Origin of the sequence: Streptomyces sp. CB02058 (genome assembly GCF_001905505.1) — a bacterium.
Taxonomy (GTDB): domain Bacteria; phylum Actinomycetota; class Actinomycetes; order Streptomycetales; family Streptomycetaceae; genus Streptomyces.
In genome coordinates this window covers 339,759-396,547 of sequence record NZ_LIPG01000007.1, presented here as the reverse complement: position 1 = coordinate 396,547, position 56,789 = coordinate 339,759, and the positions used below count along the sequence as shown (strand labels likewise).

At 71.0% G+C, this 56,789-nt stretch carries 54 protein-coding genes, 1 tRNA gene and 1 pseudogene (2 of these 56 cut by a window edge); 26 read left to right on the top strand and 30 right to left on the bottom strand.

Translation table 11 applies throughout. The features are described from left to right. The 3 genes and pseudogenes from rph to AMK10_RS38340 all read left to right on the top strand — a co-directional run. Positions 1-214, top strand: partial view of a rifamycin-inactivating phosphotransferase gene (gene rph / locus AMK10_RS32650; RefSeq protein ID WP_073752635.1) — the 3' end only. The gene continues 2,381 nt to the left of window position 1, outside the view; the window shows 214 of its 2,595 coding nt (coding positions 2,382-2,595); its start codon lies off the left edge, out of view; its stop codon occupies positions 212-214. A 386-nt stretch (positions 215-600) separates the two neighbouring features. Next, positions 601-834 (top strand): annotated as a pseudogene (locus tag AMK10_RS38345) (peptidoglycan-binding protein); the annotation flags it as partial. A 33-nt stretch (positions 835-867) separates the two neighbouring features. Next, a complete protein-coding gene (locus AMK10_RS38340) occupies positions 868-1,239 on the top strand; it encodes a M23 family metallopeptidase (RefSeq protein ID WP_274535366.1) in 372 nt (123 codons plus the stop codon). A gap of 450 nt (positions 1,240-1,689) precedes the next feature. On the opposite strand, the gene AMK10_RS32640 is transcribed toward AMK10_RS38340, so the two are convergent. After that, entirely contained in the window at positions 1,690-2,313 is a 624-nt protein-coding gene (locus AMK10_RS32640) for an AAA family ATPase (protein WP_073752631.1), read from the bottom strand. Between the two features lie 232 nt (positions 2,314-2,545). Beyond that, complete coding sequence (locus AMK10_RS32635) at positions 2,546-3,085, bottom strand: GNAT family N-acetyltransferase (protein ID WP_073752629.1); 540 nt, start codon at positions 3,083-3,085, stop codon at positions 2,546-2,548. 126 nt (positions 3,086-3,211) lie between these two features. Here AMK10_RS32635 and AMK10_RS32630 point away from each other — a divergent pair, with 126 nt between their 5' ends. Both AMK10_RS32630 and AMK10_RS32625 read left to right on the top strand, forming a co-directional pair. Then, the gene (locus AMK10_RS32630) at positions 3,212-4,528 is read left to right on the top strand and encodes a serine/threonine-protein kinase (RefSeq protein WP_073752627.1); all 1,317 of its coding nucleotides are present in this window, start codon (positions 3,212-3,214) and stop codon (positions 4,526-4,528) included. A 463-nt stretch (positions 4,529-4,991) separates the two neighbouring features. Beyond that, positions 4,992-6,197, top strand: a complete 1,206-nt coding sequence (locus tag AMK10_RS32625) for a DUF6357 family protein (RefSeq protein ID WP_073752625.1) — start codon at positions 4,992-4,994, stop codon at positions 6,195-6,197. A gap of 210 nt (positions 6,198-6,407) precedes the next feature. Here the strand turns inward: AMK10_RS32625 and AMK10_RS32620 are convergent, their stop codons facing one another. From AMK10_RS32620 to AMK10_RS32595, 6 genes are all read right to left on the bottom strand, one after another. After that, entirely contained in the window at positions 6,408-6,845 is a 438-nt protein-coding gene (locus AMK10_RS32620) for a VOC family protein (protein ID WP_073752952.1), read from the bottom strand. Positions 6,846-7,179: 334 nt separating this feature from the next. Further along, on the bottom strand, positions 7,180-8,037 hold the full coding sequence (locus AMK10_RS32615) for a geranyl diphosphate 2-C-methyltransferase (RefSeq protein WP_073752623.1): 858 nt from the start codon (positions 8,035-8,037) through the stop codon (positions 7,180-7,182). A 43-nt stretch (positions 8,038-8,080) separates the two neighbouring features. Then, complete coding sequence (locus tag AMK10_RS32610) at positions 8,081-9,322, bottom strand: family 2 encapsulin nanocompartment cargo protein terpene cyclase (protein ID WP_241839744.1); 1,242 nt, start codon at positions 9,320-9,322, stop codon at positions 8,081-8,083. 193 nt (positions 9,323-9,515) lie between these two features. Then, positions 9,516-10,928: a family 2B encapsulin nanocompartment shell protein gene (locus AMK10_RS32605; protein ID WP_073752621.1), complete on the bottom strand. Its 1,413-nt coding sequence runs from the start codon at positions 10,926-10,928 to the stop codon at positions 9,516-9,518. A gap of 90 nt (positions 10,929-11,018) precedes the next feature. After that, complete coding sequence (locus AMK10_RS32600; protein WP_073752619.1) at positions 11,019-11,726, bottom strand: lysophospholipid acyltransferase family protein; 708 nt, start codon at positions 11,724-11,726, stop codon at positions 11,019-11,021. A 171-nt stretch (positions 11,727-11,897) separates the two neighbouring features. After that, complete coding sequence (locus tag AMK10_RS32595; RefSeq protein WP_073752617.1) at positions 11,898-12,293, bottom strand: winged helix-turn-helix transcriptional regulator; 396 nt, start codon at positions 12,291-12,293, stop codon at positions 11,898-11,900. 161 nt (positions 12,294-12,454) lie between these two features. Here AMK10_RS32595 and AMK10_RS32590 point away from each other — a divergent pair, with 161 nt between their 5' ends. Continuing rightward, the gene (locus AMK10_RS32590) at positions 12,455-12,850 is read left to right on the top strand and encodes a PPOX class F420-dependent oxidoreductase (RefSeq protein ID WP_338014684.1); all 396 of its coding nucleotides are present in this window, start codon (positions 12,455-12,457) and stop codon (positions 12,848-12,850) included. 82 nt (positions 12,851-12,932) lie between these two features. On the opposite strand, the gene AMK10_RS38335 is transcribed toward AMK10_RS32590, so the two are convergent. Continuing rightward, complete coding sequence (locus AMK10_RS38335) at positions 12,933-13,112, bottom strand: hypothetical protein (RefSeq protein WP_073752613.1); 180 nt, start codon at positions 13,110-13,112, stop codon at positions 12,933-12,935. A gap of 45 nt (positions 13,113-13,157) precedes the next feature. Continuing rightward, a complete protein-coding gene (locus AMK10_RS32580) occupies positions 13,158-13,976 on the bottom strand; it encodes an SDR family oxidoreductase (RefSeq protein ID WP_073752611.1) in 819 nt (272 codons plus the stop codon). Between the two features lie 81 nt (positions 13,977-14,057). Between AMK10_RS32580 and AMK10_RS32575 the strand changes: the two genes are divergently transcribed. The 6 genes from AMK10_RS32575 to AMK10_RS32550 all read left to right on the top strand — a co-directional run bounded on the left by AMK10_RS32575 (position 14,058) and on the right by AMK10_RS32550 (position 21,258). Beyond that, on the top strand, positions 14,058-14,660 hold the full coding sequence (locus tag AMK10_RS32575) for a TetR/AcrR family transcriptional regulator (protein WP_073752609.1): 603 nt from the start codon (positions 14,058-14,060) through the stop codon (positions 14,658-14,660). Positions 14,661-15,005: 345 nt separating this feature from the next. Further along, positions 15,006-15,998, top strand: coding sequence for a LacI family DNA-binding transcriptional regulator (locus AMK10_RS32570; protein WP_073752607.1), 993 nt, complete (start codon positions 15,006-15,008; stop codon positions 15,996-15,998). 144 nt (positions 15,999-16,142) lie between these two features. Beyond that, positions 16,143-17,363 carry a sugar ABC transporter substrate-binding protein gene (locus tag AMK10_RS32565; RefSeq protein WP_158070916.1) on the top strand — a complete coding sequence of 407 codons (1,221 nt, stop codon included), beginning with the start codon at positions 16,143-16,145 and terminating at the stop codon, positions 17,361-17,363. 20 nt (positions 17,364-17,383) lie between these two features. Next, positions 17,384-18,334: a carbohydrate ABC transporter permease gene (locus AMK10_RS32560; RefSeq protein ID WP_079180958.1), complete on the top strand. Its 951-nt coding sequence runs from the start codon at positions 17,384-17,386 to the stop codon at positions 18,332-18,334. Between the two features lie 5 nt (positions 18,335-18,339). Beyond that, positions 18,340-19,173: a carbohydrate ABC transporter permease gene (locus AMK10_RS32555; protein WP_073752605.1), complete on the top strand. Its 834-nt coding sequence runs from the start codon at positions 18,340-18,342 to the stop codon at positions 19,171-19,173. Between the two features lie 51 nt (positions 19,174-19,224). Further along, positions 19,225-21,258: a glycoside hydrolase family 31 protein gene (locus AMK10_RS32550; RefSeq protein WP_073752603.1), complete on the top strand. Its 2,034-nt coding sequence runs from the start codon at positions 19,225-19,227 to the stop codon at positions 21,256-21,258. A gap of 69 nt (positions 21,259-21,327) precedes the next feature. Here AMK10_RS32550 and AMK10_RS32545 read toward each other — a convergent pair whose 3' ends face one another. The 5 genes from AMK10_RS32545 to AMK10_RS32525 form a co-directional block, all read right to left on the bottom strand. Then, complete coding sequence (locus AMK10_RS32545) at positions 21,328-22,500, bottom strand: ROK family transcriptional regulator (RefSeq protein ID WP_073752601.1); 1,173 nt, start codon at positions 22,498-22,500, stop codon at positions 21,328-21,330. A gap of 298 nt (positions 22,501-22,798) precedes the next feature. Continuing rightward, complete coding sequence (locus tag AMK10_RS32540) at positions 22,799-26,077, bottom strand: PQQ-dependent sugar dehydrogenase (protein WP_241839743.1); 3,279 nt, start codon at positions 26,075-26,077, stop codon at positions 22,799-22,801. A 140-nt stretch (positions 26,078-26,217) separates the two neighbouring features. Next, on the bottom strand, positions 26,218-27,186 hold the full coding sequence (locus tag AMK10_RS32535; protein WP_073752599.1) for a sugar phosphate isomerase/epimerase family protein: 969 nt from the start codon (positions 27,184-27,186) through the stop codon (positions 26,218-26,220). 276 nt (positions 27,187-27,462) lie between these two features. Beyond that, positions 27,463-28,416 carry a hypothetical protein gene (locus AMK10_RS32530; protein WP_073752597.1) on the bottom strand — a complete coding sequence of 318 codons (954 nt, stop codon included), beginning with the start codon at positions 28,414-28,416 and terminating at the stop codon, positions 27,463-27,465. Positions 28,417-28,929: 513 nt separating this feature from the next. Further along, positions 28,930-29,964 (bottom strand): LysR family transcriptional regulator, encoded by a 1,035-nt coding sequence (locus AMK10_RS32525; protein WP_079180957.1) that lies wholly within the window; start codon positions 29,962-29,964, stop codon positions 28,930-28,932. Between the two features lie 95 nt (positions 29,965-30,059). On the opposite strand from AMK10_RS32525, the gene AMK10_RS32520 reads away from it, so the two are divergent. Next, entirely contained in the window at positions 30,060-30,905 is an 846-nt protein-coding gene (locus AMK10_RS32520) for an alpha/beta fold hydrolase (protein ID WP_073752940.1), read from the top strand. Between the two features lie 95 nt (positions 30,906-31,000). Here the strand turns inward: AMK10_RS32520 and AMK10_RS32515 are convergent, their stop codons facing one another. Then, a complete protein-coding gene (locus AMK10_RS32515; RefSeq protein WP_073752595.1) occupies positions 31,001-31,642 on the bottom strand; it encodes a TetR/AcrR family transcriptional regulator in 642 nt (213 codons plus the stop codon). A 109-nt stretch (positions 31,643-31,751) separates the two neighbouring features. On the opposite strand from AMK10_RS32515, the gene AMK10_RS32510 reads away from it, so the two are divergent. From AMK10_RS32510 to AMK10_RS32500, 3 genes are all read left to right on the top strand, one after another. Next, positions 31,752-32,573, top strand: a complete 822-nt coding sequence (locus AMK10_RS32510) for an SDR family oxidoreductase (RefSeq protein WP_073752593.1) — start codon at positions 31,752-31,754, stop codon at positions 32,571-32,573. Positions 32,574-32,655: 82 nt separating this feature from the next. Further along, positions 32,656-32,729: transfer RNA gene (locus AMK10_RS32505), tRNA-Trp, on the top strand. 322 nt (positions 32,730-33,051) lie between these two features. Then, a complete protein-coding gene (locus AMK10_RS32500; RefSeq protein ID WP_073752591.1) occupies positions 33,052-33,459 on the top strand; it encodes a VOC family protein in 408 nt (135 codons plus the stop codon). Positions 33,460-33,819: 360 nt separating this feature from the next. Here AMK10_RS32500 and AMK10_RS32495 read toward each other — a convergent pair whose 3' ends face one another. Together AMK10_RS32495 and AMK10_RS32490 are read right to left on the bottom strand one after the other, a co-directional pair. Continuing rightward, the gene (locus AMK10_RS32495; protein WP_241839754.1) at positions 33,820-34,284 is read right to left on the bottom strand and encodes a DoxX family membrane protein; all 465 of its coding nucleotides are present in this window, start codon (positions 34,282-34,284) and stop codon (positions 33,820-33,822) included. A 276-nt stretch (positions 34,285-34,560) separates the two neighbouring features. Next, a complete protein-coding gene (locus AMK10_RS32490) occupies positions 34,561-35,028 on the bottom strand; it encodes a MarR family winged helix-turn-helix transcriptional regulator (RefSeq protein WP_073752589.1) in 468 nt (155 codons plus the stop codon). A 103-nt stretch (positions 35,029-35,131) separates the two neighbouring features. Between AMK10_RS32490 and AMK10_RS32485 the strand changes: the two genes are divergently transcribed. Further along, a complete protein-coding gene (locus AMK10_RS32485) occupies positions 35,132-35,764 on the top strand; it encodes an alpha/beta hydrolase (RefSeq protein ID WP_073752587.1) in 633 nt (210 codons plus the stop codon). Between the two features lie 362 nt (positions 35,765-36,126). Further along, complete coding sequence (locus tag AMK10_RS32480) at positions 36,127-37,143, top strand: L-threonylcarbamoyladenylate synthase (protein ID WP_079180955.1); 1,017 nt, start codon at positions 36,127-36,129, stop codon at positions 37,141-37,143. Between the two features lie 18 nt (positions 37,144-37,161). On the opposite strand, the gene AMK10_RS32475 is transcribed toward AMK10_RS32480, so the two are convergent. Beyond that, complete coding sequence (locus AMK10_RS32475; protein WP_073752583.1) at positions 37,162-37,806, bottom strand: carbonic anhydrase; 645 nt, start codon at positions 37,804-37,806, stop codon at positions 37,162-37,164. 794 nt (positions 37,807-38,600) lie between these two features. On the opposite strand from AMK10_RS32475, the gene AMK10_RS38330 reads away from it, so the two are divergent. Beyond that, positions 38,601-38,876 carry a hypothetical protein gene (locus tag AMK10_RS38330; protein ID WP_241839742.1) on the top strand — a complete coding sequence of 92 codons (276 nt, stop codon included), beginning with the start codon at positions 38,601-38,603 and terminating at the stop codon, positions 38,874-38,876. A gap of 101 nt (positions 38,877-38,977) precedes the next feature. Here AMK10_RS38330 and AMK10_RS32465 read toward each other — a convergent pair whose 3' ends face one another. From AMK10_RS32465 to AMK10_RS32450, 4 genes are all read right to left on the bottom strand, one after another. Then, the gene (locus AMK10_RS32465; RefSeq protein WP_073752579.1) at positions 38,978-39,463 is read right to left on the bottom strand and encodes a GNAT family N-acetyltransferase; all 486 of its coding nucleotides are present in this window, start codon (positions 39,461-39,463) and stop codon (positions 38,978-38,980) included. Further along, positions 39,457-39,933 carry a rhodanese-like domain-containing protein gene (locus AMK10_RS32460; RefSeq protein WP_241839753.1) on the bottom strand — a complete coding sequence of 159 codons (477 nt, stop codon included), beginning with the start codon at positions 39,931-39,933 and terminating at the stop codon, positions 39,457-39,459. Before AMK10_RS32460 ends, AMK10_RS32465 begins: the two co-directional genes overlap by 7 nt. Before the next feature lie 171 nt (positions 39,934-40,104). Then, positions 40,105-41,082, bottom strand: a complete 978-nt coding sequence (locus tag AMK10_RS32455; RefSeq protein ID WP_073752575.1) for a helix-turn-helix domain-containing protein — start codon at positions 41,080-41,082, stop codon at positions 40,105-40,107. Positions 41,083-41,232: 150 nt separating this feature from the next. Next, complete coding sequence (locus AMK10_RS32450) at positions 41,233-41,856, bottom strand: hypothetical protein (RefSeq protein ID WP_073752573.1); 624 nt, start codon at positions 41,854-41,856, stop codon at positions 41,233-41,235. Positions 41,857-42,039: 183 nt separating this feature from the next. Here AMK10_RS32450 and AMK10_RS32445 point away from each other — a divergent pair, with 183 nt between their 5' ends. Next, complete coding sequence (locus AMK10_RS32445) at positions 42,040-44,001, top strand: acyl-CoA dehydrogenase family protein (protein WP_073752571.1); 1,962 nt, start codon at positions 42,040-42,042, stop codon at positions 43,999-44,001. Positions 44,002-44,379: 378 nt separating this feature from the next. Here the strand turns inward: AMK10_RS32445 and AMK10_RS32440 are convergent, their stop codons facing one another. The 6 genes from AMK10_RS32440 to AMK10_RS32415 form a co-directional block, all read right to left on the bottom strand. Then, positions 44,380-45,138 carry a MerR family transcriptional regulator gene (locus tag AMK10_RS32440; RefSeq protein WP_073752569.1) on the bottom strand — a complete coding sequence of 253 codons (759 nt, stop codon included), beginning with the start codon at positions 45,136-45,138 and terminating at the stop codon, positions 44,380-44,382. A gap of 182 nt (positions 45,139-45,320) precedes the next feature. Then, entirely contained in the window at positions 45,321-45,560 is a 240-nt protein-coding gene (locus tag AMK10_RS32435) for a hypothetical protein (RefSeq protein WP_198959838.1), read from the bottom strand. Positions 45,561-45,581: 21 nt separating this feature from the next. Then, positions 45,582-47,210: a serine/threonine-protein kinase gene (locus tag AMK10_RS32430; RefSeq protein ID WP_079180953.1), complete on the bottom strand. Its 1,629-nt coding sequence runs from the start codon at positions 47,208-47,210 to the stop codon at positions 45,582-45,584. A gap of 74 nt (positions 47,211-47,284) precedes the next feature. After that, entirely contained in the window at positions 47,285-48,463 is a 1,179-nt protein-coding gene (locus AMK10_RS32425; RefSeq protein ID WP_073752565.1) for an oxygenase MpaB family protein, read from the bottom strand. Positions 48,464-48,583: 120 nt separating this feature from the next. Then, positions 48,584-49,639: a polyprenyl synthetase family protein gene (locus tag AMK10_RS32420; protein ID WP_073752563.1), complete on the bottom strand. Its 1,056-nt coding sequence runs from the start codon at positions 49,637-49,639 to the stop codon at positions 48,584-48,586. Beyond that, complete coding sequence (locus AMK10_RS32415) at positions 49,629-49,907, bottom strand: polyprenyl synthetase (protein WP_073752561.1); 279 nt, start codon at positions 49,905-49,907, stop codon at positions 49,629-49,631. The genes AMK10_RS32420 and AMK10_RS32415 overlap by 11 nt, the downstream gene beginning before the upstream one ends. A gap of 589 nt (positions 49,908-50,496) precedes the next feature. Here AMK10_RS32415 and AMK10_RS32410 point away from each other — a divergent pair. From AMK10_RS32410 to AMK10_RS32385, 6 genes are all read left to right on the top strand, one after another. Continuing rightward, complete coding sequence (locus AMK10_RS32410) at positions 50,497-51,789, top strand: YeeE/YedE family protein (protein WP_073752559.1); 1,293 nt, start codon at positions 50,497-50,499, stop codon at positions 51,787-51,789. 362 nt (positions 51,790-52,151) lie between these two features. Continuing rightward, positions 52,152-52,601: a hypothetical protein gene (locus AMK10_RS32405; protein ID WP_073752557.1), complete on the top strand. Its 450-nt coding sequence runs from the start codon at positions 52,152-52,154 to the stop codon at positions 52,599-52,601. A gap of 101 nt (positions 52,602-52,702) precedes the next feature. Continuing rightward, positions 52,703-53,425 (top strand): response regulator transcription factor, encoded by a 723-nt coding sequence (locus AMK10_RS32400; protein WP_073752555.1) that lies wholly within the window; start codon positions 52,703-52,705, stop codon positions 53,423-53,425. Positions 53,426-53,432: 7 nt separating this feature from the next. Then, the gene (locus AMK10_RS32395; RefSeq protein ID WP_107428540.1) at positions 53,433-55,457 is read left to right on the top strand and encodes an ATP-binding protein; all 2,025 of its coding nucleotides are present in this window, start codon (positions 53,433-53,435) and stop codon (positions 55,455-55,457) included. A 101-nt stretch (positions 55,458-55,558) separates the two neighbouring features. Continuing rightward, complete coding sequence (locus AMK10_RS32390; protein ID WP_073752551.1) at positions 55,559-55,921, top strand: hypothetical protein; 363 nt, start codon at positions 55,559-55,561, stop codon at positions 55,919-55,921. 94 nt (positions 55,922-56,015) lie between these two features. Further along, positions 56,016-56,621, top strand: a complete 606-nt coding sequence (locus AMK10_RS32385; protein WP_073752549.1) for a class F sortase — start codon at positions 56,016-56,018, stop codon at positions 56,619-56,621. Positions 56,622-56,645: 24 nt separating this feature from the next. On the opposite strand, the gene AMK10_RS32380 is transcribed toward AMK10_RS32385, so the two are convergent. Beyond that, positions 56,646-56,789: the 3' portion of a PP2C family protein-serine/threonine phosphatase gene (locus AMK10_RS32380; RefSeq protein ID WP_073752547.1), read on the bottom strand. 1,053 nt of this gene lie beyond the right edge of the window; the window shows 144 of its 1,197 coding nt (coding positions 1,054-1,197); its start codon lies off the right edge, out of view — the gene reads right to left on this strand; its stop codon occupies positions 56,646-56,648.

The following is a 56,789-nucleotide window of genomic DNA, read 5'->3' as shown; positions in this document are numbered from 1 at the left end:
CACGGCTTTCACGGACCCCAGCTGGTCGCCGCTGTTCGTCGGAATCGCGGGCCTGGTCACGGAGGTGGGCGGCCTGATGACCCATGGCGCGGTGATCGCCCGGGAGTACGGACTGCCCGCCGTCGTGGGTGTCGAGCGGGCCACCACGCTGATCCGGGACGGGCAGCGGATCCGTCTGCACGGCACCGAGGGGTACGTCGAGATCCTCGCCTGACCGGGTACACCGAAAGCCGGGTTTCCGCACGTCGCCGGGTTTGCACGCGGTTCCCAAGGGGCGCATCGTGGAGACAGGGCAGCTGTGACGGAAAGCAGCAGACCGGTCCCGGGAGGTCCCCGTCTTTCGGGCAGGAGCGCCGCCCGGCCGACCGGAAAGCCCGTTCCATCAGCAGGAGTTGCGTGCGCTTCCCATGCGGCGGGCCCGGTCCGGTGGGTAGGTCCGACTGGATGCCCAACGGGAACCGGCATCTCGTTGGCGAAAATTGGGGCAGCGATCAACCAAATCCGGTGTCGGCGCGGTGACATCTTCCCACGTTCAACAGTCGAATCCTCATCGTGATCCGACAGCCGCTGAAAGAGGGGAAGGCCATGGCTACGTTGGCGCCGTTCCCGGGAGCCAAATTCTTCCACAAGGGGCAGCGGAGTCCCCTGATCACCGCAATGGGCAAACGCTTGATGGATGAAGGGTGCGGAAAGTACAAGGCGGGTCCCGATCGTGAGTGGTCCGAAGCGGACCAGCAGTCCTATGCCGCCTGGCAGCACAAGCTGGATTTGAAGGGGGCTGACGCCAACGGCATCCCGGGCAAGATGTCCTGGGACAGGCTCCGCGTCCCCTCGGCCGGGCGGCCGGCCGGTGGTGGCGGCGGTCGGGTGGCGTCTCCCGTGCCAGGTGTCGGCGTGGCGACCCCGTACCGCAGGAAGGGACCTCACTGGAGCCTGGGCTATCACACCGGCGCGGACTACCCCGCTCCGCAGGGGAAGACCTGCGTCGCGGTGCGCGGCGGTTCCATAGCCCGGAGCGGACGTGACCCGAGTTTCGGCAACTACCTCGTGCTGCGCACCGGTGGTTTCGACTACTGGTACTGCCACCTCTCCAAGCGGACGGTGGACGGCGGTGCCGTGAAGGCGGGTCAGAAGGTCGGAGAAGTCGGCTCCACCGGAAATTCCACAGGTCCGCACCTCCACTTCGAAAAGCGCCCGGCGGGTGGCGGGTTCGGTTCCGACGTCAATCCCAACTGGTGACCTGGAGCAGTCAGGGTGAGGGCTCGCGGGAGGGCTTTCCCGGACGGGCGGGAATGCCCTCCCGAAGGCATTCCCGGAGGGCCGGGAGCGGAACCCGACGCGCCCTCACCGCCCTGGCGGTGTCCGGTCGGCGCCGAATCCGGTGCTCGTGTCGTCCGTCGCCTACGTGCCCTGTACCGGTGCGGCGTGGTCCAAAGGCGTGGCCAAGAGCCCGATCGTCCTCGCGAGGGGTATGCGGCTGGTCGCCGAGGGCCGTTCGGCCTGCACGAGTCCGCCTGGGACCCCAGTGGAACCAGGCGGACCGGGACTCGTTCGCCGATCGGCAGCGCAGACTCGGATACCGCGGCGCGGACGCGGACGGTCTCCCGGGCCCGGCCTCCTGGAAGGCCCTGCGCGTGCCCTCCGCGGCGTGAACAGCCATCGGCATGGGCGGGCCGCCGCCACGCGTGGTCACCCGCCGTTGGACGACCGACCTCCTGCGGTCTGTGCGTCGGCTGCCACGAGCACGGTGTCGGCCAGTTCTGCCGCGGACCGTCCACGACCCACGTCGATGCGATCCATGCCCAGCCTGTCGATGGCCTCGATCATGAGTGTCTGGTAGCGCTCGGTGCGGGCCAGGAACTTGTCCATCAGGACCTTCTCCCCGTCTGTCGCTGCGTCATAGCGGCCCGCGGCGTGAACGCGGGCGCGTACGAGGGAATCGTCGGCGGTGAGCCACACGGCGGCCGTGTGCGGGACCCGTAGCCTCGCGACGGAGACGGGCCAGAGTGCCGACCCCTCCAGGACCAGGCCCGTACTGCCGCCGTCTTCGGCCGCATGGGCCGTGATCAGCTCTTCGATACGAGGCCAGAGCCGACCGTAGTGGTCGAGAACGGACGTCATCAGTTCGTCCACCGTGAGCGATCCGTAGTGCTCCGCGACGTGTGCCGGCACCTCCCGGTCCGGGGTTCTCCAGGGTCGCCCTGGGTGCCGGGCCAGCGCGTCAGTACTCAGGCACTCGAACCCGCATTTCTCCGCCACCACTTGGGCGACGGTCGACTTCCCGACGTTCGACGTCCCACCGATCAGAACCACTCGTACATCACGCACGCCGCCGACACTACTGATCCTTCCGCGACGGCGCCTGCAGTGGTGTGATCAATGCGCTGTGCTCCGGCAACCAGCGTCCGCAGGGTTTGCGTGTGACGGATGAGAGTGGCCGGGCCGTGCAGGCAGGCATCGATGGGGAGGCGCGGCTCCTCGCCGCCGCCCGCCGCATCGGGCGCTCCAGGGACACGCACACGTTTTTCCCCCGGGGATTGCCGCCCTACCAGGCCGCGGACCACACCCCGAACCACTGCTCGGCGTCGTACTCCTCGAACCGCTCCACCTCGGTGAACCCGAGTCCGGACGCGAGTCGCATGGAGCGGTCGTTGGCGGACTGGGTGCAGAGCACCACCGGCTCGTCGGGGAGTGCCCCGGCGCACCAGGCGAGAGCTGCCGCACATGCCTCGGCGGCGTAACCGCGGCCCCACGCCTCCGGCAGGAGCATGTACCCGAGTTCGGCCTCGCCTGCCTCCGGGCGCACGTGTCCCGGACGCTCCGCGCCGCGCCGGTCGAGCGTGATGATGCCGATCATCGCTCCGCCCAGCTCGACGACGAACAGGCCGGGGCGGCGCCCGGGCACTTCGGGCACCGTCCGCTCCAGCTCGTCGCGCGGTCGAGGGCCGCCGATGTAGGTACCCACCTCCGGCGAGGCGAACAGCTCGATGAACGCCGTACGGTCCCGGGCCTCCGGCTCGCGGAGCACGAGCCGCTCGGTCGTGATCGGGGCAGGCGGCCAGGTGCCGGTTCCGAGCTCGGTCATGGCGGGGAACCTACCGCACGCTCCGCGGGTTTCGGCGTACGGGATGTACCGGCTCCGATGATGCGCCATGATCCGAGGCGCGGGATCGGCGGAGCGACGGACAGGGCTGAAGCGGGAGGCGGGGCGGTGCGGGACGAACTCCTCGGGGGACGCTACCGGTTGGTTCAGCAGATCGCCGAAGGCGGCATGGGGCAGGTCTGGGAGGCGCGGGACGAGTCGCTGGGGCGCCCCGTCGCGGTCAAGGTGATCTCCCTGCTCGCCGGCGGCGGTAGCCAGGGTACCGAGGCACGGGCCAGGTTCCTGCGAGAGGCGCAGATCACCGCCCGCCTGCAGCATCCCAACATCGTGACCATCCACGACCTCGGCGAGACGGACACGAGGGGCGACTCGGCGCCGTTCCTTGTGATGGAACTGGTCCGGGGAGAGGGACTGGACGCGGTACTCCGCCGAGGCGACGTCACACGGCGGGAGGCGGCTCGATGGGGTGCGCAGATATGCGATGCGCTGGCGGAGGCGCACGAGTCCGGGATCATGCACCGGGACATCAAGCCCTCGAACATCCTCATCACGTCTGCGGGCCTCGTGAAGGTCCTGGATTTCGGCATCGCGCGCGCCGCCGACCCCTACGCGACGTCGGAGCGCCTCACCCGGACCGGGTTCATCGTGGGCACACCCCCGTACATGGCGCCCGAACAGGCCCGGGGCCACCCCGAACCGCGCAGTGACCTCTACGCACTCGGCTGCGTGCTCTTCGAACTGCTCACAGGGCGACTGCCGTTCCAGGCTCCGGACGCCGTGGGACATCTCTCGGCGCACCTCACCCAGGAACCTCCTGCTCCCAGCTCGGTGGCCACCGGCATCCCGTCCGAGTGGGACGAGCTCGTGCTGACCCTGCTGGACAAGGACCCGGGCCGGCGGTACGAGGACGCGGCCGAACTCGCCCGAGCTTTGCGACGGTTCGACCAGGAGGCGCGGACCACCACCGCGCCGCCGGACGAGTCCGCCCCGATCCCGACGGTTTCCGGTACGACTCCACTGCCGCCGGTGGGCCGCATCCCGAGGTCGCGCAGGACCGCGACCTTCGTGACGGCGTCGGTCTGCCTGCTCACGGCTCCGATCATTCCCGTGGCATCGGATCAGGCCTGCACCGCCGGAATGATCACGAGCAACGCGCGCACGTTGCACATGACGCTGTTCGGCGTCGTGGCGGCCGTCCTGGTCACCGGCCTGCTGCTGCTGTGGGTACGGAACGTGGCCGGACGTTGGCTGATCATGGCGGGCGGCACGGCCGTGGCGCTCCAGGCGCTGAGCACCCTGCCCTTCTACGGCATGATCGGCCTCGTCCTGCGCGGACTCATCCCCCTGGCGGCAGCCGCAGCTGTTCTCTCCGCCGTCCTGGCGGTGCTCCCTTCCACCGGCGGCGGGCAACGGCCGAGCCGTTGAGCCCGACGTCGGCAGGGGGTGGGCCGGACACGATTCCGGCAGGAGTGTCACGCGGCGAAGTCCGGGGGAGCGCGGGTGGCTCCGCACGCCTTCCGTGCGGCCCGCGTCGGTGTGACCGACGTCGTATGTGATTCGCTTGTCGCATGATCGGGTCGTTCGGCGAACAGGGGCATCGGGTGGGTGTGGCGTGGTGAGCGCGCTCCATCGGCCCGCGCGGGAGAAGGACCCAATCTCGGACGGCCTGTCGATCATGCAGGCTCTTGAGCATGCTCTCGGTCGGGACATGTCCGAGAAGACTCCGCGATGGGTGGATCTGGGCTTCCCCGTGATCGACCGGGGCAAGTTGCGATGGTCTGGTCGTGGCCGCTTCCGGCTCCGGACGGATGATGCAGTCAGGCACGCAAGTGAACGCTGAACACATGAGGTTCAGGAACAGCCCCGGCCACGGACACCAAGGACGACGATGAGACCACTGACCTTCAGCGACGACAAGGGAAACGAGGAGGCATGGCTGCCCGGTGGTCCTCTTTCCGTCGTCGATGCGATCCGGGAGTTCATGGACCAGCACCTGGATGACGACAGCACGTCGCTCCGCATCGAGGACGAGGGCAGCGAAGAGGCACTCGTGCTGCTTTTCGACGGTGGAGCCGTCTGCCGGGTCAAGGGGGCGCAGAGTCCGAGGACCGAGTACCGCCTGGTCACCCATGCGAGCGCATACGGTACCCAGATCGCCCAATTCGTCCGCGGCGGTTTCATCGCCCTCGACCGCCATGGCCCTTGGCTGCCCGACATCGCCGCCCTTGGGCGTGCCCGGCTCCGGAACGAGTTCGACGCATCCGTACTCCGGCGGACCCACCCGCGTGAACTGCGCCGCCGGCTGGAGGTCCTGACCCGCGTCGACGGACGAGAGCCGGCAACGGCCGGCGAGGTCACACACCTCGGCTTCGGCAACGGCGACGGTGACACCGTCAACGCATGGTTCGCCGCCGATGCCCGCGCCCTGGTGGTGACGTACGACCACACCAGCGCGCTCATCTCCCCGGACGACGCCCGCGCGCACGCCGAGCTGTACGACGGCGTACCGGCGGACGTCCTCGCTCCGGTGAGGGACGTGCCGGAAACGGCCACCACGCGCAACGTTCCACACCCTGACGGCGGCACCCTGGTGGCCGCCACCGGCGTCTTCCACTTCTCCGGCCCCTGCGCCATGGCGGACGGCCTGCTGACCCGCCTGCAGGAAGCCCGGCTGGGTATCGAGGACACCGGGGTCGACCGGCTGCTGGAGCGCTTCCTCGCGATGAAGGACTTCACACCCGGCGCGGTCGCGGAGGCAGCGGAGTGGTGGAGCGCCGACGACGTCGCGAGGGGCTTCGCCGCGACCGCCGCGCTGGAGGAGGCGCAGTCCGCGAGCGCGCGACTCGACCAGGACGCACTGGACCGCTTCTGCAGGATCTGGGCCGACTCCGGGTACAACGACCGGTGGGACGTGCACTACGTCCTCTTCGACAGCCGGACACTCGAAGAGGCGGGCGAGACTCGCGACGAACTCCTGAGCTTGATCCGGACCCTGGGACTCGAGCGGGTCGACGCCCCGCCGGGAGCCGCCGACGGCGAGGTGTGGGTGCGCACGGATCCCCGTATCGACAGCGAACTCGAACGCTGGTCATGACCCGGCGGGTGTGGAGGGCCGGCGATGGGTGAGGAGCCGAAGGCGTGTGGTCGCACGGTGGCGCCCGCCACGGAGCACGTGGCGGGCAGCTGTGGTCCGCGGGGACCACGGTTGGACCAGGCCGAGAGCGCGAGGGCGAGAGTCTGGGGCCGGGACACCACACGGGCGTCGGGCTGAGGGCGCCGCAGGCACTGCCTGGACCGGGGCGCGTCAGTTCTTCTTGAGCTCCTCGGCGAGCATCACGAGGATGCCGCTGGGACCGCGGAGGTACGTGAGCTTGTAGACGTCCTCATAGGTCGCCACACCGCGCAGCGGACGGCACCCGTGCCGTGCGGCCGTTTCGAGGGCCTTGTCGATGTCGTCCACAGAGAAGGCGACGCGGTGCATGCCGATCTCGTTGGGGAGAGTGGGCTCCGTCTCGATCGCTTCGGGGTGGATGTACTCGAAGAGTTCGAGGCGGCCGTGACCGTCCGGCGTCTGCAGCATCGCGATCCTGGCGTGATTGCCGTCGAGGCCGACGGCGGTGTCGGTCCAGTCGCCGCTGACCGTGTCACGGCCGAGGACCGTGAGGCCGAGGTCGGTGAAGAAGGAGATCGCTGCTTCGAGGTCGCGAACGGCGATGCCGACGTTCTCGAGTTTGATGGCCATGCGCTGGATGCTATCGAGCGGTCCGTTCGGACGCTCCCGGAAGAGCTCGTCGGGCGCGCCGACGACGGCGGGCGGGGTCCCGGCCGGCCTCCGCGTCGAGGTGGTCGCCGCGCTCATCGCTCGCGCGACACCCTGGGCCGCGCGATCCGTCCCCCCCCTCCCACGAGGAGCCCGCCCTGCCGGCCCCGTACGACATCGGGTTCTCCAGGGAGCACAGGTCGTCCATTTCCACGGCCCGGGGCGCCGCCGCCCGGCCCGCACCGGGCACTCAGGGCTTTGCCAAGGGCCCGCCCGGTGGTCGCCGGGCGGGCCCTCGTAGCGGCTTCGCTCAGGGTCAGACCTTGTCGGCCGCGATCAGCAGGTACTGGAAGCTGCCGTCCTTGTAGGCGTCCAGGAACGCCTTCTCGATGCCGGTGGCCAGCGGCGACTTGGCACGCAGCTCCCAGTACGGGATGGTCGCCGCGGTGAGGTCGACGACGCTGACCGGCACGAGGCGGTTGGCGGCCATTTCCTTGAAGTACGTGCTACGGGGATGAATGTTGCAGATGTAGTGGGCGTTGATCTCGCTGACGGCCCGCGACGGCAGCCCGTACGCGTCGTTGTAGCAGCCGGTGATGGTCACATAGCGGCCACCGTGCTTGAGGAGCTTGGCGTACTCGGGGAACAGGAGCGACAGGTCCACGTACATCGTGCTCTCGTTGTTCCAGATGGCCTGGAAGCTGTCGCTCTCGAAACCGGTGTGGAGCATGTTCTTGAGGTGGAAGCTGACCTTGTGGTCCACACCGCGTTCCTTCGCCTGACCGTTGGCGAACGCGACCTGGGTCTCTGAGATGGACACACCGTCGACGCGTGCCCCGAAGCGGCTGTGGGCGACGAAACTGCTGCCGCCGCGGCCCGATCCCGAGTCCATGAGCCGGTCCTCGGGGGTGATGTCGCCGAGGTGCGACATGAGGACGTCGGCCTGCGCGCATTCCAGGCGGTGCAGCTCGGCCGTCAGCCTCTGCTGGCGGGTCTCCTCGGGGCCGTCGAGCACGGACCAGTCCACGTCGCCGACGCCGTAGTGGTGGTGGTAGATGCCGTCGACCTCGCCGAGGCGGAGGTTGACCGGGTTCCTCTCCTCGTTCCAGTAGGTGGCGACGGACTTCTGGTACAGGCTGCGCAGGGGGTGGGCGGCGGTGTCCTGGACGGTCATGCAGGTCTCCTTGAATACGTGATGAACGGTGTCTGTTACGGGTTCAGCCGGCTTGCTGGTAACGGGCGCTGGTGGCATGCCACTCCTTGCTGCCGCCCATCCACGCCCACAGACCGGCCAGGTAGCGGCGCAGCTGGGGCGAGCCGGCCGTCGCCAGAACGGCGCAGTCGGCCTCGACGGTGTGCATGAGTTCGTCGTGGATGGCTGCCGTGCGGTCGACGGCTTCCTGGAGGGAGCAGTTGTCCTCGGCGGCGATGAGGTTGGGCAGGTTGGTGTCCCCGGGGTCCTCCTTCGCCATCGAATAGATGTCGTTGAGCAGGACGTTGGCCATGCCCGCGTAGAGGTAGGTGCGGCGCACGGTGGGGTCGGCGAACTCGTGCGCGGGCAGTTCGTAGCCGCCGACCGGGTCGATCAGGACCATGCACGGGTAGAAGGCGTTCTCGTACCGGTGCAGGAGGTACTCCCACACCGCGGGCGTGCGCCCGCTGCTGCGCCATTGGGCCTCCTGCCCGTACGCCACGAACATGACGGCGAGCTCATGGCGCAGCCGTGCCACCTGGGTGGTGCTCGCGATCCCGGACAGGTGCGCGAGGCTGGACCGGAAGGCGCGCAGGACGGGCTGCCGCTGGACGAGTTCCTCGAACTGCGCCAGATAGCGTGCGGGGAGGCGGACCGGGTCGATCACCGCGTGCGCCATCGCGAGACGGGCGCCGAGGAGTTCCGGTTCGGTGTCCTCGCCCTCATCGACCCAGTGGTCGTCCACGGACCATTCGGCGAGCCCGCAGCGGGCCGCGGCCAGCAGCCGGTCGGGGTCGTCGCAGTCGGGGTGCGCGAGCATGAACAGGCGCCCGAACTGGTGTGAGCGAAGGCGTTCGAGACGACCCGTGAAGATGCCGGTCTCAGCGGCCCATTCGACCAGTCGGTCGTTGACCTCCTCACCGAGAGCCGGGTCGTCCCGTACCGCGTCCGGGCAGTACAGGGCCGGGATCCGTACATCCCGGGCCTGGTCCGCTGTGTGGCTGTGGCCCTGCCCGGCCGGCGGGCCCCCGTCCTGCCCGCCGCTCCCTGCCCCGGCCGCCTTGGCGGACGGGGCAGGGGAGTGGAACAGCCGGGCCGCGGACGTGCCGATTCCGGACGGGCCGGCCAGCAGCCGGCCGAGGAGCGCGGACGGGGGAGGAGGGGACGGGCTCCGGACCGCGGTCCGGGAGGTGAGACCCGGCAGACGGCCTGCCGGGAACCCGTGCCGTGTCCATGGGGGGTCGTCGGCACCACTGGATGAGCTCATGCGAACAGAGCCTTTCGGCTGGGGGCTTGGAGGCACGCCTCGTGGCGGCCGCGCGTGGGGCGGGCCGAGGGCAGGCGTCAGGGGCGCGCCGCCGTACGTGGGGGCGCGGGCCCGGCCGGACGTGGACGGCGCGAGGCCGTCGGCGCCCGGGGGCAGAGGTGCGGGGAGTTGTCCGGTGCCTGGCGGCCGGCGGTCAGCGCCAGCGGCCGACCTCGACGTTCTCCAGGACGCCGAGAGCGTCGGGAACGAGGATCGCGGCCGAGTAGTAGGCGGTGACGAGGTAGGAGATGATCGCCTGCTCGTCGATGCCCATGAAGCGGACCGAGAGGCTCGGCTCGATCTCGTCCGGGATGCCCGGCTGACGCAGACCGATGACACCTTGGTCGTCCTCACCGGTGCGCATGCACAGGATCGAGGTGGTGCGGGCCTCGCTCACGGGGATCTTTCCGCACGGATAGATCGGCACACCGCGCCAGGCGGGAATGCGATGGCCGTCGACCTCCACACGGTCGAGGTTCAGACCGCGCTTGTTGCACTCCCGGCCGAATGCCGCGATGGCCCGGGGATGTGCGAGGAAGAACTTGTTCCCGCGCCGCCGGGACAGCAGCTCGTCCATGTCGTCGGGACCGGGCACCCCGTCGTGCGGCTGGAGACGCTGCTCGTAGTCGCAGTTGCTGAGCAGCCCGAACTCCCTGTTGTTGACGAGCTCGTACTCCTGCCGCTCGCGCAAGGCCTCCAGGGTCAGGCGGAGCTGCTGCTCGGTCTGGTTCATCGGATCGTTGTAGAGATCCGCCACCCGGCTGTGGATCTTCAGGATCGTCTGCGCGACGGACAGCTCGTACTCGCGGGGAGAGGGCTCGTAGTCGACGAAGGTGTGGGGGATGCGCTGCTCGCCCACATGTCCGGCCGAGAGGTCGACCGCCGCTTCGCCGTACGTGTTGGTGTGCTGCTGGGGGAGTGCCGCGAAGCGTTGCAGATGACTGCCCAGCGACTCGGCGCGGACGGCGAGGTCGGCGACGTCGTCCCTTGGCAGCACCAGCACGGTGCACGCGGTGGTGGCACGGAAGGTGCACTCCCAGGCCGCCTCGGAATCGGTCAGGCACTCGTCGCCGAAGTAGGCGCCGTCGGCCAGGACTCCGAGGACCGTGTCCCCGCCGTACTGCCCGGTGCCGACCTTGTCGACGCGGCCGTGCGCCAGCAGGAAGACGCGGTCCTTGGAGTCGCCTGCGGACGCCAGCACGGAGCCGGCCGCGACGTCGACCTGCTCGCATCTGCCGGCCAGTTCGCCCAGCACCGCCTCGTCGTCGTACCCCCTGAGCGCAGGCAGCTCGCCCAGCTCGGCCGGGATGACCGAGACCTGCCCGCCGGTCTGCACGAAGGTCACGCGGCCGTCTCCCACGGCGTAACTGAGCCGTCGGTTCACCCGGTACGTTCCACCCCGGACGTCCACCCAGGGCAGGTTCCGGAGCAGCCACCGGGAGGATGTCTCCTGGTTCTGCGGGACGGACTTCGATGTCGTCGCCAGGTTCCGTGCGGCGGACGTCGCCAGACTCTGCTGGGCGGGCGCCTGTGCCTGCACGGCTTCCCGGTCGGCTTCAACGGTCATATGTGGTTCTCAGCCCTCCTGTAGGTGCGCTTGATCACCCTCCCTCTTCGTCACTTGGCCTGTCATCACACGAAAGAAGGTGAATGTCTCCTACGCGGATGGGTAGTTGAGCTGAAGATTCGTTTCCTCGTACACATGTCCGCAGGAGTGTGTGACGGATTCGCCCAGGTGGTGGGCGGCGGTGCGCCACGCAGCCGTGACGGCCCGGTGCGCGGCCGCGCTCGCCGGCCCCACCTCTGCAGGCAGGTGGAGCGGCGCGCCGATGTGCACATGGAACCGGGGCCGTCTGGCGGGGGCGGTGAGGAGCCCCGCCACCTGCTTGAGCGGGCTGCCGGAGGTCACGCGCCGGGCACCGGCCTGCCCGACAGGGATGACGTACGCCCCGGATGCGGCGGCGAGGCGGGCGGGGCCGCTCCGGAAGGTCTCGGGGCCGGCTTCGGAGGCGTCCTGGCGCGGGGGGATGCGCCCCTCGCCGTAGATGAGCACGTACCGTCCGGCCGCGAGCGCGGCGGCGGCGCCGTCCAGCGCGTCGGCGGCACGGGCGGTGCGGCGGTGGACGGGCACGTGGCCGCCCTGGTCCAGGAGCCGGCCCAGGACGGGCACCCGCCACAGCCCGGCGGCGGCGAGGACGACGGGCTCGATGTCCATCCGGCGCAGGGCGGCCAGCACGATGCCGGGGTCCGCCAGCGAGGTGTGGTTGGCGAGGAGGATGCCGGGGCCCGGGACTGCGGCCAGGTCCGCTGACGTGGTCAGGCGGCCGAGGGCGGGGACGACTGCGGAGGCGATGTCGCTGAGCACGGGACTCCTGAGTTCCGGACGCGGGCACGTCGGGCGGCGATGTGGGTTCATCGTCGCGCCGCGTCCGGGCCGTTGGCCTGAGCCCTCGTACTCATGTCGTGGTCTGGTGCGGGCTCACATGCTCAGCCGTGAGCGGCGGTCGGCGAGCCGGGGACCAGGGAACGAGGGTGGTCAGCCCGTCGAGCCCCGCATGTCGTCCTCGTGATCGCGGGCACCGCCGGTGGCCGTCGACGAGTGGCGTGCGGCCCAGGCGGTGAGGCCGGTGAGCAGGGCGTAGAGCTCGCGTGCCTGGGCGGTGGCGGTGTACTCGACCTTGGGCGGCACCGTGGGGTACACCGTGCGGGTCACCAGACCGTTCTCCTCGAGTTCGCGCAGGGTCAGGGTGAGAATCCGGCGGCTGATTCCGTTCATCGAACGTTCGAGCCGGGCGAATCGGACGGGGCCGTGCACGGTCTCGCTCAGTACGCCGAGGGTCCACTTGCCGCTCACCTTGCGGAGCACCTCATGGACGGCACAGACCTCGCGTCCCTCGGTCTCCTCCGCCGTGCACTCGGCCCTACGTGACATGAATGTGCCTTCTTCCCTTGTGCGGCGTGCTCTTCGAGGATGGGAGCCGTGCACGTCGGTGCACCGTGGGAGCCGGCCCCGGCCGCTTGCGCGGTGCCGCAGGTTCGGCGAGAGACGAGGGACGACGAATGGGAAACGCCCGAGGACCGGAGGAACTTCCCGTGCCGGTGGAGCTCGGTGTACAGGCGAGGGAGCTGATCGACGACCGGAACTTCGCGGTCGTGGCCACGCTGAATCCGGACGGCGGCCCGCAGACGTCGGTCGTCTGGGTCGGGAGACAGCAGGACGCCGTGCTCTTCTCCACGACCGCAGGAAGGAAGAAGGCCCGGAACCTCGCCCGGGACCCGCGGATCAGCCTGACGGTCTACGACATCGCGAACCCGTACCGGTCCGTGGAGATCCGTGGAACAGCCGAGTTGCTGCCCGACCCGGACAAGGCGCTGCCGAAGGAACTGTCGCAGCGGTATCTCGGTGAGGACCCGCCGGCGGAGCCGGACGACGTCGTCCGGCTGATCGTGCGGGTCACGGCGGAGAAGGTCGTCACGATCGCTCTCTGAGCCGTCCGCTGAGTCGCCCCGTGCCCGCTGGGCAGGCGCGGGGCGACTCCCGGCCGTACCCCCGGTGTCGGGGGGAAGGCGTTCAGTCGCGGGCTCTCGGCGTCCTCCTCGGTCTCCGCCGGCCCGGCGCCGTCCGGCGGATCTGCTCCGCCGGACGGCGCTTCTCTCCTCCGGTCTCGTTGCCGTGCAGGAAGACGATCGGCGCGCCCGAGCCGAGCTCACGGTGGACGATCGTCGAGTCGAGGACGGGTGTGGTCGGCATGAGGGTTCTCCCAGGGGTGTGTCGAGCTGAGGTGGCGCGGCCGGATCAGCGGAAGGCGACGGCGCTGCGGGTGGCCCAGTCAGCGAAGGGGCGCGGAGCACGCCCCAGGACCCGCTCGACGTCGGGGCTCACCCGGCGCTCGGCGGGCAGTGGCTCCCCGAGGATGGCGAGGGTGCCTTCCACCACTGGCTCGGGCATGAACGCGAGCATCTGCTCCCGGGCCTCCTGACGGGTCTGCTCGACGAAACGGACCGACTCCCCGAGGGCGGCGCCGATCGCCGCGGCCCGCTCGCGTGGCGTGGTCGGGGCGGGCCCGGTGAGCTCGTACACGGCGCCGGCGTGGCTGGGCTCCAACAGTGCGGCGGCGGCGACCTCGGCGACGTCCGCCGGGTCGACCATCGGCAGGCCCACGTCGCCGAAGGGGGCGGTGGCCACCCGCTCGGTGCGGATCGACTCGGCCCAGGCGAAGGCGTTGGAGTCCAGTCCGCCGCAGCGCAGCACGGTCCAGTCGAGGCCGGAGCCGCGGAGCGCGGCTTCGAAGGCGGCGGGGTGGCGGAACGCGTCCGGGCGGGTGGCGACGCCGAGGGAGGAGACCAGGACCACCCGGCGGACGCCGCCCGCCTTCGCGGCGTCGAGGACGCCCTGCGGGTCGTCGCCGGCCACCAGCAGGAAGAGCGCGTCAGCGCCGTCGAGCGCAGGGCGCAGACCGTCGGGGGCGGCGAGGTCGGCCCGCACATGGCGCACGCCGGCGGGGAGGTCGCGTGCCTCGCCGCGCGAGATCGCGGTCACCGTCTCGCCTGCTGCGGCGAGGAGGCGGACCAGCCCGCGGCCGACGTTCCCGGTGGCTCCGGTCACTGCAATCATGAGGGGCTCCTTGTTAGTTAGTCGACTGACTTACTTGAGGGAAGGTAGCACGCCGTACGGGGGAGATCTACAGTTGGTCAGGTGACTGACTCAGTGAAGCCCGGGGCGCGGGCAGCCGACAAACGCCGACGGCTCACCGCCGCGGCAGCGCAGGTCCTGCACGAGCAGGGAGTCGAGCGCACCACCCTGGCCGACATCGCGCGCGCGGCCGACGTCCCGGTCGGGAACGTCTACTACTACTTCAAGACCAAGGACGAGCTGGTCCGGGCCGCACTGTCCGAGCACAGCGCGTACCTGGACGAACTCACCGGTTCACTGGACCAGTTGCCCGGACCGCGTGACCGCCTCGAGGCGCTGATCGAAGCCTGGGTCGGCCGGCGTGATGTCGCCGCCCGCTACGGGTGCCCCACCGGCACGCTGGCCGTCGAACTCGACAAGCGTGCCGACGGGAGCCTCGACGTGGAGGCCGGCGCGGTGATCCGGCGACTGCTGGACTGGGCCGGAGAGCAGTTCCGTCTCCTGGGCCTGCCCGATCCGGACGGTCTCGCGGTCACTCTTGTCTCCGCCTATCAGGGCATGTCGCTGCTGGCCAACGCCCTGCGTGACCCGGACATCATGACCCGCGAGGGAGCCCGCCTCCTCGGCTGGCTCGACGCCCTGGAGGTCCCCGACCGGACCCGCTGACCCGGCGAGCGAACATCGGCCGGGCGCAGGCGCCCGTATGCTCCCCGGCCGGCGGACAGGGCGCCATCCCCCTCGGCGCTTCCCGCCGTCAGCGGCCCGCCAGTGGCCCGTCATGCCCACGGCCGGCGGGGGCAACGGTCGTCCGCCGTCCCCGCGCCGCACCCGAGCGGTGGTGGCTCAGCCGTCGAAAATCGTCGAAAATCAGAGGCACGTATGGACGGCCCTGCGTTCCGTACCTAATCTCGCCGTTGTCGCAGCCCAGGTGGCAGCGCATTCCGGAGCATCGAAATCCTTCGACGGCGGTTCGGAGACCGGAGCGGCAGACATGAGGACGGGCAGAGCGAGATGGTCGGCATCACCGATGTGGCACGGCACGCGGGCGTCGCGGTCAGCACCGTGTCGTACGTGCTCAGCGGGAAGCGCCCCATCTCGCCGGCGACCCGCAACCGAGTCCTCGATTCCATCGCCGCTCTGGGCTATCAGCGCCCGGCCTCCGGCCGTTCGCACACCCTCGGGCTCGCCGTGCGGGTCGACGACGGCGCGCACCGGCCGCTGCTCGCCGAGTTCATGCTGTCCGCCAGCGTCGCCGCGCGCCGCCACCACTGCAACATCCTGCTCCTCACCGATCACGCCGACCACGGCGTACCGGACGCCGCACTGCTCGACGGGCTGATCCTGATGGACATCGGGATCCGTGACCCGCGGCTGGAGACCGTACGCGGGCTTCCCGTCCCCACCGTGCTCATCGGCCTGCCCCACGATCCTGCCGGCCTGGTCTGCGTCGACCTGGACTTCCGTGCGGCGGGAGGCCTGTGCGTCGACCACCTCGCCGATCTCGGACACCGCGAGGTCATACTGCTCGGCGCTCCCGAGACCGCGTACCGGCGCCGTGCGGGATTCGCCGTACGGACCGTCGCCGGGGCGCTCGACCGGGCCGCGGCCCGAGGGGTCCGGCTCACGCACCGCTCGGTCGAGGGGGACTGGGACAGCACCGCGGGCACCCTCACCCGCGTGCTCCAGGAGCGCCCCGACGCCACGGCTCTGATCGTCCAGAACGAGGCCGCGACGCCTCACATCGCGCCCCTGCTCCGCAGCCTCGGCCGGGCCCTGCCCGAGGACATGTCCCTCGTCGTCGTGGGGTCGGACGCGGTGGCCACCGCGGGCGCCCCTCAGCTGACGTCGATCTCCGTACCCGCGGCCGTACTCGCCGAGCGTGCCGTCGAGCTGCTCAGACAGCTGCTCGACGGCAGGAGTACGGACTCCGGCGGTGCATCGCCCACCCTGCTGGAGCCGGAGCTCACCGTACGGGCCAGCAGCGGGCCGCCCCGGCCTTCCTGACCCGCCCTCCTCCTGACCCAACCCCCCTTCTCCGTCCAGCTGTTCGCGACCGACGGCGCCCGCGCCGTGCGGCCGTTCCTCGCCATGCCCCCGCGCAGCCCCATCCGCGCACGCGGGCCCCCTACGACCCCGAAGGACGTCATCTTGTCCCCCCGCACCCGCGCAGCCACCGCTGCCTGCGCCGCACTCGCCCTCACCACGGCGCTGGGCGGCTGCGGCCTCATCACGGCCGACACACCGCCGAACACCCTGACCGTCGCGGACTACTACACCGCGGAGCCCGGCAACACGGCACTGACCGAGATCCTCCGCTCCTGCGGGCGCAGTACCGGCGTGAACGTCGTACGCGAAGTCATGCCCCGCGCCCAGCTCGTGCCCAAGCTGCTGCGCGACGGCGCCGCGCAGACCCTCCCGGACCTGGTGCTCAGCGACAACCCCGACCTGCCCAAGCTCGCCTCGACCGGAGCGCTGCTGCCGCTCGAAGGCCAGGTGAAGACCGACGGCTTCTACGAGAGCGTCCTCCAGGCCGGGACGTACGAGGACGAGCTGTACGGCGTCGCGCCCGGTGTGAACGGACTCGCGCTCTTCTACGACAAGGCACTCTTCGAGAAGGAGGGTCTCGAACCGCCCACCACCTGGAAGCAACTCCAGGAGACCGCCGCCCGGCTCACCGACGGCCGCCGCTACGGCCTCGCGCTCTCGGCCGTCGCCACCGAGGAGGGCTCCTGGCAGTACGAGCCCTTCTTCTGGGGAGCGGGCGCCGGCCTGGAGAAGCTCGACTCCGCCGAGTCCGTGTCCGCGCTGACGTACTGGGCCTCGCTCTTCGAGGACGGCTCGATATCGAAGTCGGCCCTGAACTGGCAGCAGTCCGACGTCGCGGAGCAGTTCATCGGCCACCACGCCGCCATGATGATCAACGGGTCCTGGCAGCTGGCCGCGCTCTCCGCCGAGAAAGGGCTCGACTACGGCGTCGTGCCGCTCCCCACACGGACGAGCGGCGACGCGGCGATCACCCCGCTCGGCGGTGAGACCTGGGCGGTGCCCAAGGGGGACAAGCAGGACAAGGCCGTCGAGCTCCTCAACTGCGTGCTCAGCCAGGACAACATGATCGAGTGGGCCCGGTTGCGAGCCGACGTACCCGCCCACCCCGCCGTCGCCGAAAAGCTCGTGAAGGAACTGCCCGACCTCGCCCCCTTCGTCGCCAGTGCCCCCACCGCCCGGTCCCGCACCGCCGAGCTGGGCACCGCCTACCCGGCCGTCTCCAAGGCGCTCTACACCGCACTCCAACAGACCGCCATCGGACAGCTGAGCCCGGCGAAGGCCCTTGCCGCCGCCCAGCGCCAGGCCCAGTCGGCAGACCACTGATCAGGCGAGGTGCCCCCATCATGACGACTCTTCTGGACAAGCCCGTCCACACCCCGGCACGCACGGACGGCCGGGCCGCCGGCGCCGCCCGCCGGGCGCGACTGGCACGCATGAGCTTCTACGTCCCCGCAGTGCTCTATCTGGTGATCTTCTTCGGCTATCCCATCGTCGCCAACGTGATCATGTCGTTCCAGGACTACACGGTGACGTCCTTCTACGACGGCGGCGCCCCCTTCACCGGCCTCGCCAACTACACAGCGGTCCTCGCCGACGAGCTGTTCTCCACGTCCCTGTGGAACACGGCCGTGTTCACCGTCGCGTCGCTGATCCTCCAGTTCGCCATCGGTCTCGGCCTGGCACTGTTCTTCCGCCGCCGCTTCCCCCTCGGCAGCACCCTGCGCGCCCTGCTCCTGCTGCCCTGGCTGCTGCCGCTGCTGGTCTCCGGCACAGTCTTCCGCTGGCTGCTCGACCAGGACTACGGCGTGGTCAACCAGGTCCTGCTCAGCCTGCACCTCATCAGCGACCCCGTCCCCTGGCTGGTCAGCCCCGACCACGCCATGACCGCCATCGTCATCGCCAACGTGTGGATCGGCATCCCCTTCAACATGGTGATCCTCTACGGCGGCCTCCAGTCCATCCCGCCGCAGCTCTACGAGGCCGCCTCGCTCGACGGCGCGGGCGCCTGGCAGAAGTTCCGCCATGTCACCTGGCCGCTGCTCCGCCCGACCACCTCGGTCGTGGTGATGCTCGGACTGATCTACACCATCAAGGCGTTCGACGTCGTCATGGTCCTCACCCAGGGCGGCCCGGCGAACTCCACACAGCTGCTCTCCACCTGGTCGTACGCCCTCTCCTTCACCAACCTGCAGTTCGGCCAGGGTGCCGCGGTCAGCAACGTCCTCATCGTCATCGCCATGGTCTTCGCGTTCGTGTACCTGCGGGCCGTGCGCGCCGAACAGTCCGAGAGGTAGTCCCGATGTCGTTCTCCGCCCTGCGCGCATCCCGCCGCTGGAGCAGCACGGTGATCGCCCTCCTCGTCGTCGGCGTCCTGCTCTTCCCGTTGTACTGGATGGTCAACGCCTCGCTCCAGCCCGGCCAGGCGCTGCTGAGCATCCCGCCCAAGTGGTTCCCCACGGACCCGACCCTCGACGGATACCGCGCCGCCTTCGACACCCAGGGCAGGCACTTGGTCATCAGCCTCTTCGTGGCCTGCGGCAACGTGCTGATCACACTCGCCCTCGCGGCCCCGCTGGCCTGGTCGCTGGCGAAGTTCCGACTGCGGTGGGCCGCACTCCTGCTGTTCGTCCTGCTTATCGTGCAGATGGTCCCCGGCATCGTGAAGGCCAACTCGCTCTTCGCGCTCTACAGCGAGCTCGGGCTGCTCAACAACACGATCGGGCTGATGCTGGCCCAGTCCACCCTGTCCGTGCCGTTCGCCGCCGTCCTGCTCCGGGCCCAGCTGCGCGACATCCCCACCGAGGTCATCGAGGCCGCGGCGCTGGACGGCGCGGGGTCATGGCGCACCTTCCTGCGCATCGTCGTCCCCATGAGCCGCAACGGCCTGATCACCGCCGGACTGTTCGCGTTCCTCTTCTCCTGGGCCGACTTCCTCTTCGCGATCACCCTCACCTCGCGCGACGCGGTGACCCCGGTCACCGTCGGCATCTACCGCTTCATCGGCGCCAACGCCACCGACTGGAACGCCCTGATGGCCTCGGCCGTCCTCGCCTCCATCCCGGCGGCCGTCCTCCTGGTCATCGCCCAGCGGTACATCGCGGTCGGCATCACCGGAGGCTCGGTCAAGGACTGACCGGCCCCGGCGCGGCACCGAACACCTCCTCACGCACACTGGAGAAACACCTTGAGCACCTTCCGGGAACACGACGGCGGCCTGGAGTGGCGCGGTCAGCACGAATCGCTGCGCATCGAACCCTGGGGACCCGACTCCGTACGCGTACGGGCCGCACTCGTCCCGCTGCGCGACGACATCCCCGGCGCGCTCATGGAGCGTCCCGGCACCGAGGCCGAGATCGTCCTCCCCGACCTGACCGGCCTCACCGTCTTCAAGAACGGCCTCGGCTCACCCACCGACCCCGTGCCGCCGGCACGCCTGGTCAACGGCCGCATCACCGCCGAGCTGACCGTCGACGGCGGCCTGCGCTTCGTCCGCACCGAGGACGGCACGGAGCTCCTCGCCGAGCGCCCCGCCCACTTCTGGTGGCCCGGCACCCGCGTCCACACCCCCGTCGGGCACGGCTACCACCGGCTGGAGCAGAACTTCCAGGCGTACGAGGGGGAGCGGCTGTACGGGCTCGGCCAGCGCCAGCACGGGCTGCTCGACCAGAAGGACACCGTCATCGACCTGGTGCAGCGCAACACGGAGATCACCATCCCGTTCGTGCTGTCCAGCCGGGGCTACGGGCTGCTGTGGAACAGCCCCGCCGTCGGCCGCGTCGAAATGGTGCGGACCGGGACCCGCTGGGTCGCCGACAGCGCCCGCCAGATCGACTACTGGATCACCGCGGGCGACCGGCCCGCCGACATCCTCCGCTCCTACGCCGACGCCACCGGCCACGCCCCCGCGTTCCCCGACTGGGCCACCGGCTTCTGGCAGTGCAAGCTCCGCTACCGGACCCAGGAGGAACTGCTCGGCGTCGTACGCGAGTACAAGCGACGGGGTCTGCCGATCTCGGTGATCGTCGCCGACTTCTTCCACTGGACCCGGCTGGGGGACTGGAAGTTCGACCCCGACGAGTGGCCCGACCCCGCCGGCATGGTCCGGGAGCTCGACGAGCTCGGCGTCAAGCTCATGGTCTCCATCTGGCCCTCGGCCAACCGCTCCAGCGAGAACTACGACGAGCTGGAACGCCGGGGCCTCTTCGCCGCCAACGAGTACGGCACCCCTGCCCACGCCACCTGGATCGACAAGGGCTCCGACAGCCGCGTCATGGTCTCCTTCTACGACCCGACCAACCCCGAGACCCGTGACTACGTCTGGTCCCACGTCCAGGAGAACTACCAGCGCCTCGGCATCAACCTGTGGTGGCTGGACGCCTGCGAGCCGGAGATGAAGCCCGGCCACCCGGCCAACCTCCGCTATCACGCGGGGCACGGCCAGGAGGTCGCCAACCTCTATCCGCGCGAGAACGCCCGGCTCTTCCACGAGGGCATGGCGGCCTCCGGCAACACCGACGGCATGTCCTTCTCCCGCTCCGCGTGGGCCGGCAGCCAGCGCTACGGCACCGCCGTGTGGTCCGGTGACATCGGCACCGACTTCGCCGCCCTGCGCGCCCAGATCGCCGCCGGCCTCAACATCGGCCTGTCCGGCATCCCCTGGTGGACCACCGACATCGGAGGCTTCCACGGCGGCGACCCGGACGACCCGGCGTTCCGCGAGGTCCTCGTCCGCTGGTTCCAGTTCGGCGCGCTCTGCCCGATCTTCCGGCTGCACGGCTTCCGGCTCCCCTGGCTGCCCCTGGGCGGCGGGATGACCGGCGGACCCAACGAGGTCTGGTCGTACGGCGAAGAGGCGTACGAGATCATGTGCGGATACCTGGCACTGCGCGAGCGCCTGCGCCCGTACATCGCCGAGCAGATGGCCACCGCCTCCGACGAGGGCCTGCCCCCGATGCGCCCGCTGTTCCTGGAGTTCCCCGAGGACGAGACGGCCTGGACGGTCGCGGACCAGTTCCTGCTCGGCCCCGACCTCCTGGTCGCTCCCGTCACCGAGGCCGGTGCGACGAGCCGCGAGGTCTATCTGCCCGCCGGGGCACGCTGGAGGTGCGCGTGGACGGGCACCTCCTACGAGGGCGGAGCCCGGCACACCCTCGACGCTCCCATCGACCGGATTCCGCTCCTGCTGCGCGACGGCGCGGAACTGCCGGTGAGCGGCTGACGGAGGCACTGGGTCCCGGGCCGCACGCGCTGCCGCCCGGGCCCGGGTCCCGGGCCGGGGTGCGCCGCCTCAGGACTCCTCGCCGTAGGCCAGTTCACTCGCCAGGAACGCCGCGCCCACGACCCCCGCGCGCGGCCCGAGTTCGGACATGACGATCGGCAGATTGCCCGTGGCCAGCGGCAGCGAACGCTTGTACACGACGCTGCGGATCTCGGCGAGCAGCGGATAACCGAGCCCGGTCAGGCCGCCGCCGATCACGATCATCGACGGATTCATGAAGCTGACGAGCGTGGCGAGGACCTGGCCGACGCGGTGGCCACCGGCCCGGACGAGATTGACGCTCGTGTTGTCGCCGCCGGACGCGCACTCCGCCACATCCTGGGCGGTCAGCACCCCCCGCTCGGCGAGGCGTCCGGCGAGGGCGGGGGACCGGCCCGACTCAGCCGCCTCCGTGGCGTCCCTGGCGAGGGCCACCCCACCGAAGTAGGCCTCGAGACAGCCGGTGTTCCCGCAGGAGCAGACAGGCCCCTCCGACTCGGCCTCCACCTGGACGTGCCCGATGTCCCCGGCGCACCCCTCCGCTCCCCGGTAGATGCGGCCGTGGTGCTGCATGCCGGAGCCGATCCCGCTGCCGATCTTCACGAAGAGCAGATGGTCGACGGTCCTCGCGACACCGCTGTGCCGCTCCCCGAGCGACATCACGTTGACGTCGTTGTCGACGACGACGGGGCAGCCGTGGGCTTTGGCGAGGGTGTCGCGCACGGGGAAGCGGTTCCAGCCCACCATGATCGGCGGCGACACGGGCACGCCCTCCCGGAAGCTGACGGGGCCGGGCACACCGATTCCGATCGCGTCGAGCCGTGTGTAGTGCCCTTCGTCCGCCATCGCGTGCAGCAGTTCGCTGATCCGGCCGAGGACGGCGTCCGGCCCGGAGCGGATGTCGGCGGGCTCGGAGCAGGAGGCCACGGGCGCGAGCGCGCCGTCGGTGATCTCGATGTCGATCGAGCTGGCGCCCAGATCGACGGCGGCGAACCGGATGCCGGGGTCGAGCTGTACGAGGGTGGAGCGCCGCCCGCCGCGCGATGCGGCGGGGCCCGCCTCGCTGACCCGCCCGGCGACGACCAGGCGGTCGAGCTCACCGAGCAGCCGTGGGCGCGGAACCTCCAGCCGGTCCGCGAGCTGGGCGCGGGACAGCGGACCGTTCTCACGCAGCAGACTCAACACGCGGTACTGGATGTTCACGGGCTCACTTCCTCTGGGCGCCTTCGGACAGCATGCGGGGGTGCTGCGAGGCGGAACGGGGGCCGGAGTGTCGTGCTCCCGGCAGAACGCACTCGCGCAGTGGCAGGATCACAGCAGCGCGGGCGCTTCCGGCAACTTTTTCACAGAACGTCGAAAGTTGTCGCCTCGTTGACCGAATGCAACCTCGCGGGGGCGTCACAGCCCTGGCGCCCCGCGACCGTCCCGGTCCGCGACGGTGCCGGTCCGGGCGCCGGAGTGCCCCGCCGGTGAGAGCGGGGCACCCCTGACCGTCCCGGCGTCAGCCGGCGGAACCTCCCTTCAGGGCCCGTGCGTCGCGGGCCAGGGCCTCGCCGGCCGCGCCGTCCGGCACCAGGGAGCGGTCGGCCGCGTAACCGGCGAACGACTCCAGGACGGAAGCCGCCTGACCGGTGCGGCCCGCCTCGGCGTGTGCCTCGGCCTGGCCGATCCGTACGGTCAGCCGCTGCTGCCCCTGCGCCGTGATGAGGCCGTCGGACCCCAGCCGGGTGATCAGCGCGCGGATGTCCGCGTAGGAGGTACGGGTCGTGAAGGCCACCGTCTTCGTGGTGGTGTTGCCCGCCTTGTCCCGGGCCCTGACCGTGAGGTCGTGCGGACCCAGCGGCAGCCGCCACAACTCCAGGGCCTGGCCGGAGGAGACGGCCTTCCCGTCGAGGGTGGCCGTCGCGGTGGCTCCTCCGGAGACCGTGTCCGCCGCCGAGATGACCGGCGTCGGACGCTTGGAGTCCCCGTAGACACCGTCGGCGTCGATCCCGCTCGCCGTCACCGTGGGACCGGTGCGGTCGATCCGTACGGTGAGCGAACCGACCTCGGAGACGTTGCCGCCGTTGTCGGTCGCCCGGTAGCGGACGGTGGTGGCACCCTCCGCCGACAGCGTGACGGCGGCGTTGGCCGACTGCCAGGTCGTGCCGTTGTCGACCGAGTACTGACGGCCGGCGACCGTCCCGTTGTCGGTGGCCGCGACCGTGAGCGACACATTGCCGGTGTACCAGCCGTCGTCACCGTTGGGCCGCGGCGGGTTGAGCGTGGCGGTGACCTTGGGCGCGGTCTTGTCCGCGACGCCCGCGCCCTGGAAGGTCAGCGAGTCCAGCTCGATACCGCCGGAACTGGTGACGAACACCTCTCCGGTTCCCGAGGGGGCGTCCGGCAGAGCGGTCGTGACGGTCTGCCAGCCCTCTCCGGCCGGGACCCGCACCGTGGCGAACGGTTCCGCCTCGGCCGAACCCCAGCGCAGCGCCAGGGTGCCGTCGCCACGTGCACGGGTCTTGACCCCGTTGATCCCGGCGAACGACACCGGGTCGTAGGCGATCCAGTCACCCGCGTCGAAGGAGGTCAGCGTGCGCTGTCCGGACGCCGTGGAGTCGTCCGTGATCGTCACGCCCTCCGCGGAGTCGTAGTGCTCGGCCTGCATCAGCGCCGGGTTGAGCACCACTTGGGCGTCACCGGTCGCCGGCGGGACACCGCCCGCGCCCTTGTCGGTGTAGGTGATCCCGAGGACCCCGAAGACGTTCTCGGTGTCACCGTGCCCGGCGTCGGCCGGGGTCAGGACGCCGCCCGTGCAGCCGGTGCCGCTGTTGACGGGGTGCCCGTGCTGGTTGTGACCGAGACCGAAGGTCCAGGCCGCCTTGGCGCAGTCCGGCGTGGTGCCGTCCTCCGGGTCCTCGACGGCTATGCCGTACGGCACGGCGTCACCCCAGTTGAAGAACCCGCCGTCGGGCGGCGAGGTGATCTTCACCGTCGGAGCCGTGTTGCCCACGGTGATCTGACGGCTCGACAGTCCTGATTTGCCCTGCGGGTCCGTGACCTTGAGCCGGGCCTGGAACTGCCCGTTGTCCGAGTACGTACGCGTGACCGCGGCTCCGGTGGCGTCGAAGGTCCCGTCGCCGTCGAGGTCCCACTGGTAGGTGAGCTCGCCGTTCTCCGGGTCGCTGGAGCCGGTGGCGCTGAAGGAGACCGCGAGCGGTGCCTGCCCGGACGTCCTGTCCGCCTTGATCACCGCGGTGGGCGCCTTGTTTCCTTCGGCGTAGTCGATCCGGTAGAGACCCGCGTCGGGGTTCTGCCGGAAGAACCCGTCGCCGTAGTCGAGGACGTAGAGCGCGCCGTCGGGACCGAACTCGAGGTCCATCGGGTTGTCCCACTGCGGGATGCCGTTCTGCGAACGCTCGCTGTTGGGAAGGACGTTCTCCAGCTTGCTGACGGGGCCGTCCGGTCCGTCCAGCGTCAGCGCGGCCACGTAGTCCTGGGAGAACTCCGCGAAGAACGCCTTGCCGTCCCAGTACTCGGGGAACTTGCCGGGCGCGGGGTTGTCCGCGTCGTAGTGGTAGACCGGACCGCCCATCGGGGCCTGGCCGCCGGGACCGCCCGGACCGCGGAAGGCGGTCAGCTCGGGCCACGGCTGGTCGCTGTCCTTGTCGCCGTACCAGAGCGTGGCGGGGGTGGCGGCGGGCAGCTCGGTCAGGCCGGTGTTCCAGCGGGAGTCGTTGACCGGCGCCGCGCAGTCGAAGGCGGGGCCGGGAGTCAGTGTGGCGAAGTCGAAGTCGCGGTAGGGCTTGCTGTTGTCACCCGTGCAGAACGGCCAGCCACTGTTCATGGCCTTGGTCGTGGTCTGCCACTCGACGTATCCCATCGGCCCGCGGTTGGCGTCGGCGGTGCCGGCGTCCGGGCCGTAGTCGCCCCACATCACGGCGTCGGTCTCGGGGTCCACCGCCAGGCGGAACGGGTTGCGCAGGCCCATCACGAAGATCTCGGGACGGGTCTTCGCCGTGCCCGGCTCGAAGAGATTGCCCTCCGGGATGGTGTAACTGCCGTCCTCCTGCACGTCGATCCGCAGGATCTTGCCGCGCAGGTCGTTGGTGTTGCCCGCGCCCCGGCGCTCGTCGAGACCGGGGTTGTAGCCGGCCGCGTCGTTGATCGGCGTGTAGCCGTTGACGTTCGGTCCCGACGCGGGTGTGTTGCCACCCGTCGAGAGGTAGAGGTTGCCCTCGCCGTCGAAGCCGACGTCACCGGCGACGTGGCAGCACTGCCCCCGGTTGGAGTCGACCCTGATGATCTCCTGCGCGGTGGAGAGGTCCAACTTGTCACCCGTCCACTTGAAGCGGGTCAGGGTGTCGTATCCCTCCCACTGCTTCCAGTAGGCGTCCGTCTGCCCGGCGGGCAACTGCTGCGGCGCGGAGCCGGCGGGGGTGTTCAGCGGAGGCGAGTAGTAGAGGTAGACCCACTTGTTGGTGGCGAAGTCCGGGTCGAGCGTGACCGTCTGCAACCCCATCTCGGAGTTCTGGTACACATCGACGTGGTTGACGACCTTCGTGACACCGGTGCCGGGGTCGGTGAGCCGTACGTCGCCGTTGCGGGCGGTGTGCAGCACCCGGCTGTCGGGCAGTACGGCGAGGTCGATCGGTTCGCCGGTGTCCTTGGTGAGGGTGACCTTCTCGTAGTTCGACCAGTCCAGGGCGTGTTCGTGGCCCTCGTGCGCCTGGGCGGCGGGCGCGACGGCCACACCGCCCAGCGCGGGCAGTGCCACGAGCAGGACACCTGTGATCAAGCGTCTCAGGGTGCGTTGCACGGTGATGCGTCTCCTCGATCGCTGGCGGTAAGGAGCGGACAACCAGGCGCCGTCATTCGTGGCGGCGGCGCCCGGCGTACTGCGGCGGGAGCCGGTCCCTGCGGCTCCCTGTGCCTCTCTCAGCCGAGGAGTCCCTTGAGCGCGGTGAAGCTGCGCTGCGCCGCGGCGAGCGAACCCGGGGGGTTGGGAAGGGTGTTGGGCGCGGTGTCCTGCTCCCAGATGCCGACATGCGAGGCGCGCGGCCCGATGTCGCGGACGAATCTCTCGTACGGAAGGTCTCCGGCGCCGAATTCGACGATGTCGAAGCCGTTGGCGTTCGCCGCGTTGGCGTCGCCGTCCTTCATGTGGAACAGCGGGTAGCGGTAGGGCTGGTTGCGGACGTAGGCGGCCGGGTCGAATCCGGGCCAGCGGTACTGGCCGACGTACGCCCAGTAGATGTCCAGCTCCAGATAGACATGGCGCGGGTCGGTGTTCTTGAGGAACACGTCGTACAGCCGGACGGACGGCTGGTCGGTGGCGAACGCGAACTCGCCCGCGTGGTTGTGCTGGTAGAGCTTGAGGCCGCGCGCGGTGGCAGCCGCGCCCCAGACGTTGAACTCGTCGGCGGCGGCGCGGTAGCCCGCCACGGTGTTGACGTTCGACGGCGCGTTGGCGGTGCCCACGTGCGGCATGCCGAGGATCTGCGCCGCGTCCAGCTCGGCCTGGAGGTTGGTCCGCAGGTTGCCGATGCCGACGTGGCTGCCGACCGCGCGCAGCCCGTTGTCGTCGAGCAGCGTCCGGATCTCGGGGAGGGTGATCTGCCGGCCCAGGATGGAGGTGGACTGGGTGTATCCGGCGAACTCGATCTCCTTGTAGCCGATCCGGGCCAGCTCGGCGAGGACGACGGCGAAGCCGAGCGAGCTGACCTTGTCGCGGATGCTGTAGAGCTGGATGCCGATGCGCTCCTTGGGGATGGACAGGCTGCTCGTCGCGGCGGCGGCGGAGGTCGCGGCGGCCCCGGTGACGGAGGCGGCGGCGAGGGCCACGGTGGTGCCCGCGGTGGCCCGCAGGAAGTCCCTGCGGTCGAAGGACTTACGGATATGGCTCACGGTCACTCCTGGGGAATGAGGAGAACGGGGTAAGGACCGGGCGCGCGGGGCGGGGCCGCGCGCCGGGAAGGCCGGGAAACGGGCGCTCCGGGGAGGCGCGGAGGCACGGGCAAGCGGGGCGGGGCGGGGTACGGCGACGAGGACGATCGCCGTTGCGCACCGGTGCTGCCGAGATGCGGTCCGTGGACCGCCCCGTCGAGTCCGCCCTGAAGACCGGCGGCCACTGAGGGCCGGGACCGGTGCCCAGCGAAGCCGGGTGCCCCCTGAAGCCCGGTGTCAGAGGCGGGACTTGCCCGCTTCACCGGCGTCGGCCCGAGCGGCGGCGGTGCGCTCGGCGGCCTTCGCCGCGAGGTCGGCACCCCGGTCCTGCGGTGCGGCCTTCTCGGCCGAGCGGGCGGCCGAAGCCCCTGCGGCGGCGGTCTCTCCGGTGACCGCGCCGCGGATGCGCGCCAGCTCGCCGACGACCAGCACGGGGTTGTTGCCGGTCGCGGTGAGGCCACCACGCACGATGGCGTTGTCGAGCACGGCGTTCGCGGTGTTGTCGGTGACGACCAGGTCGCCCCCGAAGTACGAGGCACCCGCGCACGATCCGAGCAGGCCCTCGCCGCCGATCTGGAGGTTGTCGGCGTTGCCTGTGTAGGTGGCGGCGCCATACACCTCTCCGGCGCAGAACACTGCGCCCAGGGTGTTGCCGTTGACGGTGAGCGCGCCCTTGACGGTGGAGTCGTACACATCGCTGTACTGGTTGCGGTCCCCGGTCAGTGAGCCGCTGAGGGTGCTGCCGGAGACGTACAGTTCCCCGGCCTCGGATCTGACGTTCCCGCCGAGTGTGGAGTCGACGGCGTACACGAATCCCTCGGTGGCGTCGACGGCCTTCAGAGTGCTCTTCTCCAGGTGGGCGCCGAAGGCGGACTCGGTGGTCAGCGTTCCCTTGACGGTGCTGTCGGTGAGGTCGAGATAGCCGTTCTTCTCGACGGTGACCGCACTGTTGAAGGTGGCCCCCGCGGCCACGAGGTCGGCTCCGGCCTCGACCGTCACCGTGCCCTTGACCTTCGTGCCGGTGAGGGTGCAGGACTTCCCGGCCGGCACGACCAGGTCGTTGCTGACGGTCACGGCCCCGCCGTCACCGACACACGTGGTGTAAAGAGCTGCCTGGGCCGACCCGGAGAAGGCCACCAGGCTTCCGGATGCCACCAGGGACGCCGTGGCGATGAACGTACGGATCTTCATGTCGCTTCCCTTCCGCTGCGGTCGCGGCCGAGTCGGTGACCCGGCCGGTTTCCCCGCCTACCGACGGGGGTGCTGCACGGTGCGTGAGCGACGACCGCCGTGACGGCGATCGCACAGCGCCTCGAATCGGGCGGGTGGCCCGGTCATGGGGGGAGAGACGTGGAAAGACTCGTGAGGGGCGGGGCGTTCGGAGGAACGCCGGTGGGCTGCGGTGTTACGGCGACGAAACACTGTCTCGATGGGCCGAGACAGTAGAACGCCGTGCAGGGGCTGTCCAGAGGTTCGGTTCGAATCTCTGGAACTTTCTGATGATTCATTAAAAGGGTGGAGTGATCGTAGAAAAGGCTCCGCGATGGCGAGGGTGCCGGGAAAGCTCGACGGTGTTACCGGGCCCACGTGTTCGCAGGCGCGATCACGTGAGGGTGGCGATCACGGCGCAGGAAAGCGGGGGCAATGTGGTTGACCGGCCACCGGGTTGAGTGCGCGACGAGCCTCGGGGCGGCCCGGTTCCGTTCAGGTCCTTGGGGTGCACGCCGGTGCCACGGACGCCTTCCGTGGGCCTCGGGGGCCGGCTTGCGGGCGCCGGGAGTCCGGAGCCGGCTCCGCACTCCCGGCGCTCTTCAGGCGGCGGAGCCTGTCGTCGAGTGCGGCACCGACATCGGGGCAGTTCATGCGGATCGTGTCGAGGAACGCGGCCAGCACGGGGGAGCGGTCCTGGGCGGTGAACGACAGGACCAGGTCGGGCAGGGGCGTACGGGGGAGCACCTCGCAGAACCAGGTGCCCGGACGTGGCGCCGCCAGCATGCGGGAGGGGCCCAGGCCCACGCCCACGCCGGAGGCGGCGAGACCGATGATCGTGTGGACGTCCCTCGCGGAGGTCGCGCCGTCCAAGGCCCGGGAGTCCTTGCCCAGCAGGGCGTGCAGCCCTGCGACGACGGCCGGCTCGTCCTCACCCGCCGAGACGATCAGAGGTTGCTGCCGCAACTGGTCCACACCCACCGACGGCCGGCCCGCGTAGGCGTGGGCGGTGCTCACCACGGCGACCAGATGGTCGTGGCCGATCGGGACGGACACCAGGTGCTCGGCCCCCGCGCCCCGTGGCGGGCCGAGGGTGATGGCCACGTCCAGCTCACCGGCGACGAGAGCGGCCGTACTGCGACTGGTCGCCATCTCGTGCAGTTCCAGCCGCACGTCGGGCCGCTCGCGGCCGAACCGGCCCAGGACGGCCGGCAGGGGTTCGAGCAGCGCCGAGGCGATGAAGCCCAGCCGGAGGCGTCCCGTGTCACCGCGTGCTGCCCGGCCCGCGTCGACCACGGCAGCGGCGATCTCGTCGAGCGCCCGGCGCGCCCGAGCGAGAAACGCCTCGCCCGCGGCCGTCGGGAACACACCCCGGTGCGTGCGGTCGAACAGCCGCGCTCCCACCTCGCGTTCGAGGTCCGCGATCTGCTTGGACAGCGGAGGCTGGGCGATCCCCAGCGCACCGGCGGCCCGGCCGAAGTGCGCGTGCTCGGCGAGAGCGACCGCGTACCGCAGATGCCGTGCCTCCATGGGCTGCCACCTCCAGTGATATCTCGGAAGTATCAGCCGACAGCTTGTCAGATCTTCCGGTGGACCACGCCGATGACGTCGCCTGGGATGGGACCATGACAGACCGATCCCACGCAGGCACCGTCCTCGTACTCGTGCACGGCGCCTGGCACAGCTCCGCGCAGTGGGCACGGACTCAGCGCGCACTCGCCGGATTCGGCGCCGCGAGCGTGGCCGTCGACCTGCCCGGCCACGGCTTCGACGCACCGTTGCCCACCGGCTATCTGATGCCGGGCCGGCCCGGCCTGCTGACCGAGAAGTCGCAGCTCGCCACCGTGACCATGGAGGAGTGCGCCGAGGCGGTCGTGGCCACGCTGCGTCAGGTGCGCCGCTACCGCACGGTCGTGCTCGTCGCGCACAGCGCCGGCGGCGGTCCCGCGTCCCTCGCGACGGAGCTGGCGCCCGAACTCGTCGACAGGATCGTCTATCTGTCCGCCTTCGTACCCGGCGGAAGGCCGCGGTTCGCCGACTATCTCGGCTCGCCCGAGAACGCCACCGCGCTGGGACAGCACCTCACCCTCGGCGATCCCGAGGCGCTGGGCGCCGTGCGCATCGATCCGCTCTCACCGGATCCCGCCTATGCGCAGGAGCTCTGGCAGACCTACTACCACGACGTGCCCCGGGACCGCTTCGACCGCTGGCGTACGGCGCTGAGCCCCGATCTGCCTCTCGCTGTCCCGATGTCCCGGGTCCCGGTGACCGCCGCACGCTGGGGGCGGATCGCACGCACCTTCCTGCGCTGCGCGGACGACCGGGCCCTCACCCCCGCCGTGCAGGACCTGATGATCGCGGAAGCGGATCGGGCCTTCCCCGCAGGTCCGTTCACCGTACGCACCCTGCCGGGAGGTCACAGCCCGTTCGCCGCACGGCCGCGCCGGCTCGCCGAGGCGCTCCTGCCGTGAAGGTCCGGGGCGGGTGACTCCCCGGGCGGGGCGGTACTCCGCCCGCGCGGTGGGGTGCTCCGGGAGTGCGCCCGGGTCACCCCACCGCGCCGGACTCATGCTCGTGTCCGCCCCGGCGCTGCCTGACGGCCGGGGTTCAGGTGCGGGGACGGCATCCGGGGGAGTCCGGTCCAGAGTGCGCCGACGAGTTCCCGGGGCGTGCCCGGGCACCCGTGGTACAGCCAGTCGGACGCCGCGCCGAGCAGTGCGCCGGCCAGATACGACGCCGCCGGATCGTGCGGGACCGACTCGGGGTCGTCGGCATGGGTGCCGGTGTGCGGCCGCGTGAGATTGATGTGGATGGAGACCGTGAGCCGCCGGTGCAGGTGCGTGATCACCTGGGCGCTTCCGTCGGGGCCCAGCAGGGCCCGGTAGAGGTCCGCGTGAGCGGCGATGTGGGCGAACAGGGCGGCCAGTTCGTCGCGCCCGCGCCGCTGCTCGGCCGGATCGTCGGTGGGCAGCATCACCGGTGCGGCGGCGATGAGTTCGTCGAAGATGCCGGTGCACGCGTCGGCGGCCAGCGCGGGGACGTCGTCGTAGTGCTCGTAGAAGGTCGACCTGTTGATGTCCGCCTGCTTGCTGACGTCGGAGACCGTGATGCGGCTCAGCGGCCGCTCGGCGATCAGGGCGAGGAGCGCGGCGTGCAGGGACGCGCGGGTGCGGCGGATACGACGGTCCGGCGAAGGATTGGCGGTCACCCGCCCAAGCCTACTTCCCCGACGCCTGTTGTATAACAGACATGTGTTGGGCTACTCGAGCCCACGGGATGCAGCGGGACTCGGCAGGGTCCGGCGCGAAAGGGCACACATGACACAGCAGGTGGCCGTCGTCATCGGAGTCGGGGGCATGGGCCAGGCGATCGCGCGCCGTATCGGCCCGGGCGCCCAACTGGTCGTCGCCGACCACGACGAGGGGGTCCTCGAGAGCGCCGCCGGGCAGCTCGAAGGGGAGGGTTACCGAGTGACCGCCCGGCCGGTGGACGTCACCTCCCGTGCATCGGTCGCCGCGCTGGCCGGGACGGCGGCCTCGCTGGGCGAGGTCCGCTCCGTCGTGCACACGGCCGGACTGTCGCCCGTGCAGGCCCCCGTCTCGGCGATCCTGGCCGTCGACCTGCTGGGTGTGGCCCTGGTTCTCGAGGAGTTCGGCCAGGTCGTGGCGTCGGGTGGGGCGGGGATCGTCATCGCCAGCATGGCCGGCCACATGCGGCCCGGGCCCCCGCCCGAGGAGGCCAGGCAGCTGGCCGAAACCCCCGCCGACGATCTCCTGGCCCTGCCGATCTGCGCGGAGGAGGCCTTCGGCGACAGCGGCGCCGCCTACAGCTTCGCCAAGCACGCCAACCTGCTGCGCGTGCGGGCCGCCAGCACGGCCTGGGGCGCGCGGGGGGCCCGTATCAACTCGATCAGCCCCGGAGTGATCTCCACCCCGATGGGCCGGGCGGAGCTCGACGGCGACAGTGGCGCGGCCATGCGCATGATGATCGACGCCTCCAACGCCAAGCGGGCCGGCGCTCCGGCGGACATCGCCGCAGCCGCCGAGTTCCTGCTCGGCCCTGCGGCCTCGTTCGTGTCCGGTACCGATCTGCTGGTCGACGGGGGTGTGGTCGCCGCCATCGCAGGGCGCCTCGGCTGACGATGTGCCACGCGCCGCAGTGGTGCTTCAACAACCGCGTGGTCCCGTCCCCGGCTCCGGGATCAGATTGTGGGCCGGGGGCGGAGTCGTAGCGCAGAGGTCGTCGCGCCGGTCTCCAAAACCGTGAGGACGCCGGTTCGATTCCGGCCGGCTCCGCCCCTTCCGCCCCACGGTCCGCGTCGTGTCGACATCGGCTCATGGCGCGATCGACTGGGACGTCTCGGCCGACTCCACGACTGTGCCGACGCATCAACGAGCCGTCGGAGCCCCCACCGAGCCGCCGCCGGCTCCCGCGCCGGACAGGGGGCGTGGGTCGTCGCGACCCGGTACGGCAAGCGCGGCCACGCCTGACGGACAGTTCCTGGGGCCGGTCACGCCCATCGGCCGGGCGGGCGACCGTGAACTCCCGATTGTCCGTTTTCTCGCATGGTGCGCGTAGGCTGCCGAAGCTGATAATCCGTCATGAAAGGTGAAAACTGTGGCATCTCAGCTCAACCCCTACCTCAGCTTCTCCGGCGACGCGCGGCAGGCCCTGGAGTTCTACAAGAGCGCTCTGGGCGGCACCCTCACGCTGCACACCTACGGTGATCAGGGCGGAGCCCCCGCCGGGCACAGCGACAAGATCATGCACGGCACGCTCGAGACGGCCGCCGGATTCACGGTGATGGGCGCGGACAACCCCCCGGGTGCCGAGCACAAGCCCGGAAACAACTTCGCGGTGAGCCTCAGCGGTGACGACGCGGAGGAGCTGCGCGGCTACTGGGACAAGCTGACCCAGGGCGGCGACGTCTCCGTCCCGCTGGAGAAGCAGATGTGGGGCGATGTGTTCGGCATGTGCACGGACAAGTTCGGCATCGCCTGGATGGTCAACATCAGCGGGCAGTGAGCCTCCTGCGCCCGGGGTGCCGGCGTTGAGCGCGCTCGCCGCATGCGTGACAGCGCACGGGCGCGCGTCCGGCGGGCCCCGGGGCCGGTGGCGTACGTGCCGGTGTCGCACTCCTGGGCGGGACAGGGAAATCGGTCGCGCCCGGTGCGGGGAGCACCGATGCCGACGACTCGTACATCACCGTGCTGGCAGGGGCCAACCTCGAATTCATCCACCACATGTCCGAGATCGCCCTGCTCCGCGACCTGTGGCGAGCCGGCGTGGACGGCAACCGGCCCCCGGCCGGACGCGAACGGCCCGGCCGGGGGCGGTAGATGAACGTCGGCCGGTCCGACGGTGCTCCGCGCGGTCCGGAGCCGCTCAGTTGCGGATGAGCAGGACGAGACCCGCGCTCACCGCGCCGAGCGCCACGGCGGCCACGCCGTAGCCGAGACGGTGTGCCCGCAGTCCGGGCAGGAAGCGGTCCACCGCGAGCCGGCCCGGCCCGGTGAGGGCCAGTCCCGCGGCACCGGCGGCCAGCAGGAGCTCGTACTCGACACCCGCGGGGGCGAAGAAGCCGCCGCCCCACTTCACCGCCAGCGCGTTGATCATGGTGCCGAAGACAGCGGCACCGGCCAGGGGCGTGAGCAGCCCGAGCGCGAGGGCGAGACCGCCGAGGGTCTCGCTCAGTCCGGCGATCAGGGCCATCGTCTCGCCGGCCGGGTAGCCGCTCATCTCGAAGAACTGCCCGGTGCCCTCGAGCCCGCCACCGCCGAACCAGCCGAACAGCTTCTGAGCCCCGTGCGCGGCCACGGTCAGGCCGAGAGCCAGGCGCAGCAGGAACAGGCCGCCGTCGTACGCGTGGGGCGAGGTGCTCCGGGGCTGGACGGTGCCGGTGGGGCGTCGGTGGTGTGGAGGGTGGCAGACATAAGCGCAGGTCTCTCTGTCGGGGACAAGAAAGCTTGAATCTTCAAGCTGCTCATCGAACGTATCAGACGTGCGTGAAACTTCAACAATGTGATCGCGGAGGTGTCCGCCGTGCCTCCGGCCTGTCGGCTCGGGAGGGTGGGGGCTGATCGGGCCGGTCGGATCGACGGGTTGGAGGTGCCGGGCCGAGCAGGCTCAGGGGCGCCGGGTGGGGCGGGACGCGGCCTCGCGCAGTCGGTCCAGGAGGGTGTCCAGCGACGAGAGGGCTGCCTCGTCGAAGCCCGCGAACGTCTCGCGCAGGTTGCGCGCGTGTGCGGTCGACGCGCGGTCCAGGATGTCCCGGCCGCTGTCGGTGATCACGGCGAACGTCACGCGCCGGTCGGTCGGGCACGGGCGGCGCTCGACGTAACGGGCGGCCTGCATCCGGTCGATCAGCCTCGTGATGCCACCGGTGGTGAGCGCGATGTCCTCGGCCAGGGCGCCCATGGTCAGGCCGCCCCCCTCGGAGCGGGCGAGGCGGATCAGCACCTCGAACCACACGTGCGGCAACCCGGTCTCCGCCTGCATGGACGCGCCGAGCCGCTGCTCCAGCCTGCTGGACGCCTCGAGGAGGCGGCCGAAGGTGGTGATGAGCGGGTCGTCGATCGGGTCGGGGGAGGGCATGAAAAGAGTGTAGAGCGAAATAGTTGCTGAGTCAGATACTTTGGTACGGTTGAAATATCTGACAAGTCAACTAATGAGGCATGAGCCCGGAGGGAGGTGCGTCGTGAGCGATTTCGGCGCCCCCGTGGTGGTGACCCGAGGGGACACCGAGAGCCCGCTTGTCGTGCTGCTGCACGGCCGCGGCTCGCGAGAGAGCGACATCATCGGCCTGGCGGACGCCCTTCCCGGCACGCTCTCCTATGCGGCGCTCCGCGCGCCGATCGCCGAGAACGGCGGGTTCGCCTGGTTCGCCAACCGGGGGATCGGGCGGCCGGTTCCGGACTCCCTCCGCGCCACCATGGACTGGTTCGAGGAGTGGCTGGCGAGCGTGGCTCCACCCGGTCGGCCGGTCCTTCTCGTCGGGTTCAGCGGCGGAGCCGCCTTCGCCGGCGGGCTGCTGCTCGACGATCCCGCGCGCTATGCGGGTGCGGCGATCCTCTACGGCACGCTGCCGTTCGAAGCGGGGGTGCCGACCGACGCGGGACGGCTTGCCGGCGTACCCGTCTTCGTGGCCCACGGCGAACACGACCGGGTCATCCCGCGCGAACTGCTGGACAGGACCTGGCGCTATCTGACCACCGAGTCCGGGGCGGACGCCGTGGCACGGCTCGACCCGGTCGGCCACGGCATCGCTCCGGACGCGCTGAGCGCCCTCGTGGGCTGGCTCGAAGAGAGGGGCGCTCTCCCTCGCGGGTGAGCGCCCCGCCCCGCACGAGTCCCGGCAGTCGATGCCCCTCACGCGACCGCTGCCGCGGTCGCATGAGGGGCATCGGCGCGTGAGGCGCGGTCAGGCCCCTGTGTTGACGCAGATCGTGTCCCCTGCCGGTGAGGTCGCGTTGACAGGGCGACGTGTGCAGGGGGGTAGAAGCCCTTCATGGACCTGTGCGGGTCGGCGGCCCCGGCACCTGCCCGGCACCAGGGCCGCGCCACGTTGGGCCCGAGCCCTCCGGCCCTGTACCCAAGCGGGGGGACCGGTTGGCAGCGACCGGGTCATCTGCCTGTGGGCGGCATCATGAGGGCTGTAGGGCGTGCGTGGTGTCGTCGGCATGAGGCGGGACCATGGACGCGGGAGAGCGGAACGGTGAGGGAAGTACGAGAGTGACAGCCATAGCCACTGACATCGAGCGGGCAGCGGGCGTGCTGCGCGCCGGGGGCCTGGTGGCCCTGCCGACCGAGACCGTCTACGGTCTGGGCGCCGACGCCGAGGACCCCGCGGCGGTCGCGCGGATCTTCCAGGTCAAGGGACGTCCGCCCTCCCATCCGCTGATCGTCCACATCGCTGCCGCGGAGCAGCTCGACGACTGGGTCGCGGAGGTGCCCGCGGCCGCGCGCCTGCTGGCCGAGCGGTTCTGGCCGGGGCCGCTGACGCTGGTCCTGCGGCGTGGGCAGCGGGTGCCGTTGGAGGCGACGGGCGGGCTGGAGACGGTGGCCGTGCGTGTGCCCGACCACCCTGTCGCTCTTGCGCTGCTGTCGGCCTTCGGCGGCGGCGTCACGGCACCTTCCGCCAACCTGTTCGGCTCGGTCAGCCCCACCACGGCGGACCATGTCCGGGCGGAGCTCGGCAACGCCGTCGACTTCGTTCTGGACGGCGGCTCCTGCCAGGTCGGCGTCGAGTCGACCATCGTCGACGTCACGGGCGAGATGCCGAGCATCCTGCGGCCCGGCGGGGTGACGCGCGAAGACCTCGAGGAAGTGCTGGGACACCCGGTCGCGGTTCCGTCCACGAGCGGTGTCCGGGTACCGGGCCAGCACCCGTCGCACTACGCGCCGCGTGCGCGGGTCGTCCTGGTCGAGCCGGAGGAGGTCGTCGCCGAAGCCGAGACCGCGCGGGAGGCGGGGCACCAGGTGGGCGTGCTTCTGCCGCCCTCGCTCGCCGGCGTCGAGGTGAAGGCGCACGCCGTGGTGTCCCTGCCCGGTGCGCCGGACGCCTACGCGCAGGGGCTGTACGGGTTCCTGCGCGAGCTCGACCAGCAGGGGTGCGACCTCATTGTCGCCTCCCTGCCGGCGGAGGAAGGGCTGGGGCTGGCGATCGCCAACCGGCTTCGCCGGGCCGCGGGGCCCCGCACCTCCGCGTGAGCGGCCACGGCGAAGCGGTCAGGACGCGGCGGTGACCGCCGCGTCGAGGCCGCGGGTGGCGACGAGCTGGGCGCTGCCGTCGGCCAGGCGGTAGGACAGTCCCACCACGGCGGCGCGGCCGGCGGCCACGGCGTCGGCCAGGGTGCGGGAGCGCTCCAGGAGCAGGTCCACCGTCTGCTCGATGTGCTCGGCGAGGATCTCTTCGGGCTTCTCGCGTCCGGCGGCACGGGCGGCCAGCACGCTCGGGGTGACTCGCTCGACGATGTCGCGGACGAACCCGCCCGGCGTCTGCCCGTTCTCCAGTGCGGAGCCGGCCGCGGCGACCGCGCCGCACGAGTCGTGGCCGAGGACGACGACCAGCGGCGCGTGCAGCACGCTCACCCCGAACTCGATCGAGCCGAGGACCTCGGTCCCGGTCACATGCCCGGCGGTGCGCACCACGAACAGGTCGCCCAGGCCGCGATCGAAGATGATCTCGGCGGCCAGCCGGGAGTCGGAGCAGCCGAACAGTACGGCGAACGGCTTCTGGGACGGTGCGGTCTCGGCGCGGCGAGCGACGTTCTGGTTCGGGTGCTCGGGGGTGCCCGCGACGAAGCGCTGGTTGCCGGCCATGAGCAGCTCGAAGGCGTCGCGGGGTGTCGGGGTCTGGGTGATATCAGTCATGGCTGCAGCTTACGAGGCGGCACCTGCCGGTCGTCGCAGCGACCGGTCCCTCCGGCCGCCGCCGGCCGCGGTGTCACCCCGAGGCGCCGGGCGAGAGCGGTCCACGGGGAAGGGACAGGCCGGATCAGTCGGATGCGCGTCCTGCCCGCACAGGCCTGGCTGCCTCGAACGTGACCGCGCTGAGGGAGACGTTCTCATACGCGAGCGGCTCAGCTGACGCGGGACCAGGCCAGGTTGTGCGGACCGAGACGGCAGTTCGGTAACCGTCTGACGCACTCCTGATCACGCCACCTCCCCCTGCGCCCCGCCTGATCCCCGAGGTTGGCAGGATGCGTTGACCATCCACTTGCGGCCTGGACTGTTTCCTGTCCGGGCTCGGCACTTCAGAGGATCCACCTGTGTCTCACCGCCGGACAGCGCCCCTGACTCTGGTGCTCTTGGGGCTGATGCTCTCCGCATGCTCCTCGATCCGCCCCGCACCACCGAACGGCGGCCCGCAGGTAGTCCGCGACCGGCTGGCCTCGGCCGACGACGTTCCGTACTCCGCCGCGCTCAAAGCCGTCACACGGTCAGGGTCCGAACAACTCCAGCTCATGGAAGGACGGGTCAACCTCAACGCGCCATTCACAGGGCGCACGACAGACACGACCGAGCAGTACACCGAAGACGTCGTGATCACCCGGCAGAAGGTGTACCGGCGCGCCATCGGAACCCACGGGCCATGGCAGGAGTTCCCTGCGTCGGCGGCGAAAGGGGGTATACCCACGGACCGGCTCCCGCAGTACGTGCGACTCATGCTCGACCACAGCGCCTCCGTGCACCAGGACGGTGAACCCATGCGCGTGTCGGCCCGCCTCACGCCGAAGGACATCGAATCGGTGGACAGGACAGTCGGGCGCAACCTGAGACCTGCCACCACCATCGACGCGGATGCGTGGATCGACGACGAGGGCCGAGTCGTGCGCGTACGCCAGAAGATCCACTTCGCGTCCGCCTCCGACATCGAAGGGACGATCACGTTCACCGACTTCAAGGACGCCGTGCCGATCGCGGCACCCGCAGGGTCCTGAGGACCATCCACGCCCCACGTGGCTGCGCAGGTCACAACCAGGAACGGTGGTTGGCCGACCCGGGGGACGCTCCCGCTCGTGTCGCTCTCGAAGTTCAGCGTTCAGCGGTCTGCGGGGCGGACGGGGAGTGAGAACCTGACCTTGGACCGGGCCCGGGCCCCCATGCGGTGATAGAAGCGGATGGCGTCGGCGTTCCAGTCCGGTGTCTGCCACTGGAGGGTCGCGGCGCCACGGGACGCCGCCGCGTCCTTCACAGCACTGAGCAGAGCGCGCCCCCACCCTCCTCCTCGGTGCGGTTCGGTGACGAACAAGCAGTCCAGGTGGGCGTAGTCGGTTGCCTGCCAGGTGGAGAACTCCGGAGAGAAGGTGGCGTAGCCGATCAACTCGCCCCTGCTTTCGGCGACGAGGCACCACGCCCTGGGGCTTGCCGAGAACAGCATGGGCTCCAGTCGGGCGGCGAGATCGGGCGGCACGGGTTCGGCCCGTTCGAAGGCGGCGTGGTCGGCGCACAGGCGGGCGATCGCCGACAGGTCGGCCGACGTGGCCGGACGGATCAGGCCGTCCGGACGCCCGGTGTCCTTCAGCATGCGCAGGAGATGCCCGAACGAGGGGCGGTGAGGTCGTCGACGGGGCGCTGCTCGGTTCCGGTGGAGGATTCGTAGGCGAAGCCCTCGCGCGCCCAGTACTCGAAGCCGCCGAGCATTTCCTTGACCTGGTAGCCGAGGCGGGCGAAGGTCAACGCCGCGCGGGTCGCGCCGTTGCAGCCCGGGCCCCAGCAGTAGGTGACCACGGTCAGGGCCGGATCGATGAGCCGCGGTGCCAGGTCGGCGATCCGCGCGCTCGGGATGTGGAGGGCGCCGGGGATGTGGCCCTGGTCCCAGCCGGCACTGCTACGGGTGTCGACCACCACGATTCCTGGTGCCCCGGACTCCAGATCGGCATGGACGTCGGAGACATCCGCCTCGAACGCGAGACGGGCAGCGTAGTGGGCGGCGGCCTCGGCCGGCGCGGCGGCGGGCACGCTCAGAACGGCACTGATGATCTCGGCGGAATCGATGGCAGGCACAGGGGTACCTCTTTCGTCACGGTCGGGTCGGAACGGGGCCGCCAGAGCCTTGGCAGGTTGCCCGGCCGGCGACGACTCCATCCTCTGGCCGTGGCACCGGTCCCACGAGTGGCGCGAACGCCATGGATCACCAAGATTCCGCCAGCCCGCCCGAGGGCCTCATCAGCACGCGGCGGCATGGGTGAACGTTCTCCGGTAGGCAGTCGGTGTCGTACGCATCTGCCGGCCGAAGTGGTGCCGGTACGTCGCCGCGCTGTCGAAGCCGACCGCGGCGGCGACCTCGTCCACGGTGCCCTCGCCGGACTCCAGCAGCGGCAGGCTGGCGGCCACCCGCTGGGCGATGACCCAACGCATGGGACTCACGCCGTTGCGGCGGGTGAAGTGCCTGGCGAACGAGCGCTCCGACATGTACGCCGCCCCGGCCAGGGCGGGCACGGACAGCGGCGTGTGCAGATGGCGCATCGCCCAGTTCATGCTTCGTGTGACGCCGTCGTCCTCGTGATCGATGCCTCCCACCGCCGCCTCGATGAACTGTGCCTGCCCGCCCTCACGGTGCGGGGGGACGACGAAGCGGCGTGCCACCGTGTTGGCGACAGCGGCGCCGTGATCGGCCCGGACCAGGTAGAGGCACAGGTCGATGCCGGCCGCGCTGCCCGCGCTGGTGAGGACGTCGCCGGTGTCGACGTACAGCACGTCGGGGTCGACCTCGATCCCGGGATGGCGCTCGGCAAGGGCGCGGGCGTAGCGCCAGTGCGTCGTTGCGCGCCGGCCCTCCAGCAGGCCGGTCGCCGCCAGCGCGAAGGCTCCCGAGCAGATCGACACCAGACGAGCCCCCCGGGCGTGGGCGCGCAGCAGCGCGTCCACCAGGGCCGGTGAGACCTCCGTTCCGGTCTCCGCCACCCCTGGCACGATCACCGTGTCCGCCGCGGCCAGCGCGTCCAGGTCGCATTCGGCGCGCAGTGTGAACCCGCCGACCGCCTGGAGATCACGGCCGGGTTCCTCAGCGCACACCCGAAGCTCGTACCAGGGCATGTCGCCCAGTTCGGGGCGCGGTAGGCCGAAGACCTCCACCACCACGCCCAGCTCGAAGGGCGCCATGCCGTCGAAAGCCAGAACGGCGACCACATGCCTCTTTGCCATGGCTGAATCTTAACGAACCTCTGGATTCGGCCACGTAGCGAGGAGGGGGGCCGGACGGATCGGCCGGGGCGGGTCCCCTCGACCCGATCCCGGCACCGGTGCGCTGTCGGGTGGCTGGACCGCTGAGTCCGGAGGAGGAGACGCGCTCTTTCAGTACCCCCAGGCGGCGTAGACGGTGACGTTCTTGCCGGCGTCCCTGGCTCCGACGCACACGTCACGCCAGTCGAGCAGCCACCCGCTGGCGCGGCAGTTCTCCTGCTGGAGGCCCAGTTCGCGGATGATCTCCGGATGGGACAGGCCGTCCTCGCTGGTGACCGTCGCGGTGCGATAGCAGCCGCCGGAACCGCAGCTGGTTCCTTCGTCGACCAAGGTGATGCCCGGCGGCAAGGCAGGGAGGGCCTTGGACGACGGGGCGTCCGAGCCTTCGCTGATCAGCAGCGCGTACAGGAGACCGACCGCCAGGGTGAGGGCGAACTGCACCCCCAGGAAGCCGATCGCTCCGTTTCGGCGCGGGATCCATTCCCGTGGAGGGGATTCCTCGTGCCGTCCTTCCAGTCCCGCTCCGCAGGCGATGAGCAGAGGCGCCAGGACCGTGAACACGAGATGGGCGTCGGGCCTGGGAGCGTCGATCCAGCTCTGCTGGACGCTGATCAGCAGACCGGCTCCGGCGAGCAGCGCGCCGCCGATCGCGATGCCGACGAAGCGAGTGCGGGCGATCGTCATCCAGACGATGGCGGGCGCGACGGCGAAGAGAATCCCCAGGATGGTCAGCATGCACGGGAGACGTGCGGCCCCGAGCGTTCGGTTCCCCGAGCCGGCCGGCGAGTCCGTGAGATCCGGCCCTTCGACCGAGGGCGGCGGTGACGTCGAGGATGATGGGCGCGTGAACGTGCCTCGTCCGGCTCCGAGAGCCACGGTCGACCGCTTGATCGTCGCCGGGCAGGGTAGCGAAATGGCATGGCTACTGACAACACATCCACTGCTGCGAGCGGGTACGTGCAGCCCGAGGTCGACGTCCGGGCACTCACCGAGGTGCTCGACGGCGAGTACGCCGGGATCCGCGACCTCGTCCGGTCCAACCTGGTGAGGTATGCCTCCGTTCTCGAGGAGGCCGACGAGCTGGGCTTCGACGCGTTTCGCGAGCGGGTGCGCGAGTTGGTGGTCAAGATGGCCGCGACGGGCCAGACCGGCATGGGTTTCCCGAGCGAGTACGGCGGGGGTGGCGACATCGGAGCCTCCATCGCCGCGTTCGAGACGCTCGCCTTCGGTGACCTGTCGGTGCTGGTGAAGGTCGGTGTCCAGTTCGGGCTCTTCGGCGGCGCGATCCTGCATCTGGGCACAGCACGCCACCATGACGCCCATCTGCCGGACCTGATCACCGGGAAGCTGATGGGGTGCTTCGCGATGACGGAGACCGGGCACGGATCCAACGTCCAGGCGCTCGGCACCGTCGCGCGGTACGACGCCGGCAGCCAGGAGTTCGTCATCACCACCGACGGCGACCACGCGCGCAAGGACTACATCGGCAACGCGGCCCGGCACGCCGAGCTGGCGGTCGTCTTCGCCCAGCTGGAGGTGGGCGGGAAGCCGGAGGGTGTGCATGCGTTCGTCGTGCCGGTCCGGGTCGACGGCGAGGTGGCGCCCGGAGTCCGGATCGAGGACGACGGCCGCAAGATGGGCCTCAACGGCGTGGACAACGGCCGCATCTGGTTCGACGGCGTGCGGGTGCCGCGCGAGGCGCTGCTGAACCGGTTCGCCGACGTCACCGCCGAAGGCGTCTACGAGAGCTCGATCGAGAACCCGGACCGCCGCTTCTTCACCATGCTCGGCACGCTGGTGCAGGGCCGGGTCAGTGTGGGCGGCGCCGGGGTCAACGCCGCGAAGGTCGCCCTCGTGATCGCGACGAAGTACGCCGTGCGGCGACGGCAGTTCGAGGCGACCTCGGATGCGGAGGAGCAGCTGCTCCTCGACTACGGACTGCATCAGCGTCGTCTGCTGCCGCTCGTCGCGCGAACATACGCGTTGCACTTCGCGCAGGACGTCGTGCGCACGCAACTGCACGAGGTCTTCTCCGGTATCGCGGACGATCCGCAGGCGCGGCGCCGGCTGGAGTCGCGGGCCGCCGGCACCAAGGCGCTCGGTACCTGGCACGCCACCAAGGTCGTCCAGGAGTGCCGCGAGGCGTGCGGCGGCGCAGGCTATCTCACCGTCAACCGGTTCGCCGCCCTCAAGGCCGACAGCGACATCTTCACCACCTTCGAGGGTGACAACCACGTCCTGCTGCAGTTGGTGGCGAAGGGCCTGCTCACCCATTACGCGAGCGAGTTCGAGGACCTGGACCAGCTCGGTATGGTCCGCTACGTCACCAACCTCGCCGTCGAGACGGTCATCGAGAAGACCTCGGTCCACAAGCTGCTCGAACGGGTACGGGACCTGCTGCCCGGTGGCGACGAGTGGGACCAGGAAGCCGGGCTGCTCGACTCGGAATACCATCTCGCCATGCTCCGCTACCGGGAGGAGCACATGCTCGCCGGCGTGGCTCGCCGGCTCAAGCGCGGGATCGACCAGAAGCGCGATCCCGGCGTCGTCTTCTCGCAGGTGCAGGACCACGTCATCGCGGTGGCCCACGCCCACGTCGAGAGGCTGGTGCTGGAGGCGTTCGTCGCCAAGGTCCGTGCGCTGCCCGAGAGCGGAAACAAGGTCGCGCTCGGCCTTCTGTGCGATCTGTTCGCCCTGTCGACGATCGAGGCGGACCGGGCCTGGTTCATGGAGCACGGCCGGCTGACCGTCCAGCGTTCCAAGGCGATCAGCCGCGAGGTGAACGACCTCTGCCGCAAGGTCCGGCCCCTCGCCGTCGACCTCGTCGACGCCTGGGGCATCCCGACCGAGATGCTGCGCGCGCCGGACCTGGTGGGCTGATCCGAGGGCTCCTTCTTGCGACGTGCTGAACAGATGACGGGAACGGGGCCGACCCGGACCGTCGCGGCGTTCAGGCCGAGGGTGTGAGCACGTCAGGCGACGTTGCGGCTGCGGGCGTCGGCAGTCACGTCACCCGGCCAACGTCCGTAGCCGTACGGGCCGGGCCGCGCTGGGAGAAGGAGCAGCTTGCCGCCTTCACGCAAGATCACGTGGGTGCCGATGACGCAGCTCGTCGGAAGGCCTTCGGCCGGGGCCGGGAGCGGTGTTCATGAGGACGGGCAGCACCCCGCCCGGCGGTGACCTGCCGGGCGAGGTGCGTGCCGTGGGCCGGGCCGACCGGTTCTCGGGGGCTGACCCGTGGGCGGTCCGGTTCCCAGGTCAGCCGAGCCGGGTGGTGGCGTACGTCTCGATGGCGTCGCGCTGGTAGGCGGCCAGGCCCGGTGCGATGGCCTCGTACGCGGCGCGCCAGGCCTCGTTGTCCACGCAGGAGCGTCCGATGGCGCGGTATTCCTCGACGGTGACGGTCCGCAGCTGGGTGAGGGCCTGGTACTGGGCGTCGATCTCGCTCTGCACCGGTTCGGCGTCGGCCGGGTGCTGAGCAGCCATCAGATCCGCCAGCCGGATCATCTGCGCGGTGCGCTCGCGCTGCCCGGCCTCGATGTCCTGCGGGGTCATCACGGCGACCCTGCGGGCGACTTCCTCGGCGTGCTCGGGGAAGCCGTGCAGGCTCTCCTGGTACTGGGAGGGCTGGATGCCCTCGAACAGGTTCTCCGGTCGGTTGACCGTCATGGGGTTGCCGTCCTTTCTGGACCGTTCCAGTTCGGCGATCGTGCGGGAGACGGTGCCGGCCAGGGCATCGAGCCGGTCCCGCTCGGAGAGCAGCCGCTGGTGGTGGCCGCGCAGGGCGTCCACCTCGTCGATCTGCTCGGCCAGGATCCGGCCGACCTCGGGAAGCCCTACGCCCAGCGCCCGCAGCACGAGGATCTGCTGCAGCCGCAGCAGCTGGTGCTCCCTGTAGTAGCGGTGGCCGTTGGCCCCGATCCGGGCGGGCGGCAGCAGGCCGATCTCGTCGTAGTGCCGCAGGGTCCGGGCGGTCACGCCCGACATCCGAGCGACCTCCGCGATAGGCCAGTCCATCGCTGTCTCCCTCACGATCGTGCCACCGGGCCGGCTTCTCCGGCCCTGCTCAGGACGGTAGAAGCTGCCGCAGCGGCAACCGCAACCCCGGCCCCGGACTCGCCCGGGAATCCGCGCCATGACTACGCGGACAACACCCACGGCAGACCCGGATCAAGAACGGCTGCCACCGAAAAGCTGCTTCAGCGCAGGCCGAGCAGCATCACGTCATGGAGGGCAGAGCCTGTTCCCCAAGGCCGCGCCTCGCCGATCCTGCGGTATCCCCGTGCCCGGTGGGCGGCCGGCGCTGCCTCACCGCCGGGGTGGACGTTCAGCAGCACCTGCTCGGCCTTCGTGGTCTTGAGCAGCGTCTCGTGCGGATGCCGCGCGATGCCCTGCCCGCGCCACTGTTCGCGCTGTGGCCCCGCGCGCGTGCCCCGCACGCCTGGCCCCCGCGCCTCCGGTCACCGGGCCCCCAGTGCGCTGGCGAGGAAGGCCGCCTGGTTCTTCCTGAGCCGTGTGGCGATCACCGCCTCGCCGCCGGTGATGGGTTCGGCGACCCCGACTCTCACCAGCAGCCGGTCGTCGCCCTGGACGACCGCCAGTGCGTCGGTGGGACGGGTGCGGCCCGCCACCTTGCCCGTCAGTTCGGCGAACGCCTTCGCGTCCTTCTCCTCGAAGGCGACCCGCACCGACCAGCCGCCCTGACCGCCTTCCTCCACGTCCTCGAAGGCCGTGACGTTCCTGAACCTGTTCACCGTCATTCCGGGCGCGGTGGAGACGACCACGCACAGATTGCGGTCGTCGGAGGTGAAGCCCCGGCCCGAAGGCACCGCGGGCTGCGGTGTGGCGACGGCATCGACCGCGGACGACGCCTTGCCGTCGGGGCAGACCCCGAGCTGTTCGCTCTCCACTTCGAGAATGCGCACCGGCAGGTCGGGGGAGCCCGCCCCGGCAGCCCCCGAGCCCTCCCAGGGCCGGAGCACCAGCAGCCCGGTCAGCGCGGCTGCCACGGCCAAGGCGCCCCCGAGCAGGCCCATCCGACGGTTCCACCAGGGAGCGCCGCCCCCCAGGAGGCCGGTGAAGCGCGTCGTGGCGTCCGGCCGGGCCACGGGTCTCGTCCGTTCCCGCGGCCCGGCTCCGGTGGCGCCGGGCGAGGCCGGGCCATCGTCGATGTGGCTGATCGCGGCGCGCAGGGCGTCGGTGCGTTCGGCGCGGTGACGCTCGATGGACTCGGTCCACACGGCGTCCAGCACCCTCCCGCCCGAGCGGCCCGCCGGACCTGCGCCGAGATGGTCGGCGCAGTAGGAGACCAGCTCGGCGGGTGTCGGCCGGGCCTGCGGATCGAGTGCCAGGCAGGGGAGCACCAGGGCGGCCGGCTCCGGGGCGAGCCCCTCGACATCGGTCCCGCCGGTGGCCGCCCGCATCAGCAACTCCATCGCGGACAGCTCCCCGATGTCCGCGTAGGGAGGGCGGCCCGTCGCCAGGTAGAAGAGGGTCGCCCCGAGGGAGAACACGTCCGACGCCTCGGTCGTCGGCTCGCCCCGGGCCTGCTCCGGAGAGGCGAACGCCACGGTGCCCAGAGCCGTCTGGGTCCGGGTGAGGTCGTGTGCCTGCGAGATCCCGAAGTCGATCACACGCGGCCCCTCGACCGGCAGCAGCACGTTGGAGGGCTTGATGTCGCGGTGCACGAGCCCCGCGGTGTGCAGCGAGGCCAGCGCCTCCGCCATTCCGGCAGCCACCCAGTGCAGTGCGTCCGAGCGCAGTACGCCGCAGCTCTCCACCAGGTCCTTCAGCGACGGTGCGGGCACGTACTCCTGCGCCATCCACGGCACCGGGGCGTCGGGGTCGGCGTCGACGACACTCGCCGTGTACACCCCGCGCACCCGCTGCGCGCATTCGACCTCGCGCGCGAACCGTCTCCGGTCGTCCGCGCTGTCCGTGATCAGCGTCTTCAGCGCGACCGTGCGGCCCGCGGGCGACCGGGCCAGATACACCCGGCCCATCCCGCCGCTCGCCAGCTCGGCCAGCACCGTGAACCGTCCCACTCGCAGGCCCGGACGTATCGTCTCCGCCGTACCCCACCGCATCATGATTTGCTCCCCCGTCCCACACCGACGGGGGAGCCATACCCTGGCCGGTCGCGCCGCATCCGGCCCGCGCCACCTCAGTCCGTGTGGCGTCCGGCGACCGTGGCGGAGGGGGGAACCCACCGACGGGTCCGAGGCACCGTGCCGGAGATGTCGTACTCCTTCCTGAGCCGCTCGGGGACGGCGTAGTGCATGACGCGTCCACGGGTGAGGGAGGACAGCTCCAGGAGGGTGGTCAGATGGCCGACGCGGTCCAACGCCCAGGCGGCGAGGGGTGATCGGTCCTCGATGGTCTCCATCACGCCGAGCAGGTGCGGCACGGCCTTCACCAGGGTGTCCCAGCTGGTGCGGGGCACCTGGAGCCAGTCGGCGCAGGTGTCTCCGACGAGGTGGCGGATCAGCGCGGAGACGACGGGGTCGAAGAGGGTGCCGGGGACGACCTCCTCGTAGAGGTCGATGAGCTGCCGGGTCAGATGGACGCCCTCCGCCGAGGGCCCCATGTGCCGGAGCATGTAGAGGTCGAGGAACTGCCGTGCCTCGTCGAGCGACCTGGGCACCGCTTCCTGATCGACACCGAGCATCGCGCCGACCACCCGCCAGGCGTAGAAGTACGCGTCGGCGCCCTCCTCCGACATGTGGATGCCGAGGCGGTGCAGGCTGTCCAGCACGAGCATCGAGAAGAACATCTGCCCGCCGATCATGTCCTCCTGGCAGATCGGCGTACCCAGTGCCTCGGTGTCCCAGCGGTCCTCGCGCTTCAGATGGTGGCGGATGGAGGCGTGGAGGAGCCGGACCTTCTGGGCGGCGGGGATGAAGCGGCTGCCCGCCTCGAAGGCGTCCGGCTGCATCAGATGGACCGTGAACTGGCCGGTCTCCGCCATCCGTTTGGAGGGATACGCGAGTCCGTGGGAGGCCGAGAGCAGCTTCGCCACATGGGGCACGAGATAGCAGGCGGGCATGGAGGCGAAGGACAGGGCGGTGGCGATGTGCACGTTGTTGTCGATGAAGAAGAGCCTGGCCCGCTCCATCTCGCCCCAGTCCACCCAGGCCGGGGGCGCGGCGGTGGCCTCCAGATACTCCCGGGCGACATCGGGCAGTCCGTCCGGCAGGGGAGCGCCGGCCGTGGAGACGTAGCGCATCAGGGTGTTGAACTTCCCCACCTCCCCGCGCTCGAAGAGTGTGGCGACGGTGGCGTCCGCCAGTTCGTCACCGGTGTGGCGCAAGGCGTTCAGCGATGCCTCGGTAAAGGCGGCCATGGCAGGGCTCCTCGGGAAGGGTGAGGGTCGTCTTCGAAAGAGGGTGGCGCGGCCGGCGAATCCGGTGGGAGAGGCTGCGGCACCGGGGACCGGGAGAGGGGCAGGCGCACGGCGCGCGGATCAGAACATGCGGACCGTCACCGAATGCGCCAGCGCGGTCAGGGCCTCGGCGGCGGGCGCCGACACATCCAGCTGGTGCAGAGCGCCGAGGGACTCCTCGACCCGTACGGTGATCATGTCCTCGACGCGTTCGAGCGCCCGCAGCCGGCGCATCACCTCACGGACCGCGCGCAGACCCTCCTCGTCCGGGTCACGCCTGCCCAGAAGCGTGCGCAACTGCCGTCGCTCGTCCTTGTCGGCGGCACGCCAGGTCTCGGCCAGCAGCGCCGTCGGCCGGTTGCCGCGCAGATCGTCGGCATTGGCCTTGCCGGTGTCTCCGGGGCTTCCGAACAGGCCGAGCAGGTCGTCCCGCAACTGGAACGCCTCGCCCAGCGGAAGCCCGTACGCCGAGTAGCCCTCGCGCAGCCGCTCCCCGGCCCCGGCCAGCGCGCCACCGATCAACAGAGGCTGCTCCACGGTGTACTTGGCGGTCTTGTACCGGATCACCTTCAGCGATTGCGCCGTGTCAGGCGTCGTGCCGGTGCGCAGGATCTCCAGGCACTCGCCCGCGATGAGCTCCCGTGCCAGCACCGACCACAGGGGGCGGGCCCGGGCGAGATAAGCCGCGGGCAGGCCGCTGGTGGCGAACAGCTGTCCGGCCAGACTCATCAGCAGATCACCGACCAGCATCGCCAGTGATCCGGCGGCGGCAGCGGCACGGGGGCGACGGTGCAGGGCACCGCGCAGAGCCATGTGCGCGGTGGGCCTGCCGTGCCGGAGCGGGCTGTCGTCGATGAGGTCGTCGTGGACCACCGCGGCGGCGTGCACCAGCTCCATCGACGCCGCTGCCCGCACCAGCGAGTCGTTGTCCGGCTGCCCGGCCGCTCGCCAGCCCCAGTAACAGAACGCCGCCCGCAGCCGTTTGCCGTCCGCGACCGCCGCCACCAGCTGCCCGGCCACCGGGTCCAGCGCCGGGTCGATCTCCGTCAGCCTCTCGGCCTCCTCGGCGACGAACCGGCGCAGTACGTCGTCGACGCGGGCCTTGAACGCGGCCGGCTCCCAGAGTTCAGAGGCCATCGGCTGCCCGCCGAGCCATGGACTCGCGGGCGAGGATCTCCAGATGCGCAGGGGGAGCGGCGGCGTACCGGTCCAGCACGAGCCGCCCACGCGCCATCAGGTCGCTCTCGGCCTCGGCCGCCAGCTCGGCGGCGTCCGAGCGGCGGAGCAGTCCCCGTACGGCCCCCAGGGCCGACCCCGCGGTGCTCACCGCCAGATCCGCCAGTCCGGCCACCAGCAGCACCGCCTGCCGGTCAGGCCCTCCGCGCTGTCCCGCACCATGCGTCATGCCGTCTCCCCGCACCCGTCACGCATCCAGGACGGCGCCGGACCGGCGCCGTCCCGGTCAGGATCGCGTCGCGCGGGGCGCGGGTGCGGAGGAAGTCACCATCGGGTGAGTGCCCCGTCCGGCCGTACGGTTCGCGGCCGAAGTGCTCCTGTGCCGGTCAAACGCCGCTTTTCGGCCTGGAGCACGGTCCATGACGGCCCGTACGCGGTTCATGGCGGCCTGTACGCCGCCCGGTCGTCACGGTGCGGGACCATCAGCTCCGGGCGTTCCTCCTGCGGCGCGGGACGCCCGCCGCTCCCGCAGGGGGACGTCCGCTGCGGGTGCCGCCCCCACGGTGAGGGTGCCCCTGGCCCCAGCGCCTCCGTCTCGGGGCCCATCCGCATGGCGAGACGATCCGGCAAGTGGAGCCACCCCGTCCGTATATTCGTACGCATGTCTGTATCGGTTCTGTCGTTGTGCCATGCGCTGTTCGCGCACTCGGAGTGGTGCGTGGACGACGGGCTCTGTCGCCGCTGACCCCGCGCCGGCAGCGCGTCCCGCGCGCCGGAAGCCAGTGCCGCCGTCCTCTCGTGTCACTCCGGAGACCCCTTTGACCACCGCGCCCCCCGCCGGGCCGGCCGCGCCGCCGCGCGCGCTGCCCGCGCTGTTCATCCCCTCTCCCACCTCCGCTCCGAGGCCGGAAGCACCACCCCTGCCGCCCGTGCGCAGGACCCCGCTCGTCGTTTCCGGGCTCCTCGCTGTGGCCCTGACCGCCTACGTGTGGGCCACGCACGGCGCCAAGCCGGGTGTGCTGCTTCTGATCGGGCTCGGACTGGGCGTCGCCCTCTTCCACTCCCGGTTCGGCTTCACCTCCGCCTGGCGGCAGCTCGTGGCCGTCGGCAACGGCTCCGGGCTCAGGGCGCACGCCCTGCTGCTCGGCACCACGGCCACGCTGTTCGCGCTCGTCATCGGCACGGGGACCGGACTGTTCGGCTCCCAGCCCGCCCCCTCCGCCGGACCGCTCGGGGCGGGCCTGATCATCGGCTCCGTGCTCTTCGCCATCGGCATGCAGCTCGGTGGCGCCTGCGCCTCCGGCACCCTCTTCGCCGTCGGCTCCGGGCAGACCTCCGTGCTTCTGACGCTCGGTGGGTTCATCGCGGGTGCCACGCTCGCCGCATGGCAGTTCGACCTCTGGAAGGACCTTCCCGCCTGGGAGCCCGTCGTCCTCTCCGACCACATCGGCTGGTTCGGCTCATGGGCCGTGACGATCGCCGTGCTGGTCCTGATGGTCGTGGTCACCCGGCGCGTCCAGGCGCGCCGCAACCCGCCGCCCATCGGAGCCGTCCCCTCGGCGCGGACCCCGGCCGTCCGCGCCCTCCGCGGCTCCTGGCCGCTGGCGGCCGGTGCCCTGGCCCTGGCCGTGCTCGGCGCGGGCGTGCTGCTGGTGTCCGGCGGAGCCTGGGGCGTCACGAGCGCCTTCAGTCTCTGGGGCTCCGAGCTGGTCGGCGCGCTCGGCGGCCGGCCGGAGAACTGGACCTGGTGGAAGCAGGCCGGCAACGCCGAGATGCTGGCGGGCCCGGTCCTGGCGGACAAGAACAGCCTCACCGACATCGGCATCATGATCGGTGCGGCGGTCGCCGCCGCTCTCGGCGGCACGTGGGCCCTGCACCGCGGCATCCCCTGGCGTACGGCCGTCGCCTCGGTGCTCGGCGGCGTACTGATGGGCATCGGCGCCCGGCTCGCAGGCGGCTGCAACATCGGCGCCTATCTGGCGGGCATCGCCTCGGGCAGCCTGAGCGGCTGGCTCTGGGGCGCGTTCGCCCTGGCCGGTACGTGGGTGGGGCTCAAGCTCCGCCCGCTGTTCGGCCTCGGCAATCCGAAGCCCGGGGACGGCGTCTGCTGAACCCGTCCGGCCTCCCGCGCCGGAACCCGCCGCCCGCCCGGACCCCACCGTGACTCGGAAGAGCACGCGGGGCCGGGCGGTCGGCTTTCCCGGGACCCTCGGCCACGGAACGGCGGCTGTCCCTCTTCGCGGACGCCCCGACCGGCATGACGGTGACGTGCTGAACCGCTCCCGCACGACACGGGACCCGCCCCTCCCGGGGCGGGTCCCGTGTCACGTTCTCACCGGCGCCCGGTCGCGGTGTCGGGGCCGAAGGAGTGATGACACACCCATCATGACAGGTCAGAGGGCATTTTCGTAGGACGAACAGCACGCCTGTGAAGGCTTGTTGGGGACCCCGGACCACTCGCAGAATCGCCGTCATGAATCACTGCGAGAACGTCGATCACGACAGGGTTCTGAGGGCTCGTACGCTGCTGCTCGGATCCGGCACCATCAATGTCCACGAGGAGATCGACGCCTATCGAGTGCTCACGGGGGTGAGCCCGGTGGTGTATCTGCCGCGACTGGCCCGCGCGCTGCTGGAGTTCGGGACGTCCGGGCCCAGGAACCCGGCGACCCGGCTGCCGGTCCTGTCCGAGGCCGCCGCGGCGGCGGAACGGATGGACACGGCGGAACCGGGGCGGGCGCCACTGCTGCTGGAGATCCTGGAGGCGCGCAGGGAGGAACTGCACGCACTGGGACGCACCGAGGAAGCCCTGGCCGTCGGCGAGGAGATGGCCAGGGCGGCCGGGGAAGGGCCGGGGACGCCCGGAGGAGGGCCGGGGACGCCCGGAGGAGGGCCGGGGACGCCCGGGCGCCGGACCGTCTGAGCGACGTCGCCGGCGGGGCGGCCGGAAGGGAGCCGGCCGTCCCGCCGTGCCGCCGGGCGACGACGGAAGGCCGTGGTGCGGGCTCCTCTACGATCATCCGTGTGTGCGCAAACGTCATAGTCGCGGAAGACGACGCGAAACAGGCCGAACTTGTACGCCGCTATCTCGAACGCGAGGGGCACGCGGTCACCGTGGTGTCGGACGGCCTCTCCGCGCTGGAGCAGGCCCGGCAGGGGGCTCCGGATCTCCTCGTCCTCGACGTGATGATGCCGCGTGCGGACGGGTTGGACGTGGTCCGCATCCTGCGCGCCGAGGCGAGGGAGCTCGCCGTCCTCATGCTGACCGCCCGCACGACCGAGGACGACCTGTTGCTCGGGCTCGACCTGGGCGCGGACGACTACATGACCAAGCCCTACAGCCCGCGGGAACTCATGGCGCGCGTACGCACCCTGCTGCGGCGCACCCGCCGGGACGGGGGCCGCGAGGAGGGCCCCGTGCTGCGGGTCGGCACGCTCGCCGTCGATCCCCTGCGTCACGAGGTGGCCGTCGACGGTGTGCGGGTCGAGTGCACTCCGGGGGAGTTCCGGGTCCTGGCGGCGATGGCCGCCGAACCCGAACGCGTCTTCACCCGCGATCAGTTGCTCGCCGAACTGCACGGCTTCGACCGCTACATCAGCAGTCGTACCGTCGATGTGCACATCATGAACCTCCGCAAGAAGATCGAGCCCGCGCCCCGCCGCCCGGTCCGGCTGCTCACCGTCTTCGGGGTCGGCTACAAGCTCATGGACCCGCTGAAGGCGGCCTCGCGTGCCTCGGCGCGCTGAGTCCCGCGTGCCCCGGCGTGCAGGGCAGCGGCTGCGACTGCCGCTGCGCAAGAGCCTGCTCGGCAGGCTGCTGGCCGTGTCGGCGCTCGTCGCGGCGTGCTCCGTCGCCGCGACCGCGTGGCTGGCCGTGCAGACGACGTCCGGTGCCATCGAGCAGGAGCAGGGCCGCAACCTCGCCGCCGACACGCGGGTCCTCGACGCCCTTCTCGCCTACGCGGCCGGACACCCGGGCTGGGACGGCGTGGGGGCCACCGTCGACGAGCTGGCCGAGACGTCCGGCCGGCGGATCACCCTGACGACGCAGAGCCGGGAGATCATCGCCGACTCGGCCGATTCCCCCACGCCCGCGCCGGCCCTTCCTCCTCAGGCGTCGGCCGTCGTCGACCCCCTCTCCGTGACCACCGTGCCGGGAGGCGGGACCGGAGCCGACGCCCGGTCGGTGACCTCCGGTTCCGTGACGATCGCGGCACCCGGAGCCGACGGCGTGCAGCACTCCGGCAGCGACCGGATCGACCCGCGGGCCGTCGGACCGTTCCGGCTTCCGGGGACCGAACGCACCTCGCTGAGGCGCGCGGCCGAGGAGGCGGTGCAGTGCCTCGGCAGGTCAGGGATCGCCTCCGACGTCGTCGAGGCCCCGAGCGGACGGCCCCGCATCCAGGTCGTGGGCAACGATCCGGACCGGCTGCGGGAGAGCCGGTGCTCGACGGACGCGCTGGACAGCCCCACCCAAACCGAGGAGAAGGCGCTGAGCGCGCTCAACGAACTGGTCGACGCATGCCTGGAGCGGCAGGGGCGGGAAGGCGTACGGCTCGACCTCGACCTCTCCTGGAACACGGCCTCGGAGCCCGTCCCGGCCACGGCCGTCCCGGTGCCCGTGCCCGAGCCGAGCATCAGCGTCCCCCAGGAGACCCGTCCGACGGCGTACCCCACGCCCTCGCCCCTGGACAGCGCCGTCGACCGCGACATCGCCTCGTGCGTGGGCATCGCCCGCCAGGAACAGCTCAGTTCGTATGTCGCCTCACCCGCGCTGCTCTTCATCAGCGACCCGGGCGGCGGCGCCGTGCCCGGCTTCGAGCTGTCCCCGGCGAACACCGCGAAGATCACCGGAGTCGCGGCACTCGTCCTCGCGCTCACCGTCGGTGCGTCCGTCCTCGCGGGCGTCCGCCTGGTGAGGCCGCTGCACGCGCTCACGGGAGCGGCCCAGCGCATGCGGGACGGCGAGGACCCCTCGCAGGTGGTGGTCGCGGCGGACAACGAGATCGGCCGGCTGGCCGCCGTGTTCAACGACATGTCGGCACACCGCGCCCGGCTGGAGGAACAGCGCAAGGTGATGGTCAGCGACGTCGCGCACGAACTGCGCACCCCGCTGAGCAACATCCGTGGATGGCTGGAAGGCGCGCAGGACGGCATCGCGGAGGCGGACGCCACGTTCGTCTCCTCGCTCCTGGAGGAGGCGGTCCAGCTGCAGCACATCATCGACGACCTCCAGGACCTGTCGGCGGCCGACGCCGGAGCCCTGCGGCTGCACCCCGAACCGGTGCGGATCGAGGAACTGCTCGCCCAGGTCGCAGCTGCCCACCAGGCACAGGCCGACGCCTCGCGGGTCGGTCTCTCGACGGACCTTCCGGCCGGGCACGAGCCCGTCCCCGCGCTCCACGCCGACCCGGTCAGGCTGCGGCAGGCGATCGGCAACCTGGTGTCCAACGCCGTCCGCCACACACCGGCCGGAGGAAGGGTCACCCTGCGCGCGTACGTCACGGGGGAGGAGGGCGCGGAGGTGGTGGTGGAGGTGGCCGACACCGGAAGCGGCATCGCGCCGGAGGACCTGCCGCACGTCTTCGAGCGCTTCTGGCGTGCCGAGAAGTCACGCAACCGCCGCACCGGGGGCAGCGGCCTGGGGCTCGCGATCGTCCGCAAGCTCGTGGAGGCGCACGGAGGGACGACCGCGGTGGCCAGCACGGTGGGCCGGGGATCGGTCTTCACCCTGCGTCTGCCGGCGGCGGGCCCTGATCCGATCGGAACAGCGGTCTGACAGCTTCCTCACAACTTCACTCCAGTCTGAGGGCATGCCCGGCGCCCGACGCACATCAGTGCGGGGGCACCATCAACGCCGAGCTGGAATCGGAGTTCTTCATGTCCCTTCGTCCGACCCTGCGCACCGCAGTGCTCGCCGCCGTCGCGGTGGGCGCGGTCCTTCTTCCGTCCACCGCGGCCGTCGCCGACGAGAGCCCCACGCCTGCTCCCGTCGAGAGCACCGCCACCCCGAGCCCCGTCCCCGCGGAGGAGGGCGCCGAGCCCGCCCCGGTGTCCACGCCCGTACCGGCCGAGTCCGTTCCCGCGGGCACGATGCCGCGCGGGGGCGTCGACGCCGGTGAGCGCACGGCCACGGGCACGGACGGCGCCGCGCTGTACGGCTCGGCGGCGGGCGCGGTGCTCCTCGCGGGTGCCGCCGGCTTCGTGCTGCGCCGCCGGTCCGCCGCGCGTCACAACGGCTGACCCTCTGCGGTGGCGCCGTCTCCCCACCCGGGGAGGCGGCGCCGTCAGCGTTGTCCTTCCCGCTCGCTCCAGCTCATCCCGTACCGGAGTTCTCATGCGTCTCACCCCTCACGTGGCACGGCGGGCAGCCGTGTCCGCCACGGCCGTCGGTCTGCTGCTCGCGTCCGTCACGGGCTGCGGCCCGGCCGAAGCCCCCGGGCCCTCGGCCCGGACGGCCACGCACGCGCCCGCGCCCCGGTCCCCGGAGGTGCCCAAGGCCCCGGCGCCGACCAGGCTGGTGGTCCCCTCGCTCGGGATAGACAGCGGGCTCCTGCGGCTGGGGCTCAACGAGGACGGCACGGTCGAGGTCCCGCCTGCGGACGACGGCATGACGGCCGGCTGGTACGCGGGCGGGGCCGTACCCGGCGAGCGGGGCGCCGCCGTGCTCATCGGGCACAACGACACCCGCTTCGGCAAGGCCGTCTTCCACGACCTGCACACGATCGCCGAAGGCGCGGACATCTCGGTGTCCGACGGGGCGGGCGAGGAGATCCACTTCGAGGTCACCGGCACGGAGACCGTCAGCAAGAAGGCCTTTCCGACCGAGAAGGTGTACGGAGCGACCGACGAGCGCGTGCTGCGGCTGATCACCTGCGACGGAGCGTTCGACGCCGAGGGCCACCCCGTGGACAACCTCATCGTGTACGCGAAGCTCCGCTGACCCGGGCGCCCGCGCGCACCGGTGTCACGCGGCGCGCCGCTCCGCCCCGGACACCGGCGTCCGTGCCGCTTCGTGCGACGGAGCACGCTCCACACAGGTGACCGCGACCAGCGCCATGTCGTCGGTGAGCACCCCGTTGGTGTGGACGTGCGCGGCATGGGCGAGCCT

Bases quoted from the DNA above. Each gene is read 5' to 3' on its own strand.
- AMK10_RS32560 (WP_079180958.1), top strand. From the start codon at position 17,384: ATGACGACTCTTCTGGACAAGCCCGTCCACACCCCGGCACGCACGGAC.
- AMK10_RS32620 (WP_073752952.1), bottom strand. From the start codon at position 6,845: ATGGCCATCAAACTCGAGAACGTCGGCATCGCCGTTCGCGACCTCGAA.
- AMK10_RS32520 (WP_073752940.1), top strand. From the start codon at position 30,060: ATGACAGACCGATCCCACGCAGGCACCGTCCTCGTACTCGTGCACGGC.
- AMK10_RS32510 (WP_073752593.1), top strand. From the start codon at position 31,752: ATGACACAGCAGGTGGCCGTCGTCATCGGAGTCGGGGGCATGGGCCAG.
- AMK10_RS38330 (WP_241839742.1), top strand. From the start codon at position 38,601: ATGCTCGACCACAGCGCCTCCGTGCACCAGGACGGTGAACCCATGCGC.
- AMK10_RS32385 (WP_073752549.1), top strand. From the start codon at position 56,016: ATGCGTCTCACCCCTCACGTGGCACGGCGGGCAGCCGTGTCCGCCACG.
- AMK10_RS32595 (WP_073752617.1), bottom strand. From the start codon at position 12,293: ATGTCACGTAGGGCCGAGTGCACGGCGGAGGAGACCGAGGGACGCGAG.
- AMK10_RS32475 (WP_073752583.1), bottom strand. From the start codon at position 37,806: ATGACTGATATCACCCAGACCCCGACACCCCGCGACGCCTTCGAGCTG.
- AMK10_RS32615 (WP_073752623.1), bottom strand. From the start codon at position 8,037: ATGACCGTCCAGGACACCGCCGCCCACCCCCTGCGCAGCCTGTACCAG.
- AMK10_RS32605 (WP_073752621.1), bottom strand. From the start codon at position 10,928: ATGACCGTTGAAGCCGACCGGGAAGCCGTGCAGGCACAGGCGCCCGCC.
- AMK10_RS32480 (WP_079180955.1), top strand. From the start codon at position 36,127: ATGGACGCGGGAGAGCGGAACGGTGAGGGAAGTACGAGAGTGACAGCC.
- AMK10_RS32455 (WP_073752575.1), bottom strand. From the start codon at position 41,082: ATGGCAAAGAGGCATGTGGTCGCCGTTCTGGCTTTCGACGGCATGGCG.
- AMK10_RS32420 (WP_073752563.1), bottom strand. From the start codon at position 49,639: ATGGCCTCTGAACTCTGGGAGCCGGCCGCGTTCAAGGCCCGCGTCGAC.
- AMK10_RS32525 (WP_079180957.1), bottom strand. From the start codon at position 29,964: ATGGAGGCACGGCATCTGCGGTACGCGGTCGCTCTCGCCGAGCACGCG.
- AMK10_RS38335 (WP_073752613.1), bottom strand. From the start codon at position 13,112: ATGCCGACCACACCCGTCCTCGACTCGACGATCGTCCACCGTGAGCTC.
- AMK10_RS32425 (WP_073752565.1), bottom strand. From the start codon at position 48,463: ATGGCCGCCTTTACCGAGGCATCGCTGAACGCCTTGCGCCACACCGGT.
- AMK10_RS32445 (WP_073752571.1), top strand. From the start codon at position 42,040: ATGGCTACTGACAACACATCCACTGCTGCGAGCGGGTACGTGCAGCCC.
- AMK10_RS32635 (WP_073752629.1), bottom strand. From the start codon at position 3,085: ATGACCGAGCTCGGAACCGGCACCTGGCCGCCTGCCCCGATCACGACC.
- AMK10_RS32625 (WP_073752625.1), top strand. From the start codon at position 4,992: ATGAGACCACTGACCTTCAGCGACGACAAGGGAAACGAGGAGGCATGG.
- AMK10_RS32570 (WP_073752607.1), top strand. From the start codon at position 15,006: ATGGTCGGCATCACCGATGTGGCACGGCACGCGGGCGTCGCGGTCAGC.
- AMK10_RS32415 (WP_073752561.1), bottom strand. From the start codon at position 49,907: ATGACGCATGGTGCGGGACAGCGCGGAGGGCCTGACCGGCAGGCGGTG.
- AMK10_RS32555 (WP_073752605.1), top strand. From the start codon at position 18,340: ATGTCGTTCTCCGCCCTGCGCGCATCCCGCCGCTGGAGCAGCACGGTG.
- AMK10_RS32490 (WP_073752589.1), bottom strand. From the start codon at position 35,028: ATGCCCTCCCCCGACCCGATCGACGACCCGCTCATCACCACCTTCGGC.
- AMK10_RS32440 (WP_073752569.1), bottom strand. From the start codon at position 45,138: ATGGACTGGCCTATCGCGGAGGTCGCTCGGATGTCGGGCGTGACCGCC.
- AMK10_RS32580 (WP_073752611.1), bottom strand. From the start codon at position 13,976: ATGATTGCAGTGACCGGAGCCACCGGGAACGTCGGCCGCGGGCTGGTC.
- AMK10_RS32390 (WP_073752551.1), top strand. From the start codon at position 55,559: ATGTCCCTTCGTCCGACCCTGCGCACCGCAGTGCTCGCCGCCGTCGCG.
- AMK10_RS32430 (WP_079180953.1), bottom strand. From the start codon at position 47,210: ATGATGCGGTGGGGTACGGCGGAGACGATACGTCCGGGCCTGCGAGTG.
- AMK10_RS32530 (WP_073752597.1), bottom strand. From the start codon at position 28,416: ATGAAGATCCGTACGTTCATCGCCACGGCGTCCCTGGTGGCATCCGGA.
- AMK10_RS32465 (WP_073752579.1), bottom strand. From the start codon at position 39,463: ATGCTGAAGGACACCGGGCGTCCGGACGGCCTGATCCGTCCGGCCACG.
- AMK10_RS32405 (WP_073752557.1), top strand. From the start codon at position 52,152: ATGAATCACTGCGAGAACGTCGATCACGACAGGGTTCTGAGGGCTCGT.
- AMK10_RS32610 (WP_241839744.1), bottom strand. From the start codon at position 9,322: ATGAGCTCATCCAGTGGTGCCGACGACCCCCCATGGACACGGCACGGG.
- AMK10_RS32450 (WP_073752573.1), bottom strand. From the start codon at position 41,856: ATGCTGACCATCCTGGGGATTCTCTTCGCCGTCGCGCCCGCCATCGTC.